The organism is Cohnella thermotolerans DSM 17683 (genome assembly GCF_000429825.1).
Lineage (GTDB): Bacteria > Bacillota > Bacilli > Paenibacillales > Paenibacillaceae > Cohnella > Cohnella thermotolerans.
Map to the genome: position 1 here is coordinate 1 of NZ_AUCP01000056.1, position 46,286 is coordinate 46,286.

Genomic DNA, 46,286 nt, shown 5'->3' on the forward strand with positions numbered 1-46,286 from the left:
CTGCGGTACTGAGCTTGCCTGAAAAGTACCGTAAACGCCTTCGCACCACGAACAGCGTGGAACGCTTGAACGAAGAAATCCGCCGCCGGGAACGAGTAATTCGCATCTTCCCGAACCGGGAGTCCGTCATCCGGTTGATTGGCGCTTTGCTCATGGAACAGGATGAGAAATGGGCTGCCGGTAAGAAATATCTCGATATGGCCGAGTATCACGAATGGCGTGAGAACAGGCCGAAAACGACTGCCAAAGTGACACGAATTATGTAACACAATCTAACTGAGGGAATTTACACATAAATTTGGACTTGATCCAATCCCGATCAGGACAAGAATGCCAAAACAACCGAGACAGCCTTGCAGAAAGGTTGTTTGTGTTTTCTTGGTGTTGGGCGCTGCGCTTTTGTTTGGTGCTTCCGCTTGGTTTGTTGTATTTGGTTGTTGCTGAACCAATCTGCCGCCAGTTTTTAATCCTGCTCCATTATTCGACTGCATATTACGGTTTCCCTGCACATTCTGCACCCCTTCGACAATGTACGATAGACAAAAGTATACAGGAAAAAGATACTTTTTAGTATTACAAAATATAATACCTTTCTATTCATTACCCCCCTTATCTGCCATTGTCTACACTCATCATAGAGGTGTTGTCCGTGGCAGAGATTCGCCGTTTAGTAGGATCTAAAATCCGTGATTGCCGAAAAATAAAGGGACTTTCCCAAGATCAGCTTGCCGAGCTTTGCGGTTTTCATTATTCTTATATCGGCGGCGTTGAGCGCGGAGGCGTAATATCTCTCTGGAGAACTTGGCTAAAATCGCCGCGGCATTGGAGTTGGAACCCAAGGTGTTGTTTGAATTTGACGTTCCTATTACGCAGCCTGTCTCAGATAAGAAAGATGCTGCAATTCAAGAAGTGCTCGCTATCCTGAAAGCGAAAGACCTTCGGTACATCCAGATGACCAAAAAGTTGCTTGTTGAGATTTTCAAAACGTTCCCCCGTCAATGAGAAACAGGTCGGTTCCCCGGCCTGTTTTTAATCCGCTAATATCGCTCTGACGTTCCAGCATTGCGTCTGCGACATTCTGCATCTTGTTTCGGTATCGTTTTACCCTGACGGTGTGATTTGTCAGATCAGCCGGTTCTCGTAGGTCGATGACGGTTCATTAATCGCTCCGAAAAAGAAAACCACATGGAGTTGTTACACTCGCATGTGGTCAATTTCAATTTTAGCAATTTTAGCAATTAGGGAATAAGTTTATTGATTTCAGGCTCGTATGCGGCTATTACATCTATCACTGAGTCTACTCCTAAAAAGGAAAAATGCTCTAGCGGTTCTGATTTAGCAATTCCATATGACTGCAGTGACAACCAATGAATGTACTCAGAATTTTCAACTTTGAAAAAAGTATTTTCTTGGTAGAATTTTGATCCGTATTGTTCATCAAGTTTGTTAATAACATTTTGCATGTAGCTTTCATCGGTACTCCTATAAGCATGAACTGAATTTTCAAAAACCACCTCTATTCTATCGGACTCATTGTTTGCATTAGAGAGTCGTATCCTCAATCCCTCTATATTATCCGTAATTGATTCAATATAGTATTTTAAAGATATTTCATTATTGGGAATCCATCTAATCCATTTTTCTGTCATATAAACATCTCCTCTTTAATACCGAATTTTAATTGATCTCTTTCCATCATAGATTTCAAGTGACGGTCTTCCGTCGGAACTTTTGCTTCTAACATTAATTGTCCTTCCATCAGGTAGCTTACCTACTTTTCCATTTGGTATATCCTTAATATCTGTTACCCCCATACTCTTAAAATCTTTAAGAGCCTGATCGTAACCGCCACTTTTTTCAAACTGAATTGCCTTACCCTTTGTTACTCTTCCTGATACTGCATCCTTTAATATATCATCTAACGACTTGATTGCAGCCTTACCAGAGTTTCTAGAAAATAAACTCGTTACCCCTTTAACAACTGCTTTTATTCCATCCTCAACTACTGACTTTTCAAATCCGATTCCTCCTGAAGCAACGATATCAAATACAAATCCAGTCCAAGAGTTGTCTTCATGAGCACCATCAATGTATTGATATGTGCCGACTGCCTTGCCATTATTCAGCATTACGTCTCCATCATGAAGATAGTCTGCTTCATACGTACTACTTGCAGAGCATTCGTCAGAATCACCTGGGTGTGACCACTTTCCATTGGCAGAAGTACACCAATGCCCCGTCGGGTCCACATTCGTCAGCGGATTATTTTGTACATACGTGTAGAGGTTCAAACTGAGCGGATTATCGATCTGCCCCTCATACGTATCCTAGTTTATAAACCACACACCTCTTCCTGTTAAAAATTAGTATATCATCCTGCTTGTTTTTCCGGTACAGCAGGCATCTGATAGATGGTCTTATGCTTCAATAGATGGTAGACCACATTGACCAGCTTGCGCATCAGGCAGACGATTGCCTGTCGCTTGGACTTCCCTTCGGCTATTTTCTGTTCGAAGTAATTCAGCAGATAGGCGTTGTGCGGTTGCTTCGTTTTCTTCGCTACGACAAGCTGACGAATCGCCAGTTGCTTGAACAACTCGTGCAGCACCCGATTGCCTTGCTTGCTCTTATACCTTGTGTCTTTGCCTCCAGTGCCAAATCTAACTGGCGCTATCCCTGCAAATCGGGCCAACTTCTCCGCACTCGCAAATCGTTCAACCGCTCCGATTTCGGCTACGAAACACGCTGCCGTAACTTCGTCAATGCCGGGCATACTGTCTAATGTGCATCCGATGTCGCCAAGGAGAACGCCCAACTCATTTTCCAGCTTCCGCATTTCCTCTTTGCAGGAACGAAGACTTCTCACCAGCGATTGCACAATCATATCCCGTTGGTTCTGATATGCCCGCTCTGTATGGCCATCGTCGTCGATGAACTGTTTGATCTGCCTTGCTTTCGAGAGCGAAAGAAACCGGTTGCTCTCCCGTTTCAGGAACTCGGCCAATTCCGCCTCGGATACGTCATGTAAACATCGCGGAGACGGGTACTTCTCCCAGAACGCCAGCGCTGTCTTGCCGTCTACCTCCGAGAAGAAGTGCCTATAGCTCGGATAGTGATAGCTGATCTGCTGATGCAGTCGCCGAATCGTCGCGGTATAATGCGCGACCAATCCTGCACGAACCTTCACCATCTGACCGATAGCCCAATATTGATCTAACGGATTCGCATCCGGCAGTCTATGCCAATCGTCCCGGACGACACGCGCCACACATTCGGCATCCCAACTGTCGTATTTCTCAATAGTCGTTTGTTTGCTCCGCTTGTCGCTGCTTAGCTTCGGGTTGACTTCCTTGACGATGTAATCATTCTCGCGCAGAAACAACGCCAATGACCGTCCGAAACCCCCAGTATCTTCAAGACCATAAATCAATGTCTGTCCACGTTTCAGGTGTTTCTTGATGGCCTGAACAAATGGCGGGAACGCAGAGGGGCGGTTGTCAAACGTAATCTCACCCCTCTTCTCATTCCAACAGTCGATCACCACCGCGACATACTTCTCCTTATGCAGGTCTACACCGACATACAGGAACTTGTTCGGTTTGATTTTCAATGTGCCTCACCTCAGCGTAATGGGTCAGGCGGCCAGCGTGAAGGCTTGCATCCTCAGTTCGAGCGGACGTCATCGCCGCAAGGATACATCAGCAAATGCCTGCACGCTCACCGCCTGACCTCTCTTTCTTTCAAATCTGCTTTTGCAATCGACATGACAAAAGCGCCTTCTCGAACCGGACGTTCAACAAATGCTGGCGGCGGTCGCTTTCCACCGCATGTATGGCATTCAAAATGTCCTCAATCATCGTCATCTGGTAACGATCGCCATGTTTATGCGTATAGCCGAGCATTCCGTCCAAATAGGCTTCAATCGTTTCAATTTCCGCTACCAACCGGTCTTCCTTTTCGACAAGGCGGTTGTATCGGTCGTTCAAATCTTCCATGTTGACCGCCTCCTAAATGATCGCCGTATAGCGACCCGGAGCCGTGACCTCTCCATAGCGGTAAATGCCGCTGTAGAAGTCCTCGCGATCGAAAATCCGTTTAATCTGCACCTTGGTGAACGGCTTGCCTTGCGCCGTCTCGTAGCCGTCGTAATTCACCCGTCCCATACCTTAGAACGTCAGCGTATCCGGTGCTTGACAGTCATGCCGGGTAATGCTTATCATACCGGCAGCGGATGGCATGCCCATTCTTCGGATAACCCAAAAGTTCATCATTATGAGCTCTGCATGAAAAAGAAAAACCACATGGAGTTGTTACACTCGCATGTGGTCACTCTCTTTACTCAGTTTCAAAGGTGAAGTCCTCAATTATTCCCTTTCCCAGTATTTTAGAAGCCAATTGAAGAGTGATATTGCCACCAATTTTTACAAGGTCTCCAATGTGCTCAAACGCTTCTTCGTCTACTGTTGGAAGCTCAATCGTTACCGAATATTGAGCATCCCTCACTAACACTTCTACATCAGCACTCGGAATAATCGTCCCCGAGAATAATAAGTTGTTTCCAAAGTTTATTCCCGGTCTAAGAATGTTTTTGGCGCTCAAATCATGAGATAGGTTCTTTGAATCGAAAATCACTCTTGCATCCAGTTTAAGCATATCAATCTCCTCTAATCAGTACTTGTGATTAATTGCTTGTATTATTTTGTTAAAATCATCCAAGTGTTCAAGGTGAATCGTAAGTGTGCCATTCTTAAAAATAAACGGGTCGACGTGTGTATAATCAGCAATCTTATCAAGTTCTGTCTTTGACACCTTGACTTCTACTATTGCTGCGATGTCTTTGTATTTTTCAGCAAACTTAAGCGTATCATCGAAGTTTAACCCAAACTGTTTCCCGTCAAATCCCATTGGACTAACCTTAAATGAACCACTCTCCATTACTTGATAAAACTCATCCGCACCAACAGCCCTGTATAAATTTATGAATTGATCAGATTCTTTTAGAATTTGTTTGGCCATTTGCTCTTCTGCAATCTTTAATGCCTGTTTTTCCGCTACTTTTACCCCTACTTTTGCAGCCTGACCTTCTCCTGGTATAAAGTTTAATGCAAGCATCTTTGCCGCCATATCTTTTTCTTGTTGAGATGAGTTGGGATCTAATAATGTGTTTAGATCATCTCCAATGAAGAAATTGTACGTCGCGACTGCTGCTGTCTTTACAGCCTTACCGGCTTTTACAAAACAGTCTCCAGCATCTCCCCAACTTCTTATGCCGCACATTCCACTAGGATCGCTATAAATTAAAGGATTATTCTCAACATACGTATAAAGGTTCAAACTAAGCGGATTATCAATCTGCCCTTCATACGTATCCTCGTTAATGAACCGCCCGATGCTCGGGTCATAGTAACGTGCGCGGAGGTAGTACAGACCCGTCTCGCTGTCGTAGACTTCGCCGGCGTATTTGAAGATGTTCGGCACTTGTTCGGTCTGGCGCGTCAGGTTGCCCCATTCGTCGTAGCTGTAGCTGTTGACGACGTTGCCGCTCGTGTCGACCATCTGCACGACGTCCCCATGACCATTATACAGGTAGTAATAGTCTTTGCCTGTCGAAACGTCTTTCTTGACGAGCAAACGGTCCCCTCTCACATAGTTGGCCGTTGTCGCATTGCTGCCGTTGACCTCTGCGATGACTTCTCCATTCTGATTAAAGCGGTATTGGGTCACCACACTGCCGATCGTCTTCTTATACCGCATGCCATCCGGCGTATATTCAAACGCGGCTGTGGTCGATCCTTTCGTTGCGCTTGTCAATGTATTGAACAAGTCGTAAACATAACTCGTAGCATTCAAATCAAAAGCTGTGGTAGCCGAATCGTAGAGCGTTTGCCGATTTCCTTGAAGATCATAGGTATACGAAGCTTTACTGCCGTCCGATCGCGTGATGCCCTTTAACCGATTCAGCTTGTCGTACGTATACGAGCTTGTTTTTGCCGTCTGGCCGGTCACCGCCTCGACCAAACTAATGACATTTCCGTTATTGTCGTACGTGTAGGTGTATTTCGACAGCGTCGTCGTGCCTTTGGCGTTGGTGACGGTGGAAACCCGGTTCAACGCATCATACACATACGTTGTAGTAAGAGTGCTGCCGGTCGTCAGGGTCGGATAGGTGACCGTTTTGACCTGACCGTTCGGATAGTAAGTATAGGTGACGTTGGACGCCGCGGTGTCGTCAGCCGTTGCCGATCCGTTGACTTGAACCTTGTTAAGCCGGTGCTGGACATATTTGTATTGAACGTAAAAACCGCCGGGAGATGCCGCCCCTGTATTGGTCATTGTGATCCGGCTGTTTTTATCATACGTGAGCCCAAGATACGACGTATACGTGCTGCTGCCGTTCTGAAGCGAGAACGATGTCACCCGTTTCAAATAATCGATTCCGGTCGTCATGGAACCCGTTTTGCTGCTGTTTTTGTACGTTTCATAGGTATCGTACAAAATACCGTTGCTGCCGATAATCGTTTTGTTCTGCTGGGTGCCGCCGGATGAACCAGTTGCCGTCTGCATCGTGTTGCGCTGCTGCTCGTCGTACTGGTAGGTAAAGACCGTCGCTTTCCGGTCTTTCGATTGCTGAAGCAAGCCCAGATTGTTATAAGCGTACGTCTCCGCCTTAGAAGCCGTGTCCAATTTAGACGCAAGCAAACCCGCTTCGTTATAGGTTTTGGACTTTAGCGATTGCGGTGTGCCTTCTTCACCGGCCTGGATCGTTGTTCCCGTCAACTGGCCGTTTGCGTCGTAGGTGTACTTCGTAATTTGGCCCATTGCATCGGTCACGGAAATTAAACGATTCATCGCATCGTAATTGTAGCCGGTCGTGACCTTGTCCTCGTTGATGTTCCCGTTCGGGTCAGTATACGATTTAAGATTGCCGACAACATCGTAGGTGTAAGTTTCCGTAACAGGTTGGGTCTGAGCCGGCCAGTCCTTATAAACCTTGTTCGAAATCAAATGTCCCAACTGATCATACGTTTGTTCCAAATAATTAGACTTTAGGCTCGCAATCGCGGTGTTTGCCCGATAAGCCGTTACGTTCGCCGATGCGACCAGATATTGGGTCACTTTACGTGCCTTGGGGTCATACTCCGTTACATACAAGTTGCCGTAGACGTCAGCGGCTTCCTTTTGATTGCCCCATGCATCATAAGCGGCTGTCGTCGTATTTCCCATAGGGTCGATCATGTAGACGGCCCGATTTAGATCATCCATGTGATATTGGGTCACTTGCGTCGTGCCGTTGTTTGTCGCCATCGCATAGCGCAAAGATCCGAGCCCGTCATAGTACTCGACCTGACTGGACAGGATGGCGCTGCTATTGTCGGATGTCCGTACGTATTTGCGTTGCGAAGTCACTTTTAATGCGGATGTATTCGCATTTTCCGAATCCGCTGTCGACGGGATGAGCGTATTCTCATACGTGTAAAGATCCGAAACGTTATACTTCGTCCCGCTTAAATTCGTAAACGAAGGATACGTAATGCTGGTAGTCCGTCCCAAAACATCATATGTGTAAGTAGTTGTATTGCCGTTGCTGTCCGCCTCCGTTTTCAAGAGCCCTGACCCTAAATCATAAGTCATCGTCTTTTGAACGGTTTGGGTTATCCTGTTCCCCGAACTATTCGTTGTCGTAAAGTAACTCTTTGTTGCACTAGGATAAGCGTACTTAGTAGCGGCACCATAATAAGTCTCTGCAATGGAAGTTTGACCGTTGCCCAAATCCTTGGACGCTTTTACTTTGCTCACTGAACCTGTTAAAACGGTACTCGCATTGCTGCAATTTGTGGTCGTCGCACCGCTCGTGTTAACCGCTTCGTAACAGTAGGAGGTGACCACGGCGTTCGCATCCGTGTAGGATTTCAGCCTTCCGTCATTGTAATACGTGTACGATTCGGATATTGGAGTGCCTGAAACTTCCTGAAACCATGTCTTGCTTGACAGGAAGTGATGGGTGGATTCATAAGCAAATCGAATTGTATAAGCGTTTTTGGTCGTCGAATCGGTGTAAGGCAACGTTTCCTGCGCTATGCCTCCCCAGTCATTATAGCTTTTGTTTACATAAACCCGATCCGGTGATGTGTCCGATTCGGAACGATACGTTTCAATTTTGGTCTCGGTAGGTTTGTATGGATAGGTGGAGCTAAATTTGAGATTCGTAACGACTTTCTTTTCTCCGTTAGAGGCTTTCGTTGTAATGATATGTTCCTGCTGATAGCCGTTAAATTCCGTCGTTGTTGCAAGTCCGTTCGTAAGCGATGATGAGCTAACGGTTGAGGTAGACGAGAACGAATAACCGCTTGTCATCTCGCTTGCGCTGAGATATGTCGGATAACCCGTATAATCGTTTGTGTAAGAATAATCAATTTTATTGTAAATCGTTCCTTTATTTATCAATTTTTCATAGCGACTCGTGACCGCCATTTCTTGGCCAAATCCGCTGGTCCCTAGATTTCGACTTCTGATGCCATAAGCATAGTGAGTCTCTATCGTTTCTGTAATGACATCCTTAAGCGGAAAGTAGTCATTGGAAATGGCTGAGGCACTATCCTTCTTGCTGTTAAAATTAAACTTTGTTGCAATATCGTCGTAGCCAAAGGACATGCTTCGTACATTATTACCGTTCTTATCTAAAATCGTGATAGACCCGAGCACAGGCGCTGTCCCATCAGCCTTGTTGTTGAACGTAATATTCCAGAGCATCCTTCGATACTGTAGTTTTTGAGTTATGTTCCCATCCGGGTCCTTTACCGTCAGAATAATATCCGTTGTATCGGCAGTCCCATCCTTATATTCGAACGATATCGTTCTTCCAATGGTGTCGGTAATAGACGAGATAACTTTGTAAGTTTGTCCATCGTACATCGTTAGATTTATGTGTTTAAAGATAATTTGGTTTCCGAAACGATCGACAATGCCAAGAAGGCGGCCGTCGTCTGCAAAGTACTCTCTCTTCCCATCGTCATATTCTAAATAATATTTGGACGCTTCCTGCCCATTGGTAAAGGTGCCTGTATCCTTTTCCAGGTGTAAATCTTTTCCTTGGTATCCTACCAAATGCGAGAAATTATAACTTTCCATTGTGACGAAGTCTACTTTATAAACGGCTCCGTTCCCCTGATGGTAGTAGAGATAACTATCCTGCTTTTGCAGGGAAGGAAATTGAAAAGACCAGCCGGCCCCAAGGTCGTAGCGGGATATAAGATAGTTATACTTTTTCAGGCTTCCATCCGTCTTCTTGTGCCTCATATAGAAAAAAGCATCGTTTAGCTGATACATAACGCCAATATTTAAATCCAGCCCTTCTCTACCCGGCAGTTGAATTTGCGTGGACTTCCATGTCAAATTACCGGAAGCCGGATCTACGACTTCGAATGTACCTGCATTTCCTGAGTACTGAGGCTTGTTCGTCTGGTTGATTTGCTCTTGCACGACGAGTCCGTTAAAGGCGCTTAAAACATCTTCGTCGGAGACGGCAGCTGAAGCGGAAGAAGAGAAGATTAAGAGGACGAGGCCTAACGCAAGTCCTAAAGCAAGGGAATAGAGCGCTTTTCTCATTAACGTGTCACCCCTTGCGATTTCATGCTGTCGAGCCCTCTCTTGCCTCTGGATTCATAGACTTTCATAGCACTATCCAGAGAAGCATCTCCTTGCTGCTCGAGCGTTAGCAAAATTTCAATTTTCTCAGCAGTGCTCATTTTTTTGTTTTTTAACGTGTTTTGGGCTTTCGCATGCCTCTTTAACAGCCCTGACAGCTCCTCTTCTTTTTTCATCTGGAGATCGGATGCGATGTGTTCCCATGACTGATTGTTGGCCCGCTTCTCCTCAACCAGCTTTTTCGGATTGATCAGCCACTCATTCCCCAATTGATCCGAACGATAGATGTCTTCGAGAGAGGCGCCGGCTTCCAGCAGCTCTTCGATGTCACTCTTGGTGTAGTTGTATTGATCGGCCTGATGAAGCCGATTCTTCCGATTCGCTTCGGACTTCGCTTTGATGGCTTCAATGAGCGGATCCTTCAAGCCTGCAGTTGGATCGCTGACTTCAATTGTTTTCTTCTCCAGGTGACGATCCGTTCGGTTGGTAATATTGAGATCCAGATCCTCCCGGTCTTGAGCCCAAGCCAGGCCGACCAAGCCTAAAGCCAGAAAACTGAGCATGATCGTACCCAGAAAGGCTTTTTTCCAAATAAACAATTTAATATTCATGGCAGGACATTCCTCTCCGATTAGATTGAAAATTAAAGCGTGAATCTTGCCGTCGTTGTATTGATTAAATTGCCATTGAGATCGTACGTGTAGAGTCGGCGATAAACTACTATTCCTTGGTAGAAACTGAACTCCGTTACTTGGTTAGACGCATTGTAAAAATAGCGGTACAGTACCTGGTTGACGAGGGAGACAGGAATGAACGAATTTGTAGTTGACCCGTTGCCGAGTTCACCATCGCCATTTCGGCCCCAGCCCCATATCATTCCATCTGATTTAAGTGCGATCACATGAAAAGTCCCGGCGCAGATCTCGGTGACTCCGTTCAATGCCCCTGTGCCGCCGGATCCTAGCACTTGAACAGGCCGTTTACTAGTCACGGTGCTGTTATTTCCGAGCTGTCCGAATTGATTGTATCCCCAACTAACAACGGTGCCGTCCGATTTTAACGCAACTGAAAAATAACGACTGGCCGAAATGGCAATGACACCGGATAGTCCACCTGTTCCGCTAACGTCTAACACTTGAACCGGAGTTGAGCGTTTCGTTAAGGTGCCATTTCCAAGTTGTCCATCGTCGTTTAACCCCCAACTCCAGACGGTGCCGTCGGATGCAAGTGCGAGGGAAAAACCGTTGCCCGCTGCAATTCCAATAACATTGGTCAATGCCCCCGTCCCGCCTACGCCCTTTACCTGAATAGGTTTATTGCTGTCCATGGCTGAGCCGGTTCCAAGTTGCCCGTTGACATTTTCACCCCAGCTCCAGACCGTTCCATCCGCCTTCAGTGCCAAGGCATGATCGCTTCCCGCACTAATTGCTACTACATTCGTTAATCCGCCAGTATTGTCCGAATTGACCACTTGAACCGGAAATTTGCTCAAAGAAAGGGATGTCCTGGATTTACCGACACCCAGTTGACCCACAGAGTTGTTTCCCCAACTCCAGACGGTTCCATCCGACTTAAGAGCAAGATTGAAAAGGCCTCCACTGCTAATTGCAATAACGTTGTTTAAAAATCCGTTTCCTCCGCTTCCTAACACTTGTACGGGAGTAAGTCGGTTAGTGGTGGTTCCGTCCCCTACTTGACCCGAGCCGTTGTTCCCCCAACTCCAGACGGTTCCATCCGTTTTAAGCGCAACGGAGTTGGTGAATTGTGTGCTGACCGAATAAACATCGCTTAAGAATCCTGTTCCGTCCGAATTTTTGACACGAACTAATTCCGAGCGATCGGCTGTCGTCCCGTCTCCAAGCTCTCCGTAATAGTTATCACCTGTCGACCAAACCGATCCGTCCAGCTTCACGACAAGAGAATAACCCGACCCGGCTGCAATCGTGTTCTTTACGGCGGCCGTTCCCGCAACCGTTTTGAACGTCAACGTGTATATTGAACTTGTGGAAGTCGCCGTCAACGTATGCACCTCTTTCGTCTTGAAGAGAGCCGTCTCCGTTGTTGTGCCTTCAGCTGAAGAAGGGTCTGCAGAATTCGTCGATGAATTATCCGGAAGCGACTCCGTGTTATTCGTTTCTTTTTCCGTTTCGGACGGTTCGACTGTATCGCCTCCCTGCGAATCCACATCGTCTGAGCCGACCGCTTCCTGCGGAATCGTCAGTATATAGGTTGCATTAGGCAGCAGCGGTTCCTTAGGAGTCAGCCGCAATTCGTTGTCGACAATCTCTTGGGCCAGTTCAACCGTTTGCCCATCCGTTTGCAAAACAATATTTTCATAACCGTCGCCTTCTTGAATCTCGTGGTTGAACTTCAGTTGGATCATTGGTGTGAGGGTGGCTACGGTTCCGTTCTGCTCCGGGTAACTGCTCACCACCGTAAGCTTCGGTATCCATGTGAGCTCGACAGGATAGGAGAAGTTTGCCGTGCTGTCATTTCCCAGTTGGCCGTAGGCATTATTGCCCCAGCTCAATATGGAGTTGTCTTCATTGCGAATGACGATATGGTCACCTCCGACACGCAGGTCCTTAACACCTGCAAGCGTCCCTTCCTTCTCCGTCCCGACAACCTCCACCGGATTCGCGCGATCAATTGCCGTGCCATCACCCAGTTGTCCGGATGCGTTGTCTCCCCAGGCCCATACCGCTCCATCCGCCCGGAGCGCGGCGCTATACGCAATACCGCTGCCGATCGCGATAATGTCCGACAATGCTTCCTGACCTTCGGTCGTTTTGACCTGAACAGGGAGCAAGCTATTCACATTCGTACCTTCGCCGAGTTGGCCTTTAGCATTGTCTCCCCAACTCCAGACAGTGCCGTCACTTAACAAAGCCGCCGCATGACCGGCGCCTCCGGCGATCGAGACGACTCCGGCAAGCGGTTCCGTTCCGCCAACAGCTTGGACTTGAACGGGCAAAGATCGATCGGTCGTCGTACCGTCGCCCAACTGGCCGAAGTTGTTGTCCCCCCATGCCCATACCGTTCCGTCCCCCTTCAAGGCAAGCGAGAAAGAAGCCCCGGCGGAGATAGCGACCACGTCGGATAAGATGCCCTCGCCCGTGGCGTCCTTGACCCGAACTGGTATGCTTCTGTCCGTCAACGAGCCGTCGCCCAATTGGCCGCGAACGTTCAAACCCCAGCTCCATACCGTTCCGTCGGCGTCCAACGCCAGCGTATGCTTGTCCCCACCGCTAATCGCCACGATGCCGGACAAGGTGCCAGTTCCATCGCCGCCGACGACTTGGACGGGTTTGCTGCGATTCTCGGAAGTCCCGTCTCCTAGTTGACCTGCATCGTTCTCTCCCCAGGCCCATACGGCTCCATCCGCTGTCAAAGCGAACGAATGGTTGCTCCCTCCGCCTACCGCTGTGACACCGGCAAGCGGTTCCCCCTCTTCTGCGGGGGCGATGACTTGCACCGGCAACGGGCTGTCCTGTGTAGCCCCGTTCCCCAGCTCACCGAAACGGTTGGAGCCCCAGGTCCAGACAGTGCCGTCTTCATCCAGATAGACCGTATGACCGCTTCCGGCGAACAACCGCGAGCCGAATTCGACAGCAGGCTGATCCTCCGTCTCAAAGGTCACGCTAAAAGCCTCGTTGGGTGTCTCTCCGTCGACGGAACGAACGGCGTCCTGAGGCAGCGATATCGTAAAGGAGGCCAGACTCGCCAGCTTCCGATCCGGCTTAATGGTTAACCGATTGCCGGCAATTGCAGCCGCGAAGAGGATGTCGCCGCTCTCCGATTCGGAGAACATCCGGATGTCGGTGTAAGCTTTCCCTTCTTGAATCGGCGAATCGAAGTCGATCGTAACGGATGCATCCAGCCCCACGTCCTTCTGGTGATCCTCAGGAGAGACGGAGACCACCTTGAGGGATGACGGTTCTGACGGCGCTTCATTGCCATTCTCTACCGTCGTGAAAGACACTGTAATAGGCTCGTTCAGCGTCTGTCCGTTTCTTGCGGCGACACTGCCTGCTTCGATAGAAAGCGTGTATGTAACGGCAGGAGCCAGTTTTTCCTCCGGTACTATCATTAATTGATTTTCCTGCTTTTCGATCCGCACCGGAACCGAGGTTTCTTCGCTCTTGAACACAATACCTGCCTCATCCACCGATTCGATCGGAAGATTGAAGCTTACGATCGGAGTAACCTCAAGCGCGATTCCCGATTCTTCGTTCATCGGCTCCGTCGAGGTGACAGACAGCGCTTCGGGCAAGGTAGAGAACTCTATCGTATAAGTGTCGGCAAGTCCGATTCCGGATGCATTCCGAACGGAATCCGTGGGGATATAGATTTTATACAAGTTTCCGTATTCGAGGGAAATCCGAGGGGAGAGCGTAAGCTCGTTGCCGTTTATGGCGATGTCCACAGGAAGTTGTTCCAGCTTATTCTGATTAAACGCCGTTATAATTGAAAAATTGACACTTTGCTCGATCGGTTCGTCGAACGCGATGTGAATGATGCTATCTACGGGCACATTCTGTTTATTGTCAGACGGCGTCGAACCTACAATGACGGGACCGGCTTCAGAGGCAGAATATACCTGACTTGCAGAACCTGCCCATAAAAGAAATAAACATAATAGCCAAGTTGCCGCTTTTCGAAAACGAATTTCCCAGACTGGCATAAATACGACACTCCTTCTTCTTTATCTTCTATCTTTTGGCAAATCTACTTCAGCATAGTAGAAGAATCGATGTTTTTCTAGTCCTTTTTTATTAATTTCTGTCCAAAAAAGAATTTTTTTCAACACAAAAAAAGAACTGCCTCCTCTTCCCCTCAGAAAAGGAATGCAGTTCTTTTTTGCTTTCGTTTCCTACCGGTTCAACAGGCTCCCCACGTAACGCAGCAGCTCGTTCGAGCAGACCGGGCAATAGCCGTGTTCGTCGATCAGCCGCTTCGACACTTCGTTGATGCGCTTGAGCTGGTTCTCGTCGGGCGTCTTCGTGGAGGTCGTAATCTTGACGATGTCCTTCAGGTCGGTGAACAGCTTCTTCTCGATCGCCTCGCGCAGCCTTTCGTGCGTGCTGTACTCGAATTTTTTGCCCTTGCGGGAGTAGGCCGACATGCGGATGAGAATCTCTTCGCGGAACGCCTTCTTCGCGTTCTCGGACACGCCGATCTGCTCCTCGATCGACCGCATGAGCCGTTCGTCGGGATCCATCTCCTCGCCGGTGAGGGGATCCTTCATCTTGGCCCAGTTGCAATAGGCCTCAATGTTGTCGAGGTAGTTCTCGAACAGCGTGCGCGCCGATTCCTCGAAGGAGTAGACGAACGCCTTCTGAACTTCCTTCTTGGCCAGGTTATCGTATTCCTTCCGCGCGACCGAGATGAAGTTCAGATACTTCTCCCTCTCCTCCTTCGTGATCGAAGGATGCTGATCGAGGCCGTCCTTCAGCGCCCGCAGCACGTCGAGGGCGTTGATGCACGGCATGTCGTGCTTGATGAGCGCGCTGGAGATGCGGTTGATAACGTAGCGCGGGTCGATGCCGGACATGCCTTCCTCGGCGTATTCGTTCTGCATCTCCTTCAAGTCGGCTTCCTTGAACCCTTCGACCTCTTCGCCGTCGTACAGCCTCATCTTTTTGACGAGATCCATGCCCTGTTTCTTCGAATCCTTAAGTCTCGTCAGAATCGAGAAGATCGCCGCCGACCGCAGGGCGTGCGGGGCGATGTGCACGTGGCTCATGTCCGATTGCCCGATCAGCTTGGCGTAAATTTTCTCCTCGTCCGTCACTTTCAGGTTGTATGGGATCGGCATGACGATCATCCGCGATTGGAGCGCCTCGTTTTTCTTGTTGGAGATGAACGCCTTGTATTCCGACTCGTTCGTGTGCGCGACAATGAGCTCGTCGGCGCTGATCAGCGCGAACCGGCCGGCCTTGAAGTTGCCCTCTTGCGTGAGCGACAGCAGGTTCCACAGAAATTTCTCGTCGCATTTGAGCATTTCCTGGAATTCCATCAGCCCGCGGTTCGCTTTGTTCAGCTCTCCGTCGAAACGGTAAGCGCGCGGATCGGATTCCGAGCCGTATTCGGTAATCGTCGAGAAGTCGATGCTGCCCGTCAGATCGGCGATGTCCTGCGACTTCGGATCCGAAGGGCTGAACGTTCCGATGCCGGTCCGGTTCTCCTCCGAGATGAGCACCCGTTCGACCGGAACCCGCTCGATGTCGCCGTCGAACTCGGTTCGCAGCCTCATCTGGCAGGACGGGCACAAATTCCCTTCGATGCGGACGCCGAGCTCGCGCTCGACTTCCGAGCGCAGCTCGCTCGGAATGAGATGAAGCGGCTCTTCGTGCATCGGACAGCCTTGAATGGCGTACACGGCGCCGCGATCCTCCCGGGAGAACTGCTCCAGTCCCTTTTTGAGCATGGTAACGATCGTCGACTTGCCGCCGCTGACCGGACCCATCAGGAGCAAAATCCGCTTGCGGACGTCGAGCCGGCGCGCCGCGGAATGGAAATACTCTTCTACCAGCCTCTCCATCGTACGGTCGAGACCGAATATTTCCTTCTCGAAAAACTTGTATCTCTTGTGCCCACCGACCTCCTCCACGCCGTGCGAGACGATCATGTCATATACCCGGGCATGCGCGGTCATTGCCGGAGCCGGATCGCGGCGCAGCAAATCGATGTATTCCCGAAAAGTTCCGGACCATGTCAACTTCTCGCTCTCGGCCCGATACTCGGCGAGACGTCTGAATATATCCATGCCGCTACCTCCTCACCTAGTCCTTCCCGTTGCGAAACGTATTACATAACTATGCGGTAAGAAGGACGAAATTGCTCCGAAAAGAGATGAAAACGCCGCAGGTTGTCCCGAAGCGATGCTCCGCACCGGGAAAAGCCGCGTCCCGCTTACGAAAAAACCGTTACGTGCTATAATTTGATGAGCGATCGTTCATCGGAGAGCAGGAGGAAAGATAACGTGGCCGTCAAGCTGGAAACCGATTTGTACCCGCCGATCAAAGCTTATTTCGTCAGCCGCGGGTACGAAGTGAGAGCGGAGGTGCGCGGCTGCGACCTGGTCGCCCTCCGCCCGGACGAAGGGGAGCCGGTCGTCGTAGAGATGAAGAAGACGTTCACGCTTCCGCTGCTGCTGCAGGGCGTCGACCGCCAGCGGACCGGGGCGTCGGTGTGGCTCGCGGTCGAGCGGAACCGGACGAAGAAGGGCGCGCACAACCAGCGCTTCCCCGAGCTTGCCGCCCTGTGCGGAAGGCTCGGGCTCGGCTTGATGACCGTCACCTTCTACAAGACGAAGGAGCCGGTCATCGAGGTTTGGCGCGAGCCCGGCCCGAGCGGCCGGGCGTATGCGCCGAGCGCGCGCGGCCCGGCCGAAGGCATGCTGGCCGCGGAAGAGGCTTTCGCCGCCGGCTATGCCGCGGCGGCGGGCGGGCGCAAGCGGGCGGGCGCGAAGCCGCTGCTGCGGGAGTTCGCCGGGCGCAGCGGCGATTACAACGTCGGCGGCAGCACGGGCCGCAAGCTGGTGACGGCGTATCGCGAGCGCGCGATCCGGTGCGCCCTCGCGCTGGCGTGCCGCGGGCCGCTCGCGCCCCGGCAGGTGCAGTCGCTCACGGACTGCCCGAATGCGGGAGCGCTGCTGCGGGACAATCACTACGCCTGGTTCCGCAGAGTGGAGCGCGGCGTTTACGAGCTTACCCCCGAAGGCCGCGCCGGACTTCGGGAATTCGCCGAAGTGGCGGCGGCCTGGGCCGCCAGGCTCGAATGGGCGGCCGGCTGGGAGAACGCCGTCATCGCAAACGCCGCCGGCTCGGACGCAACCGGCAAGATCCGGAACGGAGGGACGCCATGAGCGGCACGGCCGGCTTGATCCATCATATCGAAATCTACGTTTCCGATCTGCAGCGTTCCGCGGCTTTCTGGGGGTGGTTTCTGGGCGAACTCGGTTACCGGCTCCATCAGCAATGGAACGAAGGCGCAAGCTGGAAGCTCGGACACGCTTACCTCGTGCTTGTGCAGGCGAAGAAAGCGTACATGGACGTTCCTTATCATCGCAAGCGCGTCGGGTTGAACCACCTGGCGTTTCATGCGTCTTCCCGGCGGCAGGTCGACGAGATGACCGTCAAGCTGCGGGAACGGAATGTTCGGATCTTATACGAAGACCGGCACCCACATGCCGGGGGAGACGGAACGTATGCGCTCTTCTTCGAAGATCCCGACCGCATCAAGGTGGAGCTCGTCGCTCCGTGATCTAATTTCATAGCAAAGAAGGGCCGTTTATGAGCAATGAGACGTTTATCGGGCCGGTCGACGCGTTCGGCTCCCTGCCGGCGTTCGTTGAAGTGGACGGGACGCCGTATTGGCTTGTCCGGAGAGAGGATGGAGGCTACAGGCTGCTGATGGCGCTATGTCCGCATGCCGGCGGCGAAGTGCTCCGGACGGACGGCATGTTCTATTGTCCGCTGCATTTCTGGACGTTCGACGAGACGGACGGCGTCTGCCTGAACGTGCGGGACGAACGATTGGCGAGAAGAGACGCGGAAGAGCGCGACGGATCTTTGTATGCCGTCGGCCCCGTCTATTGAACTTGGAGACCGAATCCCCTTACCCCCATCGGCCGAGAAAATCACCCATCGTGTCGGCCAGCCGCTGCACGCCGGCGCGAATCTGTTTGTCTTCCGAATGGACGACGGTAAGCCGCAGCTTGCACCGCTCCGTATCGGACGCGTAGAAGGCGCCTCCCGGCTGGAACAGCAGGCCGTTCAGCCAGGAGCCCCGCAGCAGCGCATCCCCGTCAAGCCCTTCGGGGAGCGACAGCCACAGGTGCATGCCGCCCTGCGGCGTGACCCATGACGTGCCGGGCAGCCCTTGCCGCTTGAGCTGCTCCATCAGCAGCCCGTTTTTCGCGCCGCAGATGAATCGCATCGTCTCGAGCAGCGGTTCAAGCTCGCCTTCCTCCATCAGCGACAGCAAGGCAAACTGCTCGGCGACCGGAAGCGGCGCTTCTCCGCCCCGTTCGCCGGTCAGCAGCTCCCGTCCTTCAGACGGTTGACCCGACAGGCATAACCAGCCGAAGCGAAGCCCGCCGATCGTTCCGGGAGGGAACTCGCCGATCGTCCAGACCGTGCCGTACCGACCGGAATCGGCGGCGCCGGGCGCGTTCGGGGCATAGCGCAAACATGCCTGCCTGTCGTCGATGAGCACCGGCACCCCGGCTTCCCCGCATAATCGCAATAACGCTTGGCGGCGCTCAACGCTCCACGCCCGGCCCTCGGGATCCGTGCATTCCGGCGCGGCATAGACGAGCCGCGGCTGTAACTCGGCGAGCGAGCGGCCGAGCGCTTCCGGAAGCATGCCGAAGAGATCCGACGCGACCGGATGGGGCACGACGCCGGCCTTGCGGAACGCCTGGAGCGCGGAGCGGCTCGTCGGGCGCTCCACCAGGACGGCGTCCCCGGGCTGCAGCCAATGTCTGGCGATCCGTTCCAAGGCGGCGTCCGCCCCGGGAACGACGATGACGTCGGCTGCATCCGCTTCCGGCAAGCGCAGCCATCCTTCCGCGGCGAGACGTTCGCGAAGAAGCTTCATTCCTTGCGGGTCGCCCGATCTTCCGGCTGACTCCGGCCGAGCGGACCACCGGGCCACTCTCCCTTCCCATTCCGCAGCGGCGAGCAGTCCCTCCTTCGGCCAGCCGCCCATCCAGTTGATGATTTCGCCCATCGGTACGCCCTCCTCTTCGATTCGGCGTCAACAACTGTAGTTCCGCTACCATTCTATGCGCGAAGATCGCAACATTTTGCGTTTTCTTTTTGGCGGACGTTGGTTATAATAAAGGAAGTTAAGTGGAGGTGTGGAAGATGTTTCTTGGAATGAGCGATAAGTTCTGGATTGTCGTTCTTGTCTTCGCCATGCTGCTGACGGCCATTTTGACGGCTGCGTACAATGAGGACAAAACTCAAGGATTGTAATCTTCGAACGAACGGAAACAAGCAAAGCACCGGAGCGCCCGCCGTCGGCGGAGTCCGGTGCTTTTTGCATTCGCTTTATGATTCGCAAGCCCCCTCGCAACGGCCGTGCCGATGCGCGGGCGGCAGATTGTCGGTTACAACATTTCCTTCATTTCGGACATGCAAGAAGCGCAAACATAGCGTTCTTTGAATTCGCCCACGCTGTCCATCGAAGAGCAAAATACGCAGCGGGGACGATAACGCTCTAAAATGATATGATCGCCCTGCACCAAAATTTCGACAGGGTCTCCTTCATTCATTTGATACCTCTTGCGCAATGATTTCGGCAACACGATTCGGCCGAGTTGATCCACTTTGCGAACAACACCAGCAGGTTTCAACGCAGTTCCTCCCATTCATTCTCCCGTTAATCTAAGCTAGTGTAAAACTGAAACCTTAGCCTCTCTACATTTCGCTAACCGCCGCTCATTTCCTTTCCCCCGACGGATTTTGCTTAAAAATGTACAAGAAATCGAAATTTGGCCGAAATAGCTGCAGTTTCCGGCGTTAGCCCTGGAGCCCCGGAAAACCGTTCTGGCGCAGCGCCTCAAACACGACGATCGCCGCCGAATTGGCCAGGTTGAGCGAGCGCACCTTGTCGGTCATCGGAATCCGCATGCCCGTTTCGGGGTTGGCGTCCAGCAGTTCCTGGGGCAGGCCCTTCGTCTCCTTGCCGAATACGAAGAAGTCGCCGTCCCGGAACCGAAAGTCGCTGTAACGCTTGCTGACGCGGGTGCTCGCGAAGAAAAACCGCCCTTCCGGATATTTGTCCCGGACTTCCTGGAACGAGTCGTAATAATCGATCTGGACGGCGTACCAGTAATCCAGGCCCGCGCGCTTCAGCACCTTGTCGTCCGTGGAGAAGCCAAGCGGCCGCACCAGATGCAGATGCGTCCCCGTGGCGGCGCAGGTTCGGGCGATATTGCCCGTATTGGCCGGAATCTCCGGCTCGACGAGCACGATGTGAAATGCCATGCGAATTGGCGCCTCCTTGCGCTATCACCAAATATTACCCATTGTGCGTCAAACAAAAACCGCGGCTGCGGCCGCGATTTTGTCTGGCAGAGCTCGTTATGTGCCGCGGGCGACGCGCAAACGGTCCTTAACCGTTGCGGCGTTGGAAGTCGCCCATAAAATCGACCAGAGCCTTGACGCTGTCCAGCGGTACGGCGTTGTAGATCGACGCGCGCAAGCCGCCGACGCTGCGGTGTCCCTTCAAACCGACAAAGCCTTGCGCTTCCGATTCCTTCACGAACAGCTTCTCCAGCTCTTCGGAGCCCAGGCGGAACGTCACGTTCATGATGGAACGGCTGCCTTTCTCCGCGCAGCCCCGGTAGAAGCCGCCGCTTCCGTCGATGGCGTCGTACAGCAGCTTCGCCTTCTCCTTGTTGATCTTCTCGACCGCGGCCGCTCCCCCCTGGGCTTTGACCCATTGCAGCACGAGGTTCGTCATATAAATCGCGAACGTCGGCGGCGTGTTGTAGAGGGAATCGTTCTTCGCGTGCGTGCTGTAGCGGAGCATCGTCGGCACGGGCATGGACGGCGTTCCGATCAGATCCTCGCGGATAATGACGATCGTGACGCCGGAAGGTCCGAGGTTCTTCTGAGCGCCGGCATAAATCAGCCCGAATTGGGAGATGTTGAGCGGGCGGCACAAAATGTCGCTCGACATGTCGGCCACGAGCGGCACCGAGCCCGTATCCGGATATTGCGCCCATTGCGTGCCTTCGATCGTTTCGTTCGAGGTCAGATGAAGGTAGGCGGAATCGGGGGCGATGTTCAGCTCGTCCGCCGACGGAATGCGCATGAACTTGTCGGCTTCGGAGGACGCGGCGATCGCCGTCTCGCCGAACAGCTTCGCTTCCTGAATCGCCTTCGTCGCCCAGCTGCCCGTGGAGACGTAGGAAGCGACTTTGCCCGGCTGCAGCAAATTCATCGGCACCATGGCGAACTGCGTGCTCGCTCCCCCTTGGACGAACAGCACTTTGTAATTGTCCGGAATGCCGAGAAGCTCGCGAAGCAGCTGCTCCGCTTGCTTATGCACGCCTTCGTAGATGGCGCCGCGATGCGACATTTCCATGAGGGACATGCCGGAGCCTTCGTAATCGATAAATTGCTCCTGCGCCTTTTGCAGCACTTCAAGCGGCAGCGCGGCAGGCCCCGCGTTGAAATTGTAAGCCCGATTGCTCATTCCATTCCCACCTTGTGCAAATTCATGATAGGCTTATCATAACAAAGCGCCGCAGGGACAAGCAACCGGAAATACGCCTGAAAAGTTGTCGATAATAAGAATTTCCGAACGAAAATGGTGGATATTTTGGAGAACCTTCGTCTTTTCTTGGGGATCGCCCTGTCGAAAGAAGCGACCGAGCGCTTGTCGGCGCTGGCGGAGCGCATGGCGAACGAGCTGCCTTACCGGTTGTGGACGCATCCGGCCGACTATCATATTACGCTGCACTTTCTGGGCGAGACGCCCGCGGAGCGCGTCGACGCGATCGCGGCCGCCGCGGAAGCTGCCGCAGCCGGCCGGGCGCCCCTCGCGCTGGCGCTGGGGGAGCCGGGCACGTTCGGCCCGGCCGGAGCGCCGCGCGTGCTCTGGTGCGGCGTCCGGGAACCCGGCGCCGCCGCGGGGGCGCTCGCCGCGCTGCAAGCCGCGCTGGGCGAGCGCCTGACCGCCTCCGCCGGCTTCGTGCCGGAGGCGAGGCCTTACCGCGCGCACATTACGCTTGCGCGCAAAGGCGGCCCCGGCGGCGGCCCGGACGCCGCGGCCAGGGCCTGGCGGAGCGCCGTGCGGGCGCTCGAGCCGGATGAGGCCGGCGCGTTCGCCTGGACCGCGGGCAGCATTACGCTGTTCCGCACGCATCTCGGCCGCCGGCCCAGCTACGAGCGCTTGCACGAGTTCCCGTTCCACGGCGCCGGCGAGTGACAAGACCGTCTCGAATGCAGCCCTTTTTCGACCCTATAAGAGTTCTCAGATTCGTTAAGTTCCTCCAGCGGGCTTCCGGGGGCCCATTAACGTGTCCTCGGTTCGTCGCCATCACCTATTGTGACAGCAAACAGCCTTTTCCACGTAAAAATCGCAAGCCCTGACAGCGGCGAACTCCCCGTTCCAAACTTCACCCCGAAGCCCAAATAAAAAGCTCCCCGAAGGGAGCTTTCTGCTTGAGAAGCGATTAGCAGTCGAAGTACAGGCTGTATTCGTACGGATGCACGCGGATGGAGACGGCTTTCGCTTCGGCGCGTTTGAACGCAACGTAGTTGTCGATGAATTCCTTCGTGAAGACGCCGCCTTCGGTGAGGAATTCGTGGTCCGCTTCCAGAGCGTCAAGCGCTTCGTCGAGCGTTGCCGGAACGCTGCGGATTTCTTTCTTCTCTTCGTCGGACAGCTCGTAGATGTTTTTGTCGTACGGGCCGTAGCCGAGAGCGGTCGGGTCGATCTTGCGCTTGATGCCGTCCAGACCGGCCATCAGCATCGCTGCGAACGCCAGATACGGGTTGGCCGTGGAGTCCGGCGTACGGAACTCGATGCGGCAGCCCTTCGGCGTAACGGCTGCGACCGGAATACGAATGGCCGCGGAGCGGTTGCCCTTGGAGTAAACCAGGTTGACCGGAGCTTCGTAACCCGGAACGAGACGTTTGAACGAGTTCGTGGACGGGTTCGTGATCGCGATCAGCGCCGGAGCGTGGTACAGAATACCGCCGATGTAGTTCAGCGCCAGCTGGCTCAGGTTCGCGTAGGCGCCTTTCTCGTAGAAGAGCGGCTCGCCTTCGTTGAAGATCGATTGGTGAACGTGCATGCCGCTGCCGTTGTCGCCGAAGAGCGGCTTCGGCATGAACGTGGCGACTTTGCCGTATTGGCGTGCTACGTTGTGAACGATATATTTATATTTCATCAGGTTGTCAGCGGTTTTGGTCAGCGTGTCGAAACGGAAGTTGATCTCCGCTTGGCCAGCCGTTGCGACTTCGTGGTGATGACGTTCGACGCGAAGGCCGGATTCTTGCAGCAGGCGAACCATTTCGCTGCGGATGTCTTGTTGGGAGTCGACAGGAGCGACCGGAACGTATCCGCCCTTGACGCCGACTTTGAAGCCCAGGTTGCCGCCTTCTTCCTTGCGGTTCGTGTTCCATGCGGCTTCTTCGGAATCGACGAAGAAGGAAGAGGAATTCATGGTCGACTCGTAACGAACGTCGTCGAAAATGAAGAACTCGGATTCGGGGGCGAAGAACGCTGCGGTGCCGATGCCCGTCTTCTGCAGATATTCTTCGGCTTTATTCGCGATCGAACGCGGGTCGCGATCGTAACGGTCGCCGTCCGGCGTATGGATGTTGCTGATAACGATCAAAGTGGCGTGAGCCGTGAAAGGATCAACATAAGCGGTCTCCGGATCCGGCATCATGACCATGTCGGATTCTTCGATGCCGCGGAAGCCTGCGATAGAGGAACCGTCGAAAGCGACGCCGTTTACGAACGTGTCGGCATCCACTTCGCTTGCCGGAAGCGTGATATGGTGGGCGCGGCCAGCCAAATCTACGAAGCGAAAATCAACGAATTCGATGTTTTTTTCCTTGATCAATTCCAATACTTTTTGGACGGACATTTTCGAATTTCCTCCCCATTTCCGAACATTAAGTCTGTAAAGCTTACAAATCGTTCAACTTTAACGAACTCACTGAGGCTATTATAATTCCCGCTATAGGGAGCGTCAATAGTTATGTAAGGTATTTTTTGTGGAAGTGTTAGCTATCCTCACACTTTCATAAAAGGTTCACAATTCATTGCCGCCCCAAGCGTTAAAGCGCTTTCCAAGGCGGCGGGATCATGCCTAACGGACTCTAATTTTCAGTAGGTTTCTACAAAAAAATAGCGTTAAAAAACAAATAAGCTCATCCGCCCGAATGCGGTTGACCCGGGCGAACAAGCGGCGCGTCATTTTGCGATCCTTTCCGCAGCTTTCCTTCCATTAAGAGGAAAATTCAATCGTCCGAACGGTGAAACATCTCGGCCAACAGCTCGTAGCTCCTCAATCGCAGCTTGAAATCCGACAAGATGCAGGTGGCAAGCACCTCGTCCGTCCGGTAGCTTTCCGCGAACGCAATCAGCGCCCTCCGCACCCGGTCCGGCCCGCCGACGATCATTCGCTTCCGGTTGTCGGCGATGCGCATGCGCTCCCATTCGGCATACGGATAGGCCGCCGCCTCTTCGGGCGTCGGAAACGGACGGTTGTACTCCCCTTTCTCGTGGTAGAGCAGCCTAAGGTCCATCGCCGCGGCTTCCCGCTCCGCAAGCGCGTCCGTATCGGCGCAGACGACGAATACGCAAGCGTTCACCTTCGGCTTCGAGCCGAGCGGTCCCGGACGGAAATGGCGAAGATAGTCGCGAACGGCTCCCTGGCCGCCGTAGCCGTTAATAAAGTGGGCGAACGAGAAGCCCGCCCCCATCTGCGCCGCGACGACCGCGCTGTACCCGCTGGAGCCGAGCAGCCAGATTTCGGGTGCGGTATCGACCCGCGGGGTCGCGGTCAAGTCCGACAGCGGATGCTCCGGCCCGAACGGCGGGGCGAGCCCCAGGAACGTCCCGAGCTCCCCGAGCATCTGGGGAAAACGTTCGTCGGCCGGTTTGGCCCCCCCGTTGCGCAGCGCGAGCGAGGCCAGCGGCATGCCGCCCGGCGCGCGCCCGATGCCGAGGTCGCAGCGGCCCGGATACAGCGCTTCGAGCACGCGAAAGTTTTCCGCCACCTTGTAGGGGCTGTAGTGCGGCAGCAGCACGCCGCCCGAGCCGATCCGGATGCGCGACGTATGGGCGCCTATGGCGGAGACGAGCACTTCCGGCGAAGACCCGGCCAATCCGGCCGAATCGTGATGCTCGGACACCCAAAACCGTGAATACCCGAGACGCTCGGCCGCCCGGACCAGCTCCAGCGTATGCCGCAGGGCGACTACCGCATTTTCCCCCGGACCGATCGGCGACTGATCCAGCACCCCAAGCATCAATCTCATACGGCCACCTCCACCATCCATAGTATGCGTTCTTCCATCTGTCGAGAATAAGGGACGGTCGGCTCGTCAATTGTAAAGAATATGCAGCCCCAATATTTTGCATGAAGGCGCCGGAGAGGAGCAAAAAAACAACCGCCCTCGCGGTCTCGCAAGACCGGTCGGACGGCTGGTGCCGGTTTACTTCTTCCAGGTGTTGAACGCTTCCGCCGGCTCCTTCGGCGTATCGAATCGCTTGCCCATCAGCGGCGCGAGCTGCTCGAGCTCCTTGAGCAAATTCGCGAACTGATCCGGGAACAGCGACTGGACGCCGTCGCCTGTGGCGGAGTTGTCGGGATCGGTGTGCATCTCGATAATGAGGCCGTTGGCTCCGGCGGCGACGGACGCCTTCGTCATCGTCTCGACCAGCTCGCGGCGGCCGGTCGCATGGCTCGGGTCGGCGATGACCGGAAGGTGGGACAGCTGCTGTACGACCGGAATCGCGGCCAGGTCGAACGTGTTGCGCGTGTACGTCTCGAACGTGCGGATGCCGCGTTCGCACAGCATGACGTTCGGGTTGCCTCCGGCGAGAATGTATTCCGCCGCGTTCAGCCACTCGTCATAAGTGGCGCTGAAGCCGCGCTTCAGCAGAACCGGGTTCTTGATCGTGCCGAGCTTGCGAAGCAGATCGAAGTTCTGCATGTTGCGCGTGCCGACCTGCATAATGTCCGCGTATTCGGCGCAGATGTCCACGTACTCGGGGGTCATGACTTCCGTGATCGTCACGAGGCCGTATTTGTCCCCGGCTTCCTTCATCCACTTCAAGCCTTCGACGCCGATGCCCTGGAAGCTGTACGGGCCGGTTCGCGGCTTGAACGCGCCTCCGCGAAGCACCTGGCCGCCGGCGGCCTTGACCAGGCGGGCGATCTCGTCGATCTGCTCCGGCGTCTCGACGGCGCAAGGTCCGCCCATGACGACCAATTGGTCGCCGCCGATCTTCACGCCCTTCACTTCGATGATCGTATCGTCGGGATGGAAGTCGCGGCTGGCCAGCTTGTAAGATTTCGAAATCTTGATGACGTTCTCGACGCCCGACATCGAGCGGAGATGCTCTGCGAGATGGGGATCGGCCTTGCCGATAATGCCGATCACCGTGCGGTCGGTCCCGCGGGATACGTGCGCTTGCACGCCGCTCTGCTCGATATGGCGGACGATGTCGGCGATCCGCTCTTCGGAAATATGGGGAGAAGTAATAACGATCATGATTTCACGCTCCTGCACGTTTTAGCGCTTATCCGCTTTGACGCTTATACGCTTTTAAGCTTTTACTCACTAAAGTAACTATAACGGAAAAACGGCAGGTTGTCAACGCTGCCGATTCGCCTTTCCGTCCTATTTCGTCTCTTTGCCGTCTGACTCCCGGTTCTTCCTATTCGAGCGCCGCATTCGTCTCCACCGTCTTGGCGCGGCTCAGCTTCCGCCGTTCCCGCCGTTTGCGCTTGAAGGCGTTGACGCTGTACCGAATCGGGAAGAAGAAGAGCAATCCCAGAATCGCGCCGTTAATAATCCCGCCCACGATCAGCTTCAAATTGAGCAGCAGGGCATGATTGATCAGGTCCGGCAGAAACGAGATCTGGACGGCGAAATGTTTGGGCAGCACGGCCCCCGCCATCTTCGCATTCAGGAAAGACATGGGAATATAAATCATTTTGCCGAAAAGAAACCCTACGAGCGCCGCCGCGAAGCTCCCGCGCAACAGGTAATTGAGCGGAAAAATGAGCAGGAACGAGGTGCCGTAAGTCGGCAGGTTGAACATCTCGACGAACAAGCCGATGGCAAACCCCATAGCGACGACGGTCGCTCCTCCTTTGGCGCGGAGAAGCTTGACGTACTGATACTTAAGCCAACGGGGCAACTTGCGTAAACGATTCATGGGCGCTCCTTTCTCGCTATCTACGGCGCCGAGCCCCTCCACATCTTAAACCGATTTCTCCCTTACGGCAGGGAGCAGTTTTTTCATGTTGACGGTTCTGCGGATTTCCCAGGTGTCGGGATTGTTGTGATCGTACTGTTCCAAATATTGGATGACTTCCTTGGTTATTGGAGTCGGCGTCGAAGCGCCGGACGTCACCGCGACCCGATCGATGCCGGCCAGCCACTCCCTCTTAATCTCCGTTACGTCCGAAACCCGGTAAGCCGGGACGCCCGCGATCTCGGAAGAGACCTGGGCAAGGCGGTTCGAGTTGTTGCTTCGCGGATCGCCGACCACAATGCAGAGCTGCGCCTGGCCGGCCTGGTTCGCGACCGCCTCTTGCCGGACCTGGGTAGCCAGACAAATCTCGTTGTGAATCTCGGCGGTCGGATAAAGCTCGAGCAGCTTGGCCATCAGGTGCCGGATGTCCCATTGCGACATCGTCGTCTGATTGGTAATAATGATTCGCTCGGTCGACAGCTGCAAGGTCGCAATGTCTTGTTCCGTCTCGACCAGATGGACATGCTCCGGCGCGATGCCGATCGCCCCTTCCGGCTCGGGATGCCCCTTCTTCCCGATGTAGACGACCTCGTATCCCTCGGACACCTTCTCGCGGATCAAATCGTGCGTCTTCGTCACGTCGGGACAGGTGGCGTCGACGACCGTCAGCCCCTTCTCCTTCGCGCGCTTGCGCACTTCCGGCGAGACGCCGTGCGCGGTGAAGATGACCGTGCCGCTCTCGATCTTGTCGAGAATCTCGAGACGGTTCGGCCCGTCGAGCGTAATGATGCCCTCATCCTTGAACGATTCGGTGACGTGGCTGTTATGCACGATCATGCCCAAAATATAAATGGGGCGCGGCAGATCCAAGTTCCTCGCCGTTTGAAGCGCCAGAACCATGGCATCCACCACGCCATAGCAATATCCCCTTGGGGAGATTTTCACGACTTCCATTGTCTAGCGCCTGCTTTCCCGCCCTTGTTGGTTGAGTTGCGTCTCCCTGTTCGGAAGCTCCGGGCGTACCGTAGCTTCTATTATATCGTATTCGGGAGGCTGGGAAAAGTCGATGGGCAGCCAGACGATAAACATCGTGCCTTCCCCGAGCTTCGTTCGGACTTCCAGGGTCGCGTTGTGCATGTCGGCAATCCATTTCGCGATCGACAGGCCGAGCCCGGTGCCCGGCGTTTGTCCCCTCGATACGTCGACGCGGTAGAACCGGTCGAAAATGTGCGGCACGTCTTCCTTGCTGATGCCGATGCCCGTATCCGACACCGCGAGACCGACCTTGTCGTCCTTGCGGAACGCTTCGAGCCGGACTTCGCCGGCAGGCGTATATTTAAACCCGTTCTCGATGAAAATGAACAGCAGCTGCAGCAAATAATCGCGGTTGCCCATTACCCAGACGCCGTCCAGCGCGTCCAGCGAGCCGATCTTCCATTGCGCCTTGCGGGGAAGGAACGCCGCCCGGCGGGCCGCTTCCTCGGCGAGCGGCTTGAGCGCGACCCGCTCCTTCTCCATGACGTATCCCGCGTCCGCCCTCGCGAGCGACAGCATATCGTTGACCAGCCGGCTCATCCGGCGGGCTTCGTCGGCGATGTCGTGAATCGCTTCCTTGGACATCATCTCGCGCTCCTGAACTGTGAGCCGCTGTCCGACGGGCTCCGCGGTCGACGTCTCCGCGCTCTCGCGGTCGGCCGACAGCGCGCGGGGCGGATCGCTCCAAATTTTCTCCAGGAAGTCCACGTTGCCCCGAATGGTCGTAAGCGGCGTCCGCAGCTCGTGCGAAGCGTCGGAGACGAAGCGGCGCTGGGCGGCGTAGGTTTCCTCCAGCCCTTTGTAGGCGGCTTCGATTCGCTCGAGCATATGGTTGAGCGTATGGGTGAGCCGCCCGATCTCGTCGCGGCTCTCCACCGGCAAGCGGACGCTCAGGTCCGAGCCGCTCTGAATTTGCTCCACCGCCTCCGCCACTTGACCGATCGGCCGCAGCGCCTTGCGGGACAGGAACATGCCTAGCAGGAAAGCAACCAGCAATCCGGCTAGTCCAGTTAGTAGCAGAATCGTGCGAAGTTGAGATAACATGTTCTCTTCCTTGCCGATGTAAGCTGCAACTTGAAGAAGGCCGATTATACGATCGCTGCCTTGTATTCTGACAGGGTTCTCAAAAATGTAAAAGGGCTGCCCGTCTAAACTTACTTTGACAAACCCCACCTGAGCATCTTTAAGTCGAGGATGATCGAAATCTTTCTCGTATTCGAACGATTTCATACTGACATGACCGTTCTCATCATCCAAATAGGTGACCATTTGAACGAAAACCCCGTTAAAATCAAATCCTCTGGGAACTTGGAAGCTTAAATCGGTGCCCGTTGGAGTTCGGATTGGAATCGGTTGAATCGTTCTCGCTTCGTCCTTCAAACGTTTTTGCAGGTCCTGCATCGTGTTATGATAAACGACGTAATAAACCAAAAATCCAAACGTCACCAACGTAACGGCGAGCAAGCCTGAATACCACAAGGTGAGCCGAAGCCTGATGGACATGAAGTATCAGCTTTCTCCCTTCAACACGTAACCGGCGCCCCTGACGGTTTGAATGAGCCGGCGGCCGCCGTGCTCCTCCAGCTTCTGACGGAGCATGGCCACGTAAACTTCCAGCACATTCGATTCCCCGCTGTAGTCGTAGCCCCAGATACGCTCCATGATTTGGTCGCGGGACAGCACCCGCTTCGGATTTTGCATGAACAGATGAAGAAGATCGAACTCCTTGGCCGTCAGCTCGATCCGCCTGTCGCCCCGGATCGCTTCCCTGGCGTCGACGTCCAGCAGCAAGTCCTCGAAGCGCAGCTGGTTGCTTTCTTCCGTCTGCTCCGGACGGCGGCGCAGCAGCGCGCGAACCCGGGCCATCAGCTCCTCCAGCGCGAACGGCTTGACGAGGTAGTCGTCGGCCCCCATATCGAGCCCTTTGACGCGGTCCTGCACGTCGTCCTTGGCCGTCAGCATCAGAACGGGCGAATGAATGCCCGCCGTCCGCAGGCGCCGGCACACTTCCCAGCCGTCGAGCTGCGGCATCATGACGTCCAGCACGACCAGATCGGCATGCCTGCCTTGCAAAATTCGGAGTCCCTCCTGACCGTTCGGCGCGGTCGTCACTTCATAACCTTCGAACGCCAGGCTTCTCCTCAGCAAGGAAGTGATTTTCTCGTCGTCGTCGATTACTACAATATGCGGTCTCATCGGATTCCCCTTTGTGTCAACGGAATTCATTTTTTGTAAATCAACTTTATTTTATTAGAAAAGGGACAGCCCTGAAAGACTGCCCCTTGCTGCTATGCTTCCGGCAAGGCCGTTTATTGCTGTTGCTGTTGCTGCTCCTCGAATTCGTTCTTGTCGCCGATTGTAACGGTAATGTCGATTTTCTTGCCGGCGCGAACGACGTTCAGCGTGATTTTGTCGCCGACGCTCTTCGCTTGAATGGCTTCGACCAATTCGCTCGATGTCTTGTAGGACTTGCCGTCGATGCCGGTGATGACGTCGTACTGACGCAGGTCGCCATTGTATGCCGGCGAGTTGTAAAGAACGCTATTGACCAAAGCGCCGTCCGTGCTGCTCAAGCCCAGCCTTTTTGCAATGGCAGAGTTGAGATCCGACAGCGTAGCCCCGATGAACGGAGACGGTTTCGCCGGAATTTTCGTGTTCGTCTTCAGTTGCTCCAGCACTTCGCTGATCGTGCTCGTCGGAATCGCGAAGCCGATGCCTTGCGCATCCGAGCTGACGGCGGTGTTGATGCCGATGACTTCGCCGTCCAGGTTGAGCAGCGGACCGCCGGAGTTGCCGGGGTTAATCGAAGCGTCCGTCTGCAGCAAATGCTCGTAGTTCCGGGTGCCGTCCGTGTCCTGAATGCTGATTTTGCGATTGTTCGCACTGAGAACGCCTACCGTCACCGTATGGTCAAATCCCATCGGATTGCCGATGGCGACCACCCAGTCGCCCATGTTCGAAGCGTTCGAATCGCCCAGCTTCAGCGTCGGGAGGTTCTTGCCTTCAATTTTCAATACGGCCAGGTCCAGATCGTAGCTCGATCCGAGCAACTTGGCGGTAAACGGTTCTTTGTAGCCATCAACGGTAACTTTAATTTGAGATGCGCCATGAACAACGTGCTCGTTGGTCAGAACATAGCCGGTCGAATCGAAAATGAAGCCGGAACCGATGCCCGATTCTTGCAGACTTCCGCTGCCGTCATTGCCATTGCCGCCGTTGCCGCCTCCATTGCCGTATTCGTCGCCGAAGAACTGCCGGAAGAACGGATCGTCAAACAGGCTGTTGGAACGGTTTTGCGCTTGGGTGTACGTCTCGACCTTGACAACCGCCGGACTCGCCTGCTCGAAAATTTTCGAGATGTTGTTCGGACGAACGGTGTCGACCGCGTTGCTGACCGTATTGTTCACCGGTTTGGCCGATTCGGATTGCGTGACGGAGCTGCCGCTCGCAAGCTGCGTTCCGGTGAACCAGTTGCCGCGGTCGGCCGCGAACATCAGACCGCCAACCGCCACGACGCCGACCATGAACGAAGCGAACATCGCGCGGAACGAACTGCGCCTGCGGGGCGGGTTCTCCCAGTTGCGTCCGCCGCCGGATACGGTGAACGGACGATATTCCCGGGCGGCCGGAAGGCTTCGGCCGGAGCCGTTGTCGCCTCCCCCTTGGCTCGAGCTCGAACTCATGCCGAAGGGTCCGTAAGTATAAGTCGTCGTCTCCCCGGCGTCGCCGGAAGGTTTGGACGTCACTTCCTCGCTGGAAGCATAAGGACGATAGACGGTCTCCCCGTTGACTTCGGTCCGCTCCGTCCCGTATTCGGCCGCGCCTTCTTCGCGCTTCACGCTATCCCGATCTTCGCTGTATCGAAATCCGAACAAATCATCCGATCTTTTGTTTTGCTCATCCATCGCCGATTCCTCCTCACATCGTATGAACCGCCTTTTGTCGGGCGAATTTGCTATCGTTTTGCTTGACTCTATATTCGCTCCCCAACCTTAAAACTAGATTAAACCGAAATGAGCCAAATCTAAAAGATGAACGGAAGATGAACAAAGTGTTGCGAAGAGCGTTCCCGGTGAAAATGGAGCGCCCCCCGGTTGGCCCGGAGGGCGCTGCTCGCGGCGTCGGATCATGCCGGGTAGATCGCTTCCGCTTCCCGGAGACGCTCGCGCGCTTTGTCGATCCAGTGCGGCTCGATCTCCGCATCCGCGTCGACCGGGTCTTGGAATTGGTCGAACAAAGCGCCCATCGTTCTCGGCTGCGCTTCCGCATCCAAGCCTTCGTTATAAATATGCTTCAAGACGTAAGGTTGGTCGAACCGGATTTTCGCGTCGTTTTCCGGCGTCTCGCTGTCCAGATTCCCGTTCGTCACCCGAAACGGCAGCCGCAGCCACACTTTATTCGCTTCGTCGAGCGCGCAGTCGAACGAGCCGTGGTCGTAGTCCCAAGAGCCGCCAAGGGCGAATCCCCGTTCGGCCAGGGCGCTGCGCACCGGAACGAATTCCTGCTCTTGATTCGTCAAACGGGAGTTTAGCGGGTACATGGGCATCCCCTTTTTTATAGATAGCTTACCCGAATTTGCCGGGGAATAACCGTTCCCGCTATTGCGCCCAGCCTTTGCGGTGCGCGTAGATGGCCAGTTGCGTCCGGTCCTCCGCTTCGCATTTCATGAGCAGGTTGCTGACGTGGGTTTTGACCGTTTTCACGCTGATATGCAGTTCGTCCCCGATCTCCTTGTTGGACTTCCCTTCGGCGATGAGCAGCAGCACTTCCCGCTCCCGCTCCGTCAGGCCCTCGTCCTCCTCTTGCGTCGAGCGGCGGCGCAGCCCGCGCGTCAGCGCTTGGGACACCTCTCCGCTCATGACCGGCATGCTGCGCATAGCGCCCTGCATCGCATAAATGAGCTCGTCCGCGGATACGGTTTTGAGCACGTAGCTGACCGCGCCGGCCTCGATCGCTTCCACGACTTTATCGTCCTCGAGAAAACTCGTTAAAATCACGATCCGCAAGCCGGGATAACGCTCGAGCAAAGCGCGGGTCGCATCGACGCCGTTCAGTCCGGGCATCATTAAATCCATCAGCACCAAATCCGGCATCTGTCCGTCGAAGCCGCCGCTGGCCAGCGCGTTCAGCGCCTCCTCCCCGCTCGAAGCTTCGCCGATGACCCGGAACCGGGGATCCAGCATCAAGTAAGTGCGCAAGCCGGTTCGGACCATCTCATGGTCGTCCACGATCAGAACGCGACAGATTTGAGGTTCAGCATTCATCGAAATTTACTCCTTCGCCCGTTATTGGCTAGAACTTCGGAAACCAGACGCGAACCCGCGTGCCGGCGCCCGGCTTGGTCACGATCTCCGCGTCGCCGCCGAGCTTCTCCGCCCGCTCGCGCATCGTGGATAAGCCGTAGGCGCCCGCGCGCACTTGTTCCGCCCGAAACCCGGCGCCGTCGTCCTCGATCTGAAGCGAAATTTGGCTTTCGGTTTCTCCGAGCGTCAGGCGCACCGTCTTCGCTTCGGCGTGCTTGACGACGTTCGCCATCGCTTCTTGAATGATAAGAAACATTTGGTGCTCCATCGCTTCCGACAGCGCGACGTCGCACTGGATGTCGAGCGTTCCCTGAAGCCCGTTCTGGCGGCAGAAGTCCGGGAACCAGCGGTCAAGCGCTTCGGGCAGCGTTCTTCCCTGCAGCTCCATCGGCCGCAGCTGCGCGATCAGGCCGCGCATTTGCTTCTGGGCGGACGATGACATGACAATAAGCTGCTGCATGACCTTGGCCCCTTGCTCCGGATCCAGCTCCATCAGCTTCGGCAGAGAGGACGAAGCCATGTGCAGCGCGAACAGCTGCTGGCTGACCGTATCGTGCAAATCCCGGGCAAGCCGCCGGCGTTCTTCCAGAACGGCCGCTTCGTGAGCGGGCACTTCCTCCAGAACTCGCCGCTCCCCGAGCTGCTGAAGCAGCTTCATCCGCGATTCCAGCTTCTCCAGCATAAGGTTGAAATCGCGGTAAATGCCCGAGAAGGCGTCGCCTTTGATCTCGGGCAGCCGAACGTTCCAGTTGTTCGAGGCCGCTTGCTTCATCGCAAGCTGAAGTTGGTCGATTCTCCGCTCGGTACGCCTTCCTAACCTATAAGCGATGGTGATGTCGGCGATCAACAAGGCGACCCCCCAGCCCATCCACCACTTCGGATTCGGGATTTGGCCGTCCCATCGGGTCCAGCCAATATAGAGAAGGGCTATCACAACGGCCGTGGAGCCCCCCGCGAACAGGGCCAGCTCCCATTTGCTGTTTCGAATCGAGCGCAGCATACGTTCAGCCTACTTTCGTCACGCGCACGTCGCCGATGAACGTGCTCACGATGAGCACGATCCGTTTGGCCGAGTCCGCAAAGCTGGGCGTCTCTACGTTCATCTGGTTGAAAAAGCCGCCGCGCTTCTGCTCCATAACTTTAACGTCGCCGATGAGACAGCTGGAGACGACCCGGAGGCCGACGGAATAATCGTTGGGCACGAACACTTTGACGTCGCCGATGAACGAGGAGATGTAAATCTTCGTCTCGCCGACCGGAATCTGCGCCCGCGTCAGATCGAGCCGCGTGTCGCCGATAAAGTGAGAGACGCTCATCGGGCGAAGCTCGAAATAATCCCGGCCGATCTCGAAGTCGCCGATAAACCGGCTGTAATTGTCGCTTGCCGAATCGGTACCGCCCTCCGGCCAAAACGGTTGATGATGCTCCTTCCAATAGCGGTGCTTCCAATAGCGCGGATCTTTGGGGCGCGGATCGCAGGGCAGCTCCTGGAGCTCGGGACCCGGCTCGCGCCGGGCGTTGCCGCCGCCCGGAGGAGGCGGGGGCTGATCCGCGGCGCGTTCGGGCTGATCAGGCTCCGGTCCGAACGTGAACGGGCTGTCGTACGGCATCGGAGGAGGCGGAGGAGGAGCGAGGTCCGGCTCCGGCGGGGTTGAAGGCGGCGTTACCGAATTCCAGCCTTCCGGCTCCCTCCGCGTGGGCCGGCTGCGCCCGCCGCGGACGATCAGGCATAAGCCGTAGCCGATCAGGACGACGGGAATGACGATTTTCATCATATCGCCGAGGCTCCAATGGAACCACCCCAGATTTTTGCCCAGGAAATAGACGCCCACCCCGATGACGACCGGATTCCACCAGAAGCCGCCGTGGCGTTGAATAAGCAGCCCTTGAACGCCGACCAGAATGAGCACGACCGGCCAAAAGACTGAAATCAAATCGCCGATGTCGATGGCGATGACGCCGGTTTGATTGAGCAGGAATGCGGCGCCGACGCCGACCAGTATCAATCCCCAGAAGATCCGGTGCACGGTCGACTGATGCATGTTTGATTCCTCCATTAAAATAGTTCGGAGCGCGTTGCCCGTCTATTTTTTTTCTTGTTATGTCCTCATTATAGCGGAAGACGGGAAGCGGCCCCAGCGGCGGAGGATGGAATCCGGCCTCCGTCTCGAGACGGAGACGAATGGCTGAACCGATGTAATATGTAACATACACTAACATTATCCGTTGACATAGGTAACTCTCCACTATATAATGAGTGCGGTTTCCAAGCTGTCATGTAAGGTTTCCACAAAAATCGATGGAGATGAACGTTATGCAGCTCGCCGACTTGTCCAACGGTCTCGATACCGTCTGGGTCGTGCTTACCGCAGCTATGATTCTGCTGATGGAAGGCGGCTTCGCCTTGCTGGAAGCGGGATTCGTCCGGCAGAAAAACGCCGTCAGCATCATTATGAAAGTATTTGTCGACATTTCGTTCGGCGCTTTGATTTATTACGTCTTCGGGTTCGCGTTCATGCACGGCAAAGACGCCGGCGGCCTGATCGGGCTGACCGGCTTCAATATGACAGGAGACCTGACGCATCTTCCCGGCAACGTCTCGCACGATACGTTCTGGCTGTTCCAATGCGCGTTCGTCATCGCGGTTATCTCCATTGTATCGGGCGCTGCGGCGGAACGCATCCATTTTCGCGCTTATATCGTTTATACGATCGTCATGACGGGCCTTATCTATCCGATATCGGGCCATTGGATTTGGTCGTCCGAAGGGTGGCTCGCGAAGCTCGGCATGATCGACTTCGCCGGGTCGGCCGCCATCCACGCGCTCGGAGGTTTCGCCGCGCTGGCCGCCGCGCTCTTCCTCGGCCCGCGCATCGGACGGTACGGCGAAGACGGCAAGGTCAACATCGTGCCGCCCTCGAACCTGCCGCTCGCCTCGGTCGGCGCGTTCATTCTCTGGTTCGGCTGGTTCGGCTTCAACTCGGGCAGCACGCTGAGCGCCACGAATCCGGGCATCGGGCATATCGCCGTCACGACGATGCTCGCCTCCGCCGCCGGGTGCGCCGCCTGCATTCTGTTCACGATCCTTCGGTACCGGAAAGCGGACCCGCCGATGGTCATCAACGGCGCGCTCGCGGGACTGGTCGGCATTACCGCCGGCTGCGCCTACGTCTCTGACGGAGCCGCGATTCTGATCGGCGCCGTGTCCGGCGTCGTCATGGTGCTCGTCTCCGAATGGCTGGAGAAGCGGAAGGTGGACGATCCCGTAGGCGCGTTCGCCGTTCACGGCGTCAGCGGCAGCGTCGGTACGTTGGCCGTCGGCCTGTTCGCCCAGCCGGGCGCCGCCGCGCACAGCGGACTGTTCTATGGCGGCGGCTGGGAGCTGCTCGGCGTCCAGGCGCTCGGCCTCGCGGTCGTCGCCGTCTGGGGCTTCGCCCTCACCTGGCTGACGCTCAAGCTGATCGGCATGTGGCGGCCGGTCCGCGTCACTTCCGACGAGGAGCGGATCGGCCTGGACGTCAGCATTCACGGCGTGCCGGCTTACAGCCAGGAGCGCGACTTCATCGACGTGGACAAGTTAAGGTCGCCCTGACGGCGGCAAGGCTTAGGAAGACTTCCGATGGCGATCGGGAGTCTTCTTCGTTCAGCGGTGCATGCGACGGGGTGACGGCTAGGCTAACGAATCGAGGAACTGTTATATGGTCGAAATTGAGCAAAGAAGCAGTCTAACGAATCCTACAGTCGTTATCCCGTCCGTTTAACCGGAATTAAAGGATTTTCGCTGCGAATAGCGACGCTGGAGTTCGTTAAATCAAAAACGAGCTCAATTTCTGAGAAATAACGACTCTCAGGTTCGTTAGCACCAACATGTTTAGTGAATCTTTGCGTCCCGAGCTCGTCCCCGTCCCGGAAAACTGCTACACTTACCGATAGTGGAAAACGACACTTCAGGAGGTGCGAATCGTTGAAGTTGAGCATTCTGGATCAAGCGCCCGTTACGGCCGGAGGCACGCCCCGCGAGGCGCTGGAGAACGCGCTCCGGCTGGCGCAGGAGGGCGAACGCCTCGGCTACAGCCGATATTGGCTGGCCGAACACCACGATCTTGGCGGGCTCGCCTGCTCGGCGCCGGAAATCATGCTCGGGTATATCGGCGCCCGGACGTCGAGCATCCGGCTCGGAGCCGGCGCCATTTTGCTGCCCTACTACCGTCCCTATAAAGTCGCCGAAACGTTCAATTTGCTCTCCACCCTGTTCCCGGGCCGGATCGACCTCGGCGTCGCCCGGTCTCCCGGCGGCTCCGCGGAAGTGTCCATGGCGCTCTCCGACAACTTCCTGGAGAAGGTCTGGAAGCTGCCGGAAGCGTACGAAGAGCTGCTGCGTTTTCTGGACGACGACCACCCGGAGGATCATCCCCATTCCCGGATCAAAGCCGCGCCGATTCCCGCTTCCCCGCCGGAGCCCTGGGTGCTCGGCACGAGCGAGAAAAGCGCGAAGCTCGCCGGAGAGACGGGTTCGGCTTACGCTTACGGCCACTTTATGAACGATGAGAATACCCGCCGGGCGATGGAAACGTACTTCGAGCATTTTCGTCCGCGGCGTTCGCTCAAGCGGCCGTACTTCATGCTGGCCGTCTCCGCCTTCTGCGCGGATACGACCGAGCGGGCGCTGGAGCTGTATTGGAGTACATATGCCTGGCGTTGGCTGGCCTCTCAGGGGAAAACGACCGCCGAAGGAATCCCGACCGTAGAGCAGGCAAAGCGGATGCTTGCGGGGGAGAACCTGGAGGAAATTGCGAATCGGATTGCCCTGAAAGCCGCCGTCGGCAGCCCCGCGGACGTTAGCCGGCGGCTCCGATCGTGGGCCGAAGCCTACCGGGCGGACGAGTTGATGATCGTCTCGTACGCGCACGATTTTGACGAGCGCGTCCGTTCTTACGAGTGGATCGCCCGCGAGCTTATTCCAGGCTCTCGTGCCTAGCCAGCCAACGCCAAGCCTCCTCCACGATCAACTCCAGATTCGTCCGGCCTTCCGGGCTGACAAAGGGCGGGCGGCTGCGGAAATAATCCGCATGCCCGCCGAGAATCGGCACCGGCCGACGCTCCGCGGGCGCATGCTTGCCCGCGTTCCACACCGGCAGCCGGAAGCGGCGCGAGGCTTCCCACCCGCCGAACGTTCCGAGCCGGACGACCGGATCGGACGGTCTGGGGCGGCCGGCGCCCGAGCTTTTTCCTTCCGCGAACACGTACAGTACGGAGCTTCTAAGCTCGGGCGCGATCCGGCATCTCGGAGCGCCGACCATGACGACGGGAGAAGGCCGGCCCCCCTCCCGCTCCAGCAGCAGTTGGGCCGCATGAACGGCCGCCACCCCTCCCCCGCTGTGGCCGACCAGAATCGGCCGGCGCCTGCTTCCGGTCTCTTCTTCATCCGACCGGATCGCTTCCAGCACGCGGTTGCCGCCGATCGACTTGGCCGCGTTCCGCGGAGCCAGTCCGATGTCGCGGCGAATTTCCCACAGCTGCGGAACCGCCTTGCGCGTCCAGTCTCCGTAAGGGAACAGAAGCCGGGATCGTACCGCAGCGCCCGCAGACTCGAGCTTCCCGTGAAGCTCCTGGCGGAACTCTTCCATAAAATGCGGAGCGGTCTTCACCCCCGCGATCAAATAAAGGCTTACGTCAGGACGAATGCTGTTGTTTGAACCGCTGGGCATCGATCATTCTCTCCATATCGCTCGGGTGCGTATCGCGGAACCAGTGGACGAGCAGCGGCGGGTTGACGTCGCTCAGGCTGGTGACGGCCATCCGCTGGTACATCGTCACCGCCGCGTCCGCGCTCCCGAGCAGGTTCATCCCGTAGCGGTCCGCCGCCGCCTCAGCCTGCCTGGACACTGCGTTCGAGATCGGAAGCGACGCGAACGACAGGACGGACAGCAGCAGAAGCAGCAAAGGCAGCGCAGCGACGTCCGCGACGGAACGGATGCCCCAACGCTCTCCTCTTGCGCGCAGCACCCATTCGTACAGCCGCGAGCCGAGCCACAGCATGACGAGCGAGGCGCCGACCTCCCCGACCGCGCTCCATTCCAGATGGTGCATGGCGTAATGGCCGATCTCGTGCGCCATGACGAGTAAAATCTCCGGCTCGCTCAGCTTGTTCAGCGTCGTGTCCCACAGGACGATGCGCAGCGACGGGCCGATTCCCGTCACATAGGCGTTTAGCGCATTCGTCTTGCTCGACATGTCCACTTCGTAAACGCGGTCCGCATGGATGTTCGCTTTGGCGGCGAGGCTTAATATTTTGCTCTCCAGCTCGGGGTTCGACAGCCGGGAGAAATGGTTGTACAACGGATCGATGACGACCGGTTGAATGTACATCGAGAACAAGGTGAACGGAATAGAAATGAGCCACAGCTTGAACCACCACCGGCCGTGCCGGGACAGCATCCAGAAGACGACCGCCGACACCGCGAGCGCCGTCACATAGCTGACGCCGAAGTCGACCAGCTTGTCTCGGATCCAGCCGCTCGCCGGCTGCGTCGTGATGCCGTACGATTTGGACATCGCATAGCTGCATACCCGGAGCGGCAAATAAACGACGAAGGCAAAGGCGTTTACCATCAGGACGAACAGCGGAAAGCGAACGGCTCCCGGAAGCCTCGTCCGCTCCAGCGCCTCCTTCCAGCGGCGAGCGGCGCCGCTCGTCAGCAGGTACAAATAGATAAGCCACTCCCATGGCGCGCTCAGGAAGAAGATCCAGTTGCGGACCGCATTCAGTTTCTGGCTGTCGCGCAACTGCTCCGCCGTGTAATACGTGGCGGGATCGACCGCCGTCCCCTTGTAAGCGTCCGGCACGTTGTTGGGCGACGTGTAGATCGCGTAAGCGGCCATGATCAGCGCGTAAGCGACAAAGACGAGCACAAAGAGAGGAAAACGAGATCGAATTCGCATCGGATTGGCTCCTGTTCGGAATAGTGGTCCGTCCATGTTGCGTTCGTGCCCAGTATAGCAAGCGAAGCTCCGCTCCGCAACGGGAGCCGCTTCGTCCGACGCCGGCATTTCGATGGGGCGATTTTTCCTGCTGCAGAAAAGAGGCCGTTCGGCAAAGGCGAGATTCCTTTGCCGAACGGCTCTTGCGCTTGCCGCTTCCGCGGCTCCAGTCAGAAATTACGGGGTGGTCGTCGTAGCGGGTGCGGATGCTTTTACCGGCCGAGCGTCCGCTTCAGCCAGTCGAACGATTTTCGCCCGCTGACTTCGTGCCCCCCGGGGAAAAGGTCGCTGTCGAACCGCTCTTCCGCTCCTTCGGCCCGATAAATGGAGCGAATCTCCTCCACCGCTTTCCGGAAGCCTTCCGCCGGAAAAATCGGATCGCGATCGCCCGATTCCAGGAAGAGCGGACGCGGAGCGATCAAGCCGATCAGCTCGGGCAGCTCGGCGATCTCGAGAATACCCGGCGTATAGTTGCAAATGCAATGATGGACAGACATGACGCTGTCTTTGAACGTATTGGGAAAACCGATCAGAGCGGCGGCTTCGATGCGTTCGTCGAGAGCGGACACGAGGCAGGAGATGAGCGCTCCGCCCGAGAAGCCGACGATGCCGATCCGTTGCGGATCAACCTCTTCTCGCCGGGCGAAATAGTCCAGCGCGCCGAGCATCTCGGTGACGCGAAGACCCGTGAGCGTCTTGCCCATCATAAGCAGCTGCGTCGACAGCCGGTAGCAGGAGTTGGGCGACTGCGGATTGTCGTCCAGATCGGCCTGCAGCATCCGTTCGCCGAAGCCGATCATATCCGGAGCGATCACCGCCATCCCCCTGCGAACCAATTGGACCGCGAAGTGGCGATAGATGTCCGTGTCGCCGGGATCGGGCGTCCCGTCGGCGAGCATGCCGCAAATTTGCCGGCTTCCGTAGCCGTGGCCGTGTACGGCGATAACGCCCGGCCGTCGGCCTCCCGGCTTCTTGGGAAGAAGCACGTAGGCGCCGAACGACAGTCCCGCCACGACGGACAGCTCCACTCGCTCGCGAACGTAATCCGGGAACTCCACGCGCTCCAGCGGCACCGAACGAATGCGCCCGACCCGTTCAAACGCTCCGAGAGACGCCTTTAGTTGCTCGAGCAAACGCCCCTTCCGTTCGGCGGGGCCGGCGGCCGCATTCCTCGCGGCTCTTTGCCCGGCCGCTTCTTCATATAGCTTGTCGAGGTACGAATCTCCTCTCCGCATCTTCGAACGTCCCTCCTGTAACGAATCTCGATCCCCGCAACCCGAATGGCGAGGCAAGCGCTTACATCCGTTTCACCGAACAAGCGTCCGACGAGCAGCATTACGACGATTAGGGATCCAATCCGATTCTAACACGAAAGCGCCTCCCCGGCAGCAGCGGGCTGCCAGCGAGGCGCGCAATCGCGGGGGTATATAAAGACTGACGATGCGTTAGCGACTGGGTTGCCCGTCCGGATCGATCCCTTTCGTCTCCCTTCCGACCAGGAGCACGGTCAGCGCGCCGATGACGATCGCGACGAAGAAGATCGCGAAAATCGCGGAGATCGAGGTGTTTCCGGCCACCAGCAAGCCGACCAGATAAGGACCGATGACGCCCCCGATCCGTCCGAACGAGGCGGCGAGTCCGACGCCCGTCGCCCGGACGGAGGTCGGATACAGCTCCGGCGTATAGGCGTACATCGCGCCCCATGCCCCCAGGTTGAAGAAGGACAGACAGATTCCGGCGGCGAGAAGCGATCCTTCCGTCACCGCGTTGCCGAACCAGACGGCGCTGGCGGCCGTCAGCAGCAAATACGCGACGAGCACGAACTTGCGTCCGAGCTTCTCGATCAAGTAAGCGGCCGTGAAGTAACCGGGAAGCTGCGCGAGCGTCATGATCAGCACGTATTCGAAGCTGCGGACGAGATCGAAGCCGCGCATCACCATGACCGTCGGGAGCCAGAGAAACATCCCGTAATAGGAGAAGACGACCGTAAACCAGAGCACCCATAGCGCGACGGTGGATCGGGTGTGCGGAGCCGCCCAGACCGAAGCGGCCCTTGCTCCGAAGGTGAGCTTTACCGTCTTCTGCCCGGCGATATACGTTGGCGAATCTTCGATGCTCCTCCGCAAATAGAGTGCGTAGAACGCGGGAAGCGCGCCGAGTATCAATGCCGTGCGCCAACCGTACTGCGGGATGACGAAATACGAGATCAGCGCCGCGACGAGCCAGCCGCCCGCCCAGAAGCTTTCGAGCAGGACGACCGCGCGTCCCCGGAATGCCGCGGGCGCCGATTCGGAGACGAGCGTGGATGCGACGGGGAGCTCGCCGCCCAAGCCGAAGCCGACAAAAAAGCGCAGCGCGCACAGCATGGCGAAGCTGGTGGCGAAGGCGGACAGTCCGTTGGCGACGGAGAACAGCAGCAGCGTCCAGAGCAGAATCGCGCGCCGTCCGTAGCGGTCGGCCAGCGCACCCGAGACGGCGGCTCCCACCGCCATGCCGATCGAGTTGACGGCCGTCAGCAGGCCGACCTGCTGGGCGCCCAGCTTCCATTCGACGGCCAGCGCGGCGACGACGAACGAGACGAGTCCCACATCCATCGCGTCGAAGAGCCAGCTAATTCCGGCGCTGGCGAGCAGTTTTCTGAGCTTCGGTTCGCGAAGCGCGGCAGCGTTGTTCATAAACGACGCACCTCCCTGCCCCTTATTGTGCCCGAAGCCTTCCCCGCAAAACGGCTTTGCCGCCCGGCTTTTCCCTTTTAGATCACGCCTACGAAAGCCAAATCGAAATTCGTTCCCTTGCAGTCCGGCCGGCCGCCGTGGACGACCTCGAGCTCGAATTCGTGCCGCCCCTGCGCCAAGCCGTCGTATAGAACTTCCAGTTTCATCCAGCCGCTGTCTCCGCACCAGTCCGGCCGTTCCCTCGAAGACACGATCCATTCTCCGCCGTCGATCCGGTAACGGAATTCGGCCGAACGTTTGCCGAAGTCGAAAGCGAGCGCAAGAACTTGTCCCTCAAACGAAAACCTTAACTTCGCGCCGACCGCAAACGTCGACAGCGTCCGGTCGATCCAATGCAGTTTCACCCAGCGACGCACGGTCCACGGACCTTCCGTGCGAATGTCCTCGAACGGAACAAACCGCACGTCCTGCCAACAATCCGCGTGAAGCGGCTCCGGAAGGGACGATGCCGCCGACTCGTCTTGACCGCTCCCGCCGTCGCCCAGCGCCTCCCTTAGAAATCCGATCACGCTCTCGCCGTAGCTAAGGCTTCCGCGTTCCGTCGGATGCAAACCGTCGGGCAGCCACTCCTCCCACCGCAGCAGCCCGCGCCGAACTTCCTCCAGCGCATGCTTGCCCATCCATACAGAGTTCAAGCCGTAGTGCTCGGCGAGCGCCTCGAATTCGGCCACGCTGGGCGGCACGCGGCCGTTCATCATGTCTTCGTACATGTCTTGACAGTACGTATAAACGAGAACGACGTCCCGCTTGCCGTCCGACAGCAGCTGGCGCAGCAGCCCTTCGCGGGTCCGATTGCGGCGCTCCGTCGGAACTTCGTTGTCGTTCACGGCGAACTCCACGAAGACGAGATCGCAGCCGGTATCGATCAGATCCCGCCGGGCCCGGAATGCGGCGAGATCGCTGCCCGTCGCGCCGATGCCCGCGTTCTCGACGGCGATCCGCGCGTTCGGGTACGTCTCCGCCAACCAGCGGATGACCGGCTCCGGCCAATTGTGGCCGGGGCGCCCGTCCGTGATGGAACCGCCGATAAACCCGACCGTCAATGCGCCTTCCGCCAGTTTCTTTTGCGCATGTCGCAGCGCTCCTCTTCGATTGACAATGCTCGTGTCCATCTCCAGATGCCTCCGTCAACGTTGATAACGATCCCTTCTTTTCTATCTTGGTCGTCGAATAGGCGGATGTCAACGAACGGGAACCTCCCGCCAATCGCTCGCTATAGCGTATCGATAAACCGTTCCAATTCGTTGGCCATCGAGAATAAATTCGCCCGGTTCTCGAATTCTTCGCGCGTCTCGGGCAGCGGCAGCCCTTTGTGATACTCCCGGATGCCCCGCAGCATGACGTAGAACCGGTTCGTCTCCTTTCCGCTCTGAAAATGGACGCTCAACTCTTCGACGAAATTGCCGATTCGGGTGCTCTGCTCCATCTGCGCCGTAATTCGCGACACCATCGGCAGCATCCGCTCCAAGAGCTGGAATTGAATCTGCTTTTTCTCGAAAAACAACGCATAGCTGTTCGACCTGCCGTACCGCCGATTTTCCGCGTCGAGCGCGGCGAGATCCCGGGCTTTCGCCAGCGTCTCCGACAGCTGCAAAATTTCTTTCCCGTCCCACTGCGTGTAATTGTTCTTCAAATAGGAAGCGATCTCGTGCAAAATGCGGCCGATCAGCCGGTCGGTTTCCTCCTGATAACGGTTCAGCGTCCTGTCGATGCTGGGCATGTACCAGTTGACGGCAAGCGCGACGCCCAGCCCGATCACTACGATCAGGAATTCGTTCAGGAAAAAAGCCGCCTCGACCTTCTTGTGCATATAGACGTGCATCATGATGACCGAACTGCTGGCGATGCCCTCTTGAATTTTGAACCGTACGCATATCGGAATGAAAATCAGGAGGATGGCGAGCAGCGCGTAGGGCCGATAACCGACGAGCTCGAACAAGCCGGCGGCGAAGAACATGCCGGTCAGACAAGCGAAAAACCGGCTGACCGCGGCCCTGATGGACTGTTTGCGCGATTTCTGAATACAGAGAAGCGTCAGAATGCCCGCCGCCGTGAAATTTTGCAGGTGAAGCAATTGTCCCAGCAGAACGGATATGCTGACGCCAATGGCCGTTTTGAGCGTGCGAAATCCGATTTTCATAATCAACCGTCCGTAACAAATGAAGTCTCGTTGGAGAGCCCTTTGGCTTTGTCCCGAATTGTACCATACTCTTTTCCGTCGGCGCTAGGATCGGAGCCGCAGCGTTGCCGGATTCCCTGAGAAAATCAAAAAGGCGACAGAATCATTCTGCCGCCGGAACTTCGGTTATGATGGCCTTGCGCCTTGATAACCGGATACGAAACGAATGCGCCCTTACGTGTCTTAGGATAAGCCCTCGACCGATTAGTACTCGTCAGCTCCACGCGTTGCCGCGCTTCCACCCCGAGCCTATCTACCTGGTGTTCTTCCAGGGGTCTTACGTACTGGGAAATCTCATCTTGAGGCGGGCTTCGCGCTTAGATGCTTTCAGCGCTTATCCCTCCCGCACTTGGCTACCCAGCGGTGCTCCTGGCGGAACAACTGGTACACCAGCGGTGCGTCCATCCCGGTCCTCTCGTACTAAGGACAGCCCCTCTC

The 46,286-nt window shown here is 56.1% G+C and carries 40 protein-coding genes, 1 rRNA gene and 1 pseudogene; 9 read left to right on the forward strand and 33 right to left on the reverse strand.

The features are described 5' to 3' along the window. The 3 genes and pseudogenes from G485_RS0111865 to G485_RS30945 all read left to right on the forward strand — a co-directional run. Window positions 1-266: transposase (locus G485_RS0111865; RefSeq protein WP_027092744.1), on the forward strand; the 266-nt coding region annotated here is incomplete at its 5' end. Between the two features lie 383 nt (window positions 267-649). Then, window positions 650-736 (forward strand): annotated as a pseudogene (locus G485_RS30940) (helix-turn-helix domain-containing protein); the annotation flags it as partial. A gap of 65 nt (window positions 737-801) precedes the next feature. After that, on the forward strand, window positions 802-1,002 hold the full coding sequence (locus G485_RS30945; RefSeq protein ID WP_027092745.1) for a hypothetical protein: 201 nt from the start codon (window positions 802-804) through the stop codon (window positions 1,000-1,002). A gap of 236 nt (window positions 1,003-1,238) precedes the next feature. Here G485_RS30945 and G485_RS0111875 read toward each other — a convergent pair whose 3' ends face one another. The 10 genes from G485_RS0111875 to G485_RS0111925 form a co-directional block, all read right to left on the reverse strand. After that, complete coding sequence (locus G485_RS0111875) at window positions 1,239-1,649, reverse strand: hypothetical protein (protein ID WP_027092746.1); 411 nt, start codon at window positions 1,647-1,649, stop codon at window positions 1,239-1,241. Window positions 1,650-1,664: 15 nt separating this feature from the next. Next, window positions 1,665-2,129, reverse strand: a complete 465-nt coding sequence (locus tag G485_RS30630) for a hypothetical protein (protein ID WP_205620143.1) — start codon at window positions 2,127-2,129, stop codon at window positions 1,665-1,667. Window positions 2,130-2,371: 242 nt separating this feature from the next. Next, window positions 2,372-3,610, reverse strand: coding sequence for an IS110 family RNA-guided transposase (locus tag G485_RS0111890; RefSeq protein WP_156922302.1), 1,239 nt, complete (start codon window positions 3,608-3,610; stop codon window positions 2,372-2,374). A 130-nt stretch (window positions 3,611-3,740) separates the two neighbouring features. Continuing rightward, window positions 3,741-3,995 (reverse strand): hypothetical protein, encoded by a 255-nt coding sequence (locus G485_RS0111895; RefSeq protein WP_027092748.1) that lies wholly within the window; start codon window positions 3,993-3,995, stop codon window positions 3,741-3,743. A 12-nt stretch (window positions 3,996-4,007) separates the two neighbouring features. Then, window positions 4,008-4,163, reverse strand: a complete 156-nt coding sequence (locus G485_RS29045) for a hypothetical protein (RefSeq protein WP_205620144.1) — start codon at window positions 4,161-4,163, stop codon at window positions 4,008-4,010. Window positions 4,164-4,335: 172 nt separating this feature from the next. Beyond that, the gene (locus G485_RS0111905) at window positions 4,336-4,653 is read right to left on the reverse strand and encodes a hypothetical protein (protein ID WP_027092749.1); all 318 of its coding nucleotides are present in this window, start codon (window positions 4,651-4,653) and stop codon (window positions 4,336-4,338) included. A gap of 15 nt (window positions 4,654-4,668) precedes the next feature. Then, on the reverse strand, window positions 4,669-9,606 hold the full coding sequence (locus tag G485_RS0111910) for an RHS repeat domain-containing protein (RefSeq protein ID WP_027092750.1): 4,938 nt from the start codon (window positions 9,604-9,606) through the stop codon (window positions 4,669-4,671). Further along, window positions 9,606-10,256: a hypothetical protein gene (locus tag G485_RS0111915; RefSeq protein ID WP_027092751.1), complete on the reverse strand. Its 651-nt coding sequence runs from the start codon at window positions 10,254-10,256 to the stop codon at window positions 9,606-9,608. Before G485_RS0111915 ends, G485_RS0111910 begins: the two co-directional genes overlap by 1 nt. A 32-nt stretch (window positions 10,257-10,288) precedes the next feature. Next, a complete protein-coding gene (locus tag G485_RS26180; protein ID WP_051318216.1) occupies window positions 10,289-14,329 on the reverse strand; it encodes an RCC1 domain-containing protein in 4,041 nt (1,346 codons plus the stop codon). A 189-nt stretch (window positions 14,330-14,518) separates the two neighbouring features. Then, window positions 14,519-16,414 carry a PrkA family serine protein kinase gene (locus tag G485_RS0111925; RefSeq protein ID WP_027092752.1) on the reverse strand — a complete coding sequence of 632 codons (1,896 nt, stop codon included), beginning with the start codon at window positions 16,412-16,414 and terminating at the stop codon, window positions 14,519-14,521. Between the two features lie 216 nt (window positions 16,415-16,630). Here G485_RS0111925 and G485_RS26185 point away from each other — a divergent pair, with 216 nt between their 5' ends. The 3 genes from G485_RS26185 to G485_RS0111940 are packed head-to-tail and all read left to right on the forward strand — an operon-like array spanning window position 16,631 to window position 18,248. Beyond that, window positions 16,631-17,515: a DUF2161 family putative PD-(D/E)XK-type phosphodiesterase gene (locus G485_RS26185; RefSeq protein ID WP_084423270.1), complete on the forward strand. Its 885-nt coding sequence runs from the start codon at window positions 16,631-16,633 to the stop codon at window positions 17,513-17,515. A gap of 14 nt (window positions 17,516-17,529) precedes the next feature. Beyond that, entirely contained in the window at window positions 17,530-17,913 is a 384-nt protein-coding gene (locus G485_RS0111935) for a VOC family protein (RefSeq protein WP_027092753.1), read from the forward strand. A gap of 29 nt (window positions 17,914-17,942) precedes the next feature. Beyond that, window positions 17,943-18,248 (forward strand): Rieske (2Fe-2S) protein, encoded by a 306-nt coding sequence (locus tag G485_RS0111940; protein WP_027092754.1) that lies wholly within the window; start codon window positions 17,943-17,945, stop codon window positions 18,246-18,248. Window positions 18,249-18,267: 19 nt separating this feature from the next. On the opposite strand, the gene G485_RS0111945 is transcribed toward G485_RS0111940, so the two are convergent. The 4 genes from G485_RS0111945 to serC form a co-directional block, all read right to left on the reverse strand. Beyond that, window positions 18,268-19,383 (reverse strand): aminotransferase class I/II-fold pyridoxal phosphate-dependent enzyme, encoded by a 1,116-nt coding sequence (locus G485_RS0111945; RefSeq protein ID WP_027092755.1) that lies wholly within the window; start codon window positions 19,381-19,383, stop codon window positions 18,268-18,270. A gap of 382 nt (window positions 19,384-19,765) precedes the next feature. After that, window positions 19,766-20,011 (reverse strand): AbrB/MazE/SpoVT family DNA-binding domain-containing protein, encoded by a 246-nt coding sequence (locus G485_RS0111955; RefSeq protein ID WP_027092756.1) that lies wholly within the window; start codon window positions 20,009-20,011, stop codon window positions 19,766-19,768. A 166-nt stretch (window positions 20,012-20,177) separates the two neighbouring features. Next, window positions 20,178-20,645, reverse strand: a complete 468-nt coding sequence (gene trmL, locus G485_RS0111960; protein ID WP_027092757.1) for a tRNA (uridine(34)/cytosine(34)/5-carboxymethylaminomethyluridine(34)-2'-O)-methyltransferase TrmL — start codon at window positions 20,643-20,645, stop codon at window positions 20,178-20,180. 127 nt (window positions 20,646-20,772) lie between these two features. Next, window positions 20,773-21,861, reverse strand: coding sequence for a 3-phosphoserine/phosphohydroxythreonine transaminase (serC, locus tag G485_RS0111965; protein WP_027092758.1), 1,089 nt, complete (start codon window positions 21,859-21,861; stop codon window positions 20,773-20,775). A 147-nt stretch (window positions 21,862-22,008) separates the two neighbouring features. Between serC and thpR the strand changes: the two genes are divergently transcribed. Next, window positions 22,009-22,596: an RNA 2',3'-cyclic phosphodiesterase gene (gene thpR / locus G485_RS26190; protein WP_169732316.1), complete on the forward strand. Its 588-nt coding sequence runs from the start codon at window positions 22,009-22,011 to the stop codon at window positions 22,594-22,596. A 247-nt stretch (window positions 22,597-22,843) separates the two neighbouring features. Here thpR and glnA read toward each other — a convergent pair whose 3' ends face one another. The 12 genes from glnA to liaF all read right to left on the reverse strand — a co-directional run bounded on the left by glnA (window position 22,844) and on the right by liaF (window position 35,995). Beyond that, window positions 22,844-24,268: a type I glutamate--ammonia ligase gene (glnA, locus tag G485_RS0111975; protein ID WP_027092759.1), complete on the reverse strand. Its 1,425-nt coding sequence runs from the start codon at window positions 24,266-24,268 to the stop codon at window positions 22,844-22,846. Between the two features lie 376 nt (window positions 24,269-24,644). After that, window positions 24,645-25,667 carry an LLM class flavin-dependent oxidoreductase gene (locus G485_RS0111980; RefSeq protein ID WP_035155900.1) on the reverse strand — a complete coding sequence of 341 codons (1,023 nt, stop codon included), beginning with the start codon at window positions 25,665-25,667 and terminating at the stop codon, window positions 24,645-24,647. A 177-nt stretch (window positions 25,668-25,844) separates the two neighbouring features. Further along, on the reverse strand, window positions 25,845-26,906 hold the full coding sequence (gene aroF / locus G485_RS0111985; protein WP_027092761.1) for a 3-deoxy-7-phosphoheptulonate synthase: 1,062 nt from the start codon (window positions 26,904-26,906) through the stop codon (window positions 25,845-25,847). A 166-nt stretch (window positions 26,907-27,072) separates the two neighbouring features. Continuing rightward, complete coding sequence (locus G485_RS0111990) at window positions 27,073-27,576, reverse strand: DUF2062 domain-containing protein (protein WP_035155902.1); 504 nt, start codon at window positions 27,574-27,576, stop codon at window positions 27,073-27,075. 45 nt (window positions 27,577-27,621) lie between these two features. Next, a complete protein-coding gene (locus tag G485_RS0111995) occupies window positions 27,622-28,569 on the reverse strand; it encodes a 4-hydroxy-3-methylbut-2-enyl diphosphate reductase (protein ID WP_027092763.1) in 948 nt (315 codons plus the stop codon). 3 nt (window positions 28,570-28,572) lie between these two features. After that, window positions 28,573-29,694 carry a sensor histidine kinase gene (locus tag G485_RS26195; RefSeq protein ID WP_338027754.1) on the reverse strand — a complete coding sequence of 374 codons (1,122 nt, stop codon included), beginning with the start codon at window positions 29,692-29,694 and terminating at the stop codon, window positions 28,573-28,575. 465 nt (window positions 29,695-30,159) lie between these two features. Then, window positions 30,160-30,846 carry a response regulator transcription factor gene (locus G485_RS0112005; RefSeq protein ID WP_027092764.1) on the reverse strand — a complete coding sequence of 229 codons (687 nt, stop codon included), beginning with the start codon at window positions 30,844-30,846 and terminating at the stop codon, window positions 30,160-30,162. Between the two features lie 113 nt (window positions 30,847-30,959). Continuing rightward, a complete protein-coding gene (locus G485_RS26200; protein WP_035155904.1) occupies window positions 30,960-32,555 on the reverse strand; it encodes a S1C family serine protease in 1,596 nt (531 codons plus the stop codon). Window positions 32,556-32,776: 221 nt separating this feature from the next. Then, complete coding sequence (locus G485_RS0112015) at window positions 32,777-33,190, reverse strand: YugN family protein (protein ID WP_027092765.1); 414 nt, start codon at window positions 33,188-33,190, stop codon at window positions 32,777-32,779. Between the two features lie 58 nt (window positions 33,191-33,248). Then, a complete protein-coding gene (locus G485_RS0112020) occupies window positions 33,249-33,914 on the reverse strand; it encodes a response regulator (RefSeq protein ID WP_027092766.1) in 666 nt (221 codons plus the stop codon). 28 nt (window positions 33,915-33,942) lie between these two features. Then, entirely contained in the window at window positions 33,943-34,953 is a 1,011-nt protein-coding gene (locus tag G485_RS0112025; protein WP_027092767.1) for a HAMP domain-containing sensor histidine kinase, read from the reverse strand. 4 nt (window positions 34,954-34,957) lie between these two features. Continuing rightward, a complete protein-coding gene (gene liaF / locus G485_RS0112030) occupies window positions 34,958-35,995 on the reverse strand; it encodes a cell wall-active antibiotics response protein LiaF (RefSeq protein WP_027092768.1) in 1,038 nt (345 codons plus the stop codon). Between the two features lie 272 nt (window positions 35,996-36,267). Between liaF and G485_RS0112035 the strand changes: the two genes are divergently transcribed. Further along, on the forward strand, window positions 36,268-37,545 hold the full coding sequence (locus G485_RS0112035) for an ammonium transporter (RefSeq protein ID WP_027092769.1): 1,278 nt from the start codon (window positions 36,268-36,270) through the stop codon (window positions 37,543-37,545). A 372-nt stretch (window positions 37,546-37,917) separates the two neighbouring features. After that, window positions 37,918-38,931 (forward strand): LLM class flavin-dependent oxidoreductase, encoded by a 1,014-nt coding sequence (locus G485_RS0112040; RefSeq protein WP_027092770.1) that lies wholly within the window; start codon window positions 37,918-37,920, stop codon window positions 38,929-38,931. Here the strand turns inward: G485_RS0112040 and G485_RS26205 are convergent. The 7 genes from G485_RS26205 to G485_RS0112075 all read right to left on the reverse strand — a co-directional run. Next, window positions 38,909-39,661, reverse strand: a complete 753-nt coding sequence (locus G485_RS26205; protein WP_051318217.1) for an alpha/beta hydrolase — start codon at window positions 39,659-39,661, stop codon at window positions 38,909-38,911. The two genes, G485_RS0112040 and G485_RS26205, sit on opposite strands and share 23 nt — an antisense overlap. Then, window positions 39,627-40,895 carry a M48 family metallopeptidase gene (locus G485_RS0112050; protein ID WP_027092771.1) on the reverse strand — a complete coding sequence of 423 codons (1,269 nt, stop codon included), beginning with the start codon at window positions 40,893-40,895 and terminating at the stop codon, window positions 39,627-39,629. The genes G485_RS26205 and G485_RS0112050 overlap by 35 nt, the downstream gene beginning before the upstream one ends. A 251-nt stretch (window positions 40,896-41,146) precedes the next feature. Beyond that, window positions 41,147-42,169, reverse strand: coding sequence for a dienelactone hydrolase family protein (locus G485_RS0112055; RefSeq protein WP_027092772.1), 1,023 nt, complete (start codon window positions 42,167-42,169; stop codon window positions 41,147-41,149). Window positions 42,170-42,379: 210 nt separating this feature from the next. After that, window positions 42,380-43,609 (reverse strand): MFS transporter, encoded by a 1,230-nt coding sequence (locus G485_RS0112060; protein ID WP_027092773.1) that lies wholly within the window; start codon window positions 43,607-43,609, stop codon window positions 42,380-42,382. A 77-nt stretch (window positions 43,610-43,686) separates the two neighbouring features. Next, window positions 43,687-44,781 carry an SGNH/GDSL hydrolase family protein gene (locus tag G485_RS0112065; RefSeq protein ID WP_027092774.1) on the reverse strand — a complete coding sequence of 365 codons (1,095 nt, stop codon included), beginning with the start codon at window positions 44,779-44,781 and terminating at the stop codon, window positions 43,687-43,689. A 101-nt stretch (window positions 44,782-44,882) separates the two neighbouring features. Next, entirely contained in the window at window positions 44,883-45,809 is a 927-nt protein-coding gene (locus G485_RS0112070) for an aromatic acid exporter family protein (protein ID WP_027092775.1), read from the reverse strand. Window positions 45,810-46,032: 223 nt separating this feature from the next. Then, a 23S ribosomal RNA gene (locus G485_RS0112075) occupies window positions 46,033-46,286 on the reverse strand; the annotation flags it as partial.

Coding starts and splice junctions, on each gene's coding strand:
- G485_RS0112060 (WP_027092773.1), bottom strand. CDS start 43,609: ATGAACAACGCTGCCGCGCTTCGCGAACCGAAGCTCAGAAAACTGCTC.
- serC (WP_027092758.1), bottom strand. CDS start 21,861: ATGAGCAATCGGGCTTACAATTTCAACGCGGGGCCTGCCGCGCTGCCG.
- G485_RS0111945 (WP_027092755.1), bottom strand. CDS start 19,383: ATGGGCGAAATCATCAACTGGATGGGCGGCTGGCCGAAGGAGGGACTG.
- G485_RS0112070 (WP_027092775.1), bottom strand. CDS start 45,809: ATGAAAATCGGATTTCGCACGCTCAAAACGGCCATTGGCGTCAGCATA.
- G485_RS29045 (WP_205620144.1), bottom strand. CDS start 4,163: ATGGGACGGGTGAATTACGACGGCTACGAGACGGCGCAAGGCAAGCCG.
- G485_RS0111940 (WP_027092754.1), top strand. CDS start 17,943: ATGAGCAATGAGACGTTTATCGGGCCGGTCGACGCGTTCGGCTCCCTG.
- G485_RS0112025 (WP_027092767.1), bottom strand. CDS start 34,953: ATGCTGCGCTCGATTCGAAACAGCAAATGGGAGCTGGCCCTGTTCGCG.
- G485_RS26200 (WP_035155904.1), bottom strand. CDS start 32,555: ATGGATGAGCAAAACAAAAGATCGGATGATTTGTTCGGATTTCGATAC.
- liaF (WP_027092768.1), bottom strand. CDS start 35,995: ATGCATCAGTCGACCGTGCACCGGATCTTCTGGGGATTGATACTGGTC.
- aroF (WP_027092761.1), bottom strand. CDS start 26,906: ATGATCGTTATTACTTCTCCCCATATTTCCGAAGAGCGGATCGCCGAC.
- G485_RS0111915 (WP_027092751.1), bottom strand. CDS start 10,256: ATGAATATTAAATTGTTTATTTGGAAAAAAGCCTTTCTGGGTACGATC.
- G485_RS30630 (WP_205620143.1), bottom strand. CDS start 2,129: ATGCTGAATAATGGCAAGGCAGTCGGCACATATCAATACATTGATGGT.
- G485_RS26195 (WP_338027754.1), bottom strand. CDS start 29,694: ATGTTATCTCAACTTCGCACGATTCTGCTACTAACTGGACTAGCCGGA.
- G485_RS0111990 (WP_035155902.1), bottom strand. CDS start 27,576: ATGAATCGTTTACGCAAGTTGCCCCGTTGGCTTAAGTATCAGTACGTC.
- G485_RS0111995 (WP_027092763.1), bottom strand. CDS start 28,569: ATGGAAGTCGTGAAAATCTCCCCAAGGGGATATTGCTATGGCGTGGTG.
- G485_RS0111875 (WP_027092746.1), bottom strand. CDS start 1,649: ATGACAGAAAAATGGATTAGATGGATTCCCAATAATGAAATATCTTTA.
- G485_RS26180 (WP_051318216.1), bottom strand. CDS start 14,329: ATGCCAGTCTGGGAAATTCGTTTTCGAAAAGCGGCAACTTGGCTATTA.
- G485_RS0112035 (WP_027092769.1), top strand. CDS start 36,268: ATGCAGCTCGCCGACTTGTCCAACGGTCTCGATACCGTCTGGGTCGTG.
- trmL (WP_027092757.1), bottom strand. CDS start 20,645: ATGGCATTTCACATCGTGCTCGTCGAGCCGGAGATTCCGGCCAATACG.
- G485_RS0112065 (WP_027092774.1), bottom strand. CDS start 44,781: ATGGACACGAGCATTGTCAATCGAAGAGGAGCGCTGCGACATGCGCAA.
- G485_RS0112005 (WP_027092764.1), bottom strand. CDS start 30,846: ATGAGACCGCATATTGTAGTAATCGACGACGACGAGAAAATCACTTCC.
- G485_RS0111925 (WP_027092752.1), bottom strand. CDS start 16,414: ATGGATATATTCAGACGTCTCGCCGAGTATCGGGCCGAGAGCGAGAAG.
- G485_RS0112055 (WP_027092772.1), bottom strand. CDS start 42,169: ATGCGGAGAGGAGATTCGTACCTCGACAAGCTATATGAAGAAGCGGCC.
- G485_RS0112050 (WP_027092771.1), bottom strand. CDS start 40,895: ATGCGAATTCGATCTCGTTTTCCTCTCTTTGTGCTCGTCTTTGTCGCT.
- G485_RS0111910 (WP_027092750.1), bottom strand. CDS start 9,606: ATGAGAAAAGCGCTCTATTCCCTTGCTTTAGGACTTGCGTTAGGCCTC.
- G485_RS0111905 (WP_027092749.1), bottom strand. CDS start 4,653: ATGCTTAAACTGGATGCAAGAGTGATTTTCGATTCAAAGAACCTATCT.
- G485_RS0112015 (WP_027092765.1), bottom strand. CDS start 33,190: ATGTACCCGCTAAACTCCCGTTTGACGAATCAAGAGCAGGAATTCGTT.
- G485_RS0111895 (WP_027092748.1), bottom strand. CDS start 3,995: ATGGAAGATTTGAACGACCGATACAACCGCCTTGTCGAAAAGGAAGAC.
- G485_RS0111980 (WP_035155900.1), bottom strand. CDS start 25,667: ATGAGATTGATGCTTGGGGTGCTGGATCAGTCGCCGATCGGTCCGGGG.
- G485_RS0112020 (WP_027092766.1), bottom strand. CDS start 33,914: ATGAATGCTGAACCTCAAATCTGTCGCGTTCTGATCGTGGACGACCAT.
- G485_RS26205 (WP_051318217.1), bottom strand. CDS start 39,661: ATGCCCAGCGGTTCAAACAACAGCATTCGTCCTGACGTAAGCCTTTAT.
- glnA (WP_027092759.1), bottom strand. CDS start 24,268: ATGTCCGTCCAAAAAGTATTGGAATTGATCAAGGAAAAAAACATCGAA.